Below are 57,671 nucleotides of genomic sequence, written 5' to 3' on the forward strand. Positions count from 1 at the left end.
GCCCGGTTACATTCCGAACCCGGAAGCTAAGCCTTTCAGCGCCGATGGTACTGCAGGGGGGACCCTGTGGGAGAGTAGGACGCCGCCGAACAATTTTTAGCCTCGGCCCCGAGCATTTCATGCTCGGGGCCGGGGCATTTTTGCGTTCGGCGCCAGGTTCCCAGTCGAACTGATGTATCACTGGATCGAGTGAAACGGGGCTGTGGCGCTGGCGTGGCGTGTGCCAGACCGCTCAGAATCGCCAGCAGGAGGGGTGAGGAGAGCGGGGGCTCAGGGTGCAAGCAATGCAGGCGATGCAGGTCGGGAAAGCGGTGGAGGTGGCGTCAGGGCCCGCTGTGGGGCCGGTTCCGACGCCATCACCCGCCACCGTCACCACAACCATCTCAACCATCACGACATCAGTCGCCGGAGCCGGCGGCACGGGCGAGTTCGAGGTCGAGTGCCTCGCGGCGGATGCGCTGGTCCATGTAGAGGAGAGCGGTCACACCGGCGCTGATCGGAAAGGTGATGGCCGAGCTGATCACTCCGCCGATGCCGACGACGATCAGAAAGGCCCAGCCGACGGAGACGGACTCGCCCGACAGGTAGTCGATGGCGCTGTCCCCGCCGAACGCCATCGCGACGGCGCTGGTCGGGACCTCGACGATGGCGGCCACGATGAAGACCAGCACGATGGAGAGCAGCTGGATACCGAAGACGCGCCACCACGCTCCGCGTACGAGCTTGGCCGAGCGGCGCAGGGCGGACATGATCCCCTGCTTCTCCAGCATCAGCGCGGGGGCGGCGAGGCTGAAGCGGACCCAGAGCCAGATGGCGACGCCGGTTCCCGCGAGAGCTCCGAGCGAGGCGAGCGCAGCGCCCTCGCTGGGCACACCGACCGCTGCGAGGAGCAGCCCCGGTGCCATGCCCACACCGATGACGGCCGCGGCGATGGCCGGGATGAGCAGGAGCAGGCCGCACAGCTGAAGCAGGCGCGGCCGGGCATCGCCCCAGGCCTCGCCGGTGGACACGGGCCGTCCCAGGACCGCCCGGGCGGTGACCATGGTCAGCAGGGCGGTCGTGACGATGGTGCCCAGCACGCCGACGAGCAACGTCACCGAGCTGCTGCCCATCGCGCTGCGGATGGCCTCCAGCGTCTCTCCGAGCGTGGGGTCCGGCTTGTCGACGGAGCCGGTTCCCGAAGTAGTGCGGAACCACAGACCGGTGACGACGGTGATCAGTCCCTGGGCCACCACCGAGACGGCGAGCGAGACGCCGAGGACTGTGCGCCAGTGAGTGCGCATCGTGGCGATCGCGCCGTCGAGGATCTCACTCACGCCGAGCGGGCGCAGCGGGATGACGCCGGGGCGGGGCGCGGGCGGGGCCTGTCGCCAACCAGTGCCCCAGCCACCGCCGTTCGCCGGCCCCGGCCCGGCCGGATGCGTAGGCGGCGTGGAGATGCCGCCGTCGGGGGCCGTCCAGCGTCCCGCCGGGGGTTGCTGCCTGGCCCAGGTGGCGCCCCGCGCGGGCCGCTGCTGCGCGGGGTGGCCGACGGGCTCGTTCGGCTGCTGACTGCCGTGGTCGGGCTCGTCGGAAGGGGACGATCCGGGCGGAGCCCAGCCCGGAGAGTCGTTCATCGTCGCTCCGTAGGTTGTTCGTTGGCCGGTCGCGGATGCTGTGACGGCCGGTTCGTAGCCATCGTGCCACGGTGTGTTGTGGTTCGTACCGGGCGCCGGGGTGGGCTGACTACTTCATTAGTCGGCATCGCAGGGGGCAGACTGGGCGGATGGCTGATCAGCACCGGGGATCCCCGGAAGGCGCCGCAGCGCCCACTGCTTTCGCACTGCGCTGGGAGGAACCACCGGAGGGGCCCGTGGTGGTGCTCCTCGACCAGACCCGGCTTCCCGCCGAGGAGGTCGAGCTGGTGTGCACGGATGTGCCGATGCTGGTGGAGGCGATCCGCTCGCTCGCCGTACGAGGAGCCCCGTTGCTCGGCATCGCCGGGGCCTATGGGGTCGCCCTCGCCGCGGTGCGCGGATTCGACGTGGACGAGGCCGCCGAATCGCTCGCCCATGCCCGTCCCACCGCCGTCAATCTCGGCTACGGCGTGCGCCGGGCCGCCGCCGCGTACCACGCGGCGATCGGGGACGGGGCGGACCCTGACCGGGCCGCCGCTGCCGCGCTCGCCGAGGCCCGCACCCTCCACGGTGAGGACGCCGAGGCCAGCGAGCGGATGGCTGAGCACGGCCAGGCGCTCCTCGATGAGCTGCTGCCCGCCGGGGGCTACCGCATCCTCACCCACTGCAACACCGGAGCGCTGGTCTCCGGCGGTGAGGGCACCGCCCTGGCCGTGGTCAAGGCGGTGCACCATGCCGGGCAGCTGCGGCGGCTGTGGGTGGACGAGACCCGTCCGCTGTTTCAGGGCTCTCGCCTGACGGCGTACGAGGCGGCCCGGGACGGGATGGCGTACACGCTGCTCACCGACAACGCGGCGGGGTCGCTGTTCGCGGCCGGAGAGGTCGACGCGGTGCTGATAGGCGCGGACCGCATAGCCGCGGACGGCTCGGTGGCCAACAAGGTCGGCAGCTATCCGCTCGCGGTTCTGGCCCGCTATCACCATGTGCCGTTCATCGTGGTGGCCCCGACCACCACGGTGGACCCGGACACCCCCGACGGGGCGGCGATCGAGGTCGAGCAGCGGCCCGGACATGAGGTGACGGACGTCATAGTGCCGCATGCTCCGGCCGTCCCCGGGGCCGAGGCGGCGATGGGCGTGCCGGTCGCCCCGCTGGGGACCCAGGCGTACAACCCGGCCTTCGACGTCACTCCGCCGGAGCTGATCACCGCGATCGTCACCGAGCGTGGTGTCGTCGCGCCGGTCACCGAAGGGGGTATCGCAGAGCTGTGCTCCAGGTCACGATCAGGTAATGGGATGATGGCCTCATGAAGGGACGCGTCCTTGTCGTCGACGACGACACCGCACTGGCAGAGATGCTCGGCATCGTGCTGCGCGGCGAAGGCTTTGAACCGTCGTTCGTCTCGGACGGCGACAAGGCCCTTGCCGCCTTCCGCGAGGCCAAGCCGGATCTGGTGCTGCTCGACCTCATGCTGCCCGGACGGGACGGGATCGAGGTGTGCCGGCTGATCCGGGCCGAGTCCGGGGTGCCGATCGTCATGCTCACCGCCAAGAGCGACACGGTCGACGTGGTGGTCGGGCTGGAGTCCGGTGCCGATGACTACATCGTCAAGCCGTTCAAGCCGAAGGAGCTGGTGGCCCGGATCCGGGCGCGGCTGCGGCGGTCCGAGGACCCGACGCCGGAGCAGCTGCAGATCGGCGATCTGGTGATCGATGTGGCCGGGCACTCCGTGAAGCGGGACGGGCAGTCGATAGCGCTGACCCCGCTGGAGTTCGATCTTTTGGTGGCGCTGGCCCGTAAGCCGTGGCAGGTGTTCACCCGCGAGGTGCTGCTGGAGCAGGTCTGGGGTTATCGGCACGCGGCCGACACCCGGCTGGTCAATGTCCATGTGCAGCGGCTGCGCTCCAAGGTCGAGAAGGACCCGGAGCGGCCGGAGATCGTGGTGACCGTGCGCGGCGTCGGCTACAAGGCCGGGCCCAGCTGAGATGACGGGTGGCGGCACGGCTCCGCGGCCCCAGGGTTCGGGAGGCGGGGCGCCGGAGAGCGGCCGGGCGGGGCGACCTGATCCGGCGGGTGACATTCCGCTGCTCCGGAGGCTGTGGAGCGGCGGGCATCTGCTGCCCGACGGCGCCTCCGGCGGACCGGCCCATCCCTTGATCCGGCTGTTCGGGCGGTGGGTGCGCCGTCCGCTGCTGCCCGCTGCCCGGCTGTGGCGGCGGAACATCCAGCTGCGGGTGGTCGCCACCACGCTGCTGATGTCGCTCGGCGTGGTGATCCTGCTCGGCCTGGTCGTCATCGGCCAGGTGCGCAACGGACTGCTGGACGCCAAGCGGCATGCTGCGCAGGGCCAGGCCGTCGGCGGGTTCGAGGTGGCCGAGCAGATGGCCGACCGTAAGAGCGATTCCGGTGGTCAGGACGGTGCGGGCCCCGGCAGCCGCGGCGCCCAGGACGCGGGGGCGTGGCTGAACGCCCTGGTGGAGCAGTTGGCCAGTGGTGGCAAGGGCGCGTACTCGGTGGTCGCGCTCAGCTCCGACTCCGGGGAGACGCCTTATGTGGCCAGCCGTGGCCCCCGGGCCTCCGGTGACGTCAAGGCGGACAGTGTGCCCGCCGATCTGCGGCAGCGGGTGGACGAGGGCCGGACCATGCCGTACGAGCAGTACGGGCGGATCGAGCACCTCGGCTCCGGCGACAGCGAGGCCGCGCTGATCATCGGCAAGCGGCTGGACGACAACCACGGCGACGCCTATCAGCTGTACTACCTCTTCCCCTTCACCCAGGAGGAGAAGTCGCTGAGCCTGGTGAAGGGCACGCTGGCCACGGCCGGGGTGTTCGTGGTGGTGCTGCTCGGCGCCATCGCCTGGGTGGTGGTGCGGCAGGTCGTCACGCCGGTGCGGATGGCGGCCGGGATCTCCGAGCGGCTGGCGGCCGGTCTGCTGCAGGAGCGGATGAAGGTCACCGGGGAGGACGACATCGCCCGCCTCGGCGAGGCGTTCAACAAGATGGCCCAGAACCTCCAGCTCAAGATCCAGCAGCTGGAGGAGCTGTCCCGGATGCAGCGGCGGTTCGTCTCGGACGTCTCCCATGAGCTGCGCACACCGCTGACGACCGTGCGGATGGCGGCGGACGTCATCTATGAGGGGCGCGAGGACTTCGATCCGATCACGGCGCGTTCGGCCGAGCTGCTGTGGGGCCAGGTCGACCGCTTCGAGTCGCTGCTCTCCGATCTGCTGGAGATCAGCCGGTTCGACGCGGGCGCGGCGGCCCTGGAGGCCGATCAGATCGATCTGCGTGATGTGGTGAACCGGGTGGTCGACGGGGCCGAGCCGCTGGCCGACGCCAAGGGCACCCGGATCGTGGTGCGGGGCGCCGAGGCGCCGGTGGTCGCCGAGGCGGACGCCCGCCGGGTGGAGCGGGTGCTGCGCAATCTGGTGGTCAACGCCGTGGAGCACGGCGAGGGCCGGGACGTGGTGGTGCGGCTCGCGGCGGCGGGCGGCGCGGTCGCGGTGGCCGTGCGGGACTACGGGGTGGGGCTGAAGCCCGGCGAGGCGACGCGGGTGTTCAACCGCTTCTGGCGGGCCGATCCGGCGCGCGCCCGGACGACCGGTGGCACCGGTCTCGGTCTGTCGATCGCGGTGGAGGACGCGCGGCTGCACGGCGGCTGGCTCCAGGCGTGGGGCGAGCCCGGTGGCGGTTCGCAGTTCCGGCTGACGCTGCCGCGCGCCGCGGGCGATGTGCTGCGTGGTTCGCCCATCCCGCTGGAGCCCGAGGACTCCCGGCGCAACCGGTTGCCCGACGGCGGGGACGGCGGGCAGGCGCAGCCCGCGGCGGAGCGGCTGGCCGCCGTGCCCGCGCAGCCCCGCTCCGCGCTGCCGCCCGCCGACGCCCCGGCGCCCTCGGCCGATCCGACGGCGCTGCCGGGGAACGGGGCACGGGTGGTGCGTGGCGCCGCGGAGCCGTCGTACCGGGAGCGCCCGGAGCACCGGGAGCGAACGACACCGAACGAAGGGGAGGGCCGCCCCCGTGGGCGCTGACCGTGCCGACCGCCACCGTTCCCGCTCCGGCGCGCGCCGCCGCGCGCGGGGCACGGGCACGCTGCTGGCGTGTGGTGTGCTGCTGCTGTCCGGCTGTGCCTCGATGCCCGACAGCGGGGATGTGCGCCGGGTGGACTCCTCGCCGCGCTCGGACGTGGATTCGCAGGTCCGGGTGTACGGGGTGAGCCCGGGCAAGGGCGAGCAGCCCGCGGAGCTGGTCTCCGGCTTCCTGGAGGCCACGACGAGCGACGAGGAGAACTTCGCCACCGCGAAGGAGTATCTGACCCGGGGCGCCTCCAAGGACTGGGATCCGTTCGCGCGGACCACGGTGCTGGAGCAGGCGCCGGACGTGCGGGTCGAGACCGACCCCGCCGACCGGGACGGCAACAGCAAGACGGTGGTGCTGTCGGGCAAGCGGATCGCCACGGTGGACGCGACGCACGCCTACCGGCCCGATGAGGAGAGGTACGAGCAGCGCATCCATCTGACCCTGCGCGGGTCGGAGTGGCGGATCGACGGGCCGCCGCCGGGGCTGGTGCTCGGCGAGTCCGATTTCCAGCGCATCTACCACTCGGTGAACAAGTACTACTTCGCGAAGCTGGGGCCGGACGGTGAGGACTCACGGGTGGGGGACGAGGTCCTGGTCGCCGATCCGGTCTATTTGCGGCGGCGCATCAATCCGGTCACGGCGACCGTCAAGGCGCTGCTGGACGGCCCGACGGACTGGCTGGAGCCGGTGGTCAGCACGGCGTTCCCGGCCGGTACGGCGCTCGGCCGCCACACCGACCGGCTGTCGCTGGACGATTCGAACGCGCTCAAGGTCCGGCTGAGCGATCAGGCGGCGGGGATCAGCCCGGGCCGGTGTGCCCGGATGGCGGCGCAGACGCTGTTCACGGTGCAGGACCTCTGGGAGGGATCGGACGAGGTCAGCGGGGTGCGGCTGGAGCGGCAGAGCGGCTCCGAGCTGTGCGCGCTGTCGAGCGACGCGGCGCGCGCGTACGCACCCGCCCAGGTCATCGGGCGGCCCCAGCACCAGTACTTCGTGGACGCGCAGAACCGGATGGTCCGGCTGTCCGACGACGAGGACAAGCCGCGGCCGGTGCCGGGGCCGTTCGGCGCCGACGGCGCGGGGCTGGGCACGGTGGCGGTCTCGCGCGACGAGCGGGACGCCGCGGCGGTCAGCGAGGACGGCCGGTCGCTGTATGTGACGGAGCTGTCGTCCGGTGCCGAGCGGGGCCGGGTGCGGGTGCACAGCCAGGGCGGCAGCCCCGAGCAGGGGCTGACGGCGCCCAGCTGGGACGGGCTGGGCGGGCTGTGGGTGGCCGACCGGGATCCGCAGCGGCCGCGCCTGGTGCGGCTGCGGGGCGGCACGGGCCCGGCGGACGATGTCGGGCTGCCGGCGCTCGACGGTGGCCGGATCACGGCGCTGCGGGTGTCGGCGGACGGCACGAGGATCGCGATGCTGGTCAAGCGGGACGGGCATACGACGCTGCGGCTGGGCCGGATCGAGCGGCGGGGCACGGCGGCCCATCCGAAGCTGTCGGTGCGGGCGCTGCACGCGATCGCGCCGAAGCTGCAGGACGTCGACACCGCTTCCTGGGCGGGGGACAGCCGGCTGGTGGTCGCGGGCCGTGAGTCGGACGGCGTGCAGCAGCTGCAGTACGTGGAGACGGACGGCTCTCCGGCGGATCTGCCGGAGGTGCCGGGGCCGAACGGGGTGGAGACGGTCGCCGCCTCGGAGGACCAGACCCGGCCGCTGATCGCCGAGACCAGGGAGAACGGGATCGTCCGGCTGTTGCCGAACACGGACTGGAAGACCGTGGACGAGGACGGTTCCGGGCCGGTGTACCCCGGATAGCCGTAGGGGCGTGCGTGGCGGCTCCGTAACCGTCTGTCCCGCCGTGGGGGCGGCCGGTTGTCCACATGCGCGTGGTTTTCCACAGGGGGTGGCGGCCCGGCCGGTGTGACGGGACAGTGGGGGCCATGCGGGGCTGGTGGCAGGAGATCGCCGATCTGGTGCTGCCGGCCGACTGCGCGGGGTGCGGTCGGCCGGGTGTCCCGCTGTGCGACCGGTGTCATGGGGCGCTGCGCGGGTCCGGGGCGCGCCGGGTGCTGCCGAGCCCGGTGCCGCCGGGGCTGCCGGTGGTCCACGCGGCGGTGGATTACGTGGACGAGGCCCGCGCGGTGCTGCTCGCGCACAAGGAGCGGGGAGCGCTGCGGCTGGCGGGGCCGCTGGGCGGGGCGCTGGCCGGTGCGGTGCGGGCGGCCGCCCGCGGGGCCCTGCCCGGGGCGTGGGAAAGCCCGCTCCTGCTGGTGCCGGTGCCCTCGGCGCGCCGTGCGGTGGGGGCGCGGGGTCATGATCCGGCCCGGCGTATCGCGTTCGCGGCGGCGGGCGTGCTGCGCCGCGCGGGGTGTCCCGCGCGGGTGCCGGCGGTGTTGCGGCAGCGGCGCCGGGTGACCGACCAGTCGGGGCTGGGCGCCCGTCAGCGCCGGGAGAACGTGACGGGGGCGCTGGAGGCCGTGCCGGGCGGCGGGCGGCTTCTGGTGGCGGGCCCGGTGGTGCTGGTGGACGATCTGATGACGACGGGCGCCTCGCTCGCGGAGGCGGCACGGGCGGTGGCGGAGGCGGGCGGACGCGTCGTGGGCGGGGCGGTGGTGGCCGCGCCGCCGGACTCCGCGCTTTCGGGGCCTCCCGCGCCGTCGAAGCCTTTCGGCCGTCTCAGACCCTTCGCGAGCGATAAGCGGAACTGAATACGAAGCCGCGTCGTTGCAGGCTGTAAGGATGCCAAAGCACCTGATCGGAGGTACGGCCCGGTAGGGGGTGCCGACATACCTCCGGGCGAGCTATGTTCGGTTGTGAGGAGTGGCAGGTGCTATGACTCGCAAATCCGCTTGGCGTGCTTTGGGTGCTTTCTTGTGAGCCGTTGGACGAAACGGGGTGGACTTCTTCCCCGTGGGAAGGAGAGGTGAAAGCCGCCAAGCCGGTGGCTCCGGAAGACGCCGGAGCCTAGTGCACAAGGGATTGAGCTCCGGTGGATGATCCGGAGCGACCCGGGAACGGAGTTCTGCGTGGACATCGTCGTCAAGGGCCGTAAAACAGAGGTGCCCGAGCGGTTCCGGAAGCACGTGGCCGAGAAGCTGAAGCTGGATAAGATCCAGAAGCTCGACGGCAAGGTGATCAGCCTCGACGTCGAGGTGTCCAAGGAGCACAATCCGCGGCAGGCCGATCGGTCCGACCGTGTGGAGATCACCCTTCGCTCCCGCGGCCCGGTCATTCGGGCGGAGGCCGCGGCGGCCGATCCGTACGCGGCGCTGGACCTGGCGGCCGGCAAGCTGGAAGCGCGGATGCGCAAGCAGCACGACAAGCGCCACACCCGGCGTGGCAACGGTCGCATTCCGGCCAGCGACGTGGCCATCACGGTGCCCAATGCGGCACGTATCAACGGGCACGGCGAGATCGCCGCCCAGCGCACCCCGTCGGACACCGTGCCGACCACCCGGATGGGGCCCCTGGAAGTCCAGGGCGAAGGCCCCCTCGTGGTCCGTGAGAAGACCCACGCCGCGGTCCCGATGACGCTCGACCAGGCTCTCTACGAGATGGAGCTGGTCGGGCACGATTTCTATCTGTTCGTCGACTCCGACACCAGCCAGCCCAGCGTCGTCTACCGGCGGCACGGCTATGACTACGGGGTCATTCATCTTCAGCCGGAGGCGTTCGCCGGGGAGGAGCCCGGGGGCGCCGGCGGTGCGCTCGGCGCCTGAGGCGACCTGAGCCTCGACCGCCTCTGGGCGGGCGCACAGAGAGTGAGCGGGATCGCGCGGCATATGCGCCGCGCGGTCCCGTGGCCGGTCCGGGCATGAAATCATGGCTCGACGGCCAACCGGCATGGGGAAACGACTGGTTGAGGCCGCACCGCACCGTGCACCACAGAGTGCAGACCGCAAGGGCCATGGCCTTCAGGGGGAGGAACGATGGCGGACAGCTTCGGGCCCATGTCCGACGAAGGCGATGACCAACGCCTGGGGCCGGACAGGGCCGAGTCGCGCAAGGAGCCGATTCGGGTCCTCGTAGTGGACGACCACGCGCTCTTCCGGCGTGGGTTGGAGATCGTCCTGGCCCAGGAGGAGGACATTCAGGTCGTCGGTGAGGCCGGGGACGGCGCCGAGGCCGTGGACAAGGCGGCGGATCTGCTGCCGGACATCGTCCTGATGGATGTGCGCATGCCCAAGCGCGGGGGGATCGAGGCATGCACATCGATCAAGGAAGTGGCCCCCAGCGCCAAGATCATCATGCTGACGATCAGTGACGAGGAGGCCGACCTCTACGACGCGATCAAGGCGGGCGCCACCGGCTATCTGCTCAAGGAGATCTCGACCGACGAGGTGTCGACCGCGATCCGGGCGGTGGCCGACGGCCAGTCGCAGATCAGCCCGTCGATGGCGGCCAAGCTCCTCACCGAGTTCAAGTCGATGATCCAGCGCACCGACGAGCGGCGGCTGGTGCCGGCGCCCCGGCTCACCGACCGTGAGCTGGAGGTGCTGAAGCTCGTGGCCACGGGCATGAACAACCGCGACATCGCCAAGGAGCTGTTCATCAGCGAGAACACCGTGAAGAACCACGTCCGGAACATCCTGGAGAAGCTGCAGCTGCACTCCCGGATGGAGGCCGTGGTCTACGCGATGCGGGAGAAGATCCTCGAAATCAGGTGAGCGGGCGGGGCCGGGGCCGCGGTCAGCGAACCGCGGCCGCCAGCGGTGCGGCCAGCTCCGGCCGGTTGACGCGCTCGATCCGCACCGCGTCGCAGCCCACCCAGCCGGCCGCCTCGCGCAGCGCCTCCGCCAGCGGCGCCACCGCCTTCGGGGAGTCCAGCGACACCTGCCGGGCCACCAGCGTGGTCCCCTCACGGGCCGGATCGACCCGGCCGAGCAGCCGCCCGCCCGACAGCAGCGGCATGGCGAAGTAGCCGTACACCCGCTTGGGCCGGGGCACGTACGCCTCCAGCCGATGGCTGAAGCCGAAGATCCGTTCGGTGCGCGCCCGGTCCCATATCAGCGAGTCGAAAGGCGACAGCAGGGTCGTGCGGTGCCGTCCGCGCGGGGTGGTGGCCAGCGCCTCGGGGTCCGCCCAGGCCGCCTTGTCCCAGCCCGCGACCTTCACCGGCACCAGCCCCGAGTCCGCGATCACCGCCTCCACCTGCTCCGCCTTGAGCCGGTGGTAGTCCGCGAGGTCCGCCCGGGTGCCCACGCCGAGGGACTGCCCCGCGAGCCGCACCAGCCGCCGCAGGCACTCCGCGTCGTCCAGGTCGTCGTGCAGCAGCCCGTCCGGCACGGCGCGCTCCGCCAGGTCGTACACCCGCTTCCAGCCGCGCCGCTCCACGCACACCACCTCGCCGTACATGAGCGCGCGCTCCACCGCGACCTTCACCGCCGACCAGTCCCACCACAGGCCGCCGTTCTTGGCGCCGCCCAGCTCGGTCGCGGTCAGCGGGCCCTCGGCCCGCAGCTGCGCCACCACCTTCTCGTACGTCCCGTCCGGCAGCTCGTGGTGCCAGTGCGGGCGGGCCCGGTAGGCGCGGCGCCGGAAGGCGAAGTGCGGCCACTCCTCGATCGGCAGCACGCAGGCCGCGTGCGACCAGTACTCGAAGGCGTGGGTGCCGGTCCAGTACGCCGACTCGACCGCCTCGCGGCCGACCGCGCCCAGCCGCGCGTACGGAATCAGCTCGTGCGAGCGCGCCAGCACCGAGATCGTGTCCAGCTGCACCGCGCCCAGATGGCGCAGCAGGCCGCGCACCCCGCCGCGCCGGTCGGGCGCCCCCAGGAGCCCCTGGGCGCGCAGCGCGATCCGGCGCGCCTCGTCGGCGGACAAGGTGATCTCGGGCTTGGCGGGTCCGGACCCGGCGGCGGGATGCGTCATGCGCGCCACCGTAGTGGCGACCACCGACAACCCTCCACCACCTGCGGATATGCCTCAGGCCGGGTGCGCGGCGGGGGCCGGGAGGTACGGCGTGGCCGACGGCAGCCCCCAGTCGGAGGGCAGCAGTGCGCCCCGCCAGGCGTCCCGCCGCGTGCCCTCGCGGACGATCCGCGCCCGGTCCGTCCCCTCCATCCGGAAGCCCACGGCGAGGGCGACCGCCCGCGACGCCTCGTTCCCGGCCTCCGTGCACCACTCCAGCCGCTCCACGCCCAGCCCGGTGAACGCCCACTCGGCCACCGCCCGCGCCGCCTCACCCGTGTAGCCGCGCCGCCGGTGCTCCCGTGCCGTCCAGTACCCCAGTTCGGCCTGGTGCTCGGGGCCGCGCAGCCGACCCAGCCGTACCAGGCCCATCGCCCCGATGAGTTCGCCCACATCCCGGGTGACCACCGCGAAGTTGTAGCTGCTGTCGTTCCGCCAGCCCTCCGGGCAGGTCCGCCGGACGAAGTCCTCGGCATGCGCGCGTTCGTACGGAGCGGGCACGGTGGTCCAGCGCAGGATGTCGGGGTCCTGACAGGCGGCGTGGACCGCCGGGGCGTCGGACGGCCGGAAGGGCCGCAGCACGAGCCGCTCGGTGGTGAGGGTGACGGGCTCCATGGCCCGAGTCTGGGCCGCCCCCGCGCGGCGCCGCGACTGGTTTTGGCGAATTCGGGGGCACCCCGGCGCCCCCTCACGCGTTGACACGGTGTGGTCACACCGGGCCCGCGTGGTGACGGACCTCCCGGCCAGGCGGGGTCTGTCTTACGATGGCCGTTGCGGCGGGGCTTGTGCCCCTTGACAATGCCGCGCCAGCGCACCCCACAACCGTGCCAGGCCCGACCGGCAAGGAGCCAGCCTACGTGTCCGTCTTCAACAAGCTCATGCGTGCAGGCGAAGGAAAGATCCTGCGCAAGCTGCACCGCATCGCGGACCAGGTCAATTCCATCGAAGAGGACTTCCTGTCCCTCTCCGACGCCGAGCTGCGTGCCCTCACCGACGAGTACAAGGAGCGGTACGCCGACGGCGAAAGCCTCGACGACCTGATGCCGGAGGCGTTCGCGACGGTGCGCGAGGCCGCCAAGCGGGTGCTCGGCCAGCGGCACTACGACGTCCAGCTGATGGGCGGTGCCGCGCTGCACCTCGGGTACGTCGCCGAGATGAAGACCGGTGAGGGCAAGACCCTGGTGGGCACCCTGCCCGCCTACCTGAACGCGCTGTCCGGCAAGGGCGTCCACCTCATCACGGTCAACGACTACCTGGCCGAGCGTGACTCCGAGTGGATGGGCCGGGTGCACAAGTTCCTCGGCCTCGAGGTCGGCTGCATCCTCGCCAACATGACCCCGGCACAGCGCCGCGAGCAGTACGCGTGCGACATCACCTACGGCACCAACAACGAGTTCGGCTTCGACTATCTGCGCGACAACATGGCGTGGTCGCAGGACGAGCTGGTGCAGCGCGGTCACAACTTCGCGATCGTCGACGAGGTCGACTCGATCCTGGTGGACGAGGCCCGTACGCCACTGATCATCTCGGGCCCGGCCGACCAGGCCACCAAGTGGTACGGGGACTTCGCCAAGCTGGTCACCCGGCTGACCCGGGGCGAGGCGGCGAATCTGCAGAAGGGTCAGGAAGAGACCGGGGACTACGAGGTCGACGAGAAGAAGCGCACCGTCGCCATCCACGAGTCCGGCGTGACCAAGGTCGAGGACTGGCTGGGCATCGACAACCTGTACGAGTCCGTCAACACTCCCCTGGTCGGCTACCTGAACAACGCGATCAAGGCCAAGGAGCTGTTCAAGAAGGACAAGGACTACGTCGTCATCGACGGCGAAGTCATGATCGTCGATGAGCACACCGGCCGTATCCTCGCCGGCCGCCGCTACAACGAGGGCATGCACCAGGCGATCGAGGCCAAGGAAGCGGTGGAGATCAAGGACGAGAACCAGACCCTCGCCACGATCACCCTGCAGAACTTCTTCCGCCTGTACACCAAGCTCTCCGGCATGACCGGTACGGCCATGACCGAGGCCGCCGAGTTCCACCAGATCTACAAGCTGGGCGTCGTCCCGATCCCGACCCACCGCCCGCTCGCCCGCGTCGACCAGTCCGACCTGATCTACCGCACCGAGGTGGCCAAGTTCGACGCGGTCGTCGAGGACATCGTCGAGAAGCACGAGAAGGGCCAGCCGGTCCTGGTCGGCACCACCTCCGTGGAGAAGTCGGAGTATCTGTCGCAGCAGCTCGCCAAGCGCGGGGTGCCACACGAGGTGCTGAACGCGAAGCAGCACGACCGGGAGGCGACGATCGTCGCCCAGGCCGGCCGCAAGGGCGCCGTCACGGTCGCGACGAACATGGCCGGCCGTGGTACGGACATCAAGCTCGGCGGCAACCCGGACGACCTCGCCGAGGCCGAGCTGCGCCAGCGCGGTCTGGACCCGGTGGAGCACGCCGAGGAGTGGGCGGCCGCGCTGCCCGCCGCCCTGGAGAAGGCCGAGGCCGCGGTCAAGGCCGAGTTCGAGGAGGTCAAGGAGCTCGGCGGGCTGTACGTGCTGGGCACCGAGCGCCATGAGTCGCGCCGTATCGACAACCAGCTGCGCGGTCGTTCCGGCCGTCAGGGCGACCCCGGCGAGTCCCGCTTCTACCTCTCGCTCGGCGACGACCTGATGCGGCTGTTCAAGGCGCAGATGGTCGAGCGGGTGATGGCGATGGCCAACGTCCCCGACGATGTGCCGATCGAGAACAAGATGGTCACCCGCGCCATCGCCTCCGCCCAGTCGCAGGTCGAGCAGCAGAACTTCGAGACCCGTAAGAACGTCCTGAAGTACGACGAGGTCCTCAACCGGCAGCGCGAGGTCATCTACGGCGAGCGCCGCCGCGTCCTGGAGGGCGAGGACCTGCAGGAGCAGGTCGGCCACTTCATGGACGACACGATCGACGCGTACATCCAGGCGGAGACCGTCGAGGGCTTCGCGGAGGAGTGGGACCTGGACCGGCTGTGGGGCGCGTTCAAGCAGCTCTACCCGGTGAAGGTGACCGTCGATGAGCTGGAGGACGAGACCGGCGACCGCGCCGGGATCACCGCCGAGTTCATCGCCGAGGCCATCAAGGACGACATCCACCAGCAGTACGAGGCCCGTGAGGAGCAGCTCGGCTCCGAGATCATGCGCGAGCTGGAGCGGCGCGTCGTGCTGTCCGTGCTGGACCGCAAGTGGCGCGAGCACCTCTACGAGATGGACTACCTCCAGGAGGGCATCGGGCTGCGCGCGATGGCCCAGAAGGACCCGCTGGTCGAGTACCAGCGCGAGGGCTTCGACATGTTCCAGGCCATGATGGAGGGGATCAAGGAGGAGTCGGTCGGCTACCTGTTCAACCTGGAGGTCCAGGTCGAGCAGCAGGTCGAGGAGGTTCCGGTCGAGGAAGCGGAGGCGAAGGCCACGCTCGACAAGGACGTGCAGGACGTGGTCCCGGCGGGCGCGGGGGCATCCTCGACGGGGCGTCCCGAGATCCACGCCAAGGGCCTGGAGGCCCCGCAGCGGCCGGACCGGCTGCACTTCTCGGCCCCGACGGTCGACGGCGAGGGCGGCATCGTGGAGGGCGACTTCACCAACGGTGACACCCCGCCCGCGCCGCGCTCCGAGTCCGACGGGCTGACCCGCGCGGAGCGGCGCAAGGCCAACAAGGGCGGCCGCCGCCGTAAGAAGTAGCGCGTCTGCAGTTCGCGTGAGAAGGCCGGGGCACCGTGCGAGGGCACGGTGCCCCGGCCTTCTCATGTGACCAGTGGGCCGAGGTCGACGGCGGCGCAGCGCCAGCGGGCGTCGGCGCCCAGCTCCAGACGGAACGCGAGCGCGCTGAGCCGGTCGCCGGAGGCGATCCGGGCGAACGCCTCGATCACCCCATGCCGCGGCCGGTACTCCCCGCAGCGCCGTACGACGGGCGCGGCGCGTCCGGCGGCGGGCCGCAGCGGGGCGCGGGGCGCGAGGGCGATCAGCTGGTCGTAGGCGTCGGGGAGGGCGTGCCCGAGCAGGGTGTGGACGGGGCGCTGGCCGCTGAGGGCGAGCAGCAGCCGGTGCGCGAACCAGTAGTGGGGCAGCCGGTCCCGCTCCCGCCGTACGGCGGCGAGGGCGGCCGTACGGGAGACGGCCGCCGTACGCCGCGTCGCGGTGCGGGTGCCGGGATGTGACGCGGTCGCGCTGCCGGGTGCGCCGTCCGGCCGCCGTACGGTGGCGCCGCCCGGCCGCCGGTCGCGGCGCCCCGGCGGCCCGCCGCTCCGGCGCCGGGCGGCGGTGCCCGTCGCGCCCCGGTCGGTCCGCGTCGTCGTCCGCGTGATCTCGTGCATGCGCCTCGCCGTCTCTGCCGGGCCCGGCGGAATACCGGGCAGTAGCTTCCGTCGGGGAGACTTCTACCGACGCGTTTCCGCCACCCGCAACGCCCGGCCCCCGGCGCCCGGACCCGGCCGGGGGCTTCACCTATCCGGGGGAATCGATCCAGTGGAAGGGCTGGTGGCGGCGGACGAGGCGGCGGGAGAGCCCGGGGCCGCGGGGCCCCGGAAATACCCCGAACGGGGACCGGCGGACCCGGGCCGGAGGCGAACCGAGCCCTTCCGAAATGGGGGCGGCACGTATCCTGGCGGGACCTGATGTCTCGTGAAAGTGGCGGCCCATGCGCGTCTACGTCCCCCTGACCCTCTCCGGTCTCGCCGAGGCGCACAAGGCGGGAGAACTGGGGCCGGGGCCGCTGACCGCCTATGCCGTGACGCCCGCGCTGCGCGAGTGGTACGTGTCGGACGACATCGAGGAGCTGGAGTACGCCGCGCTCAGCCGGGCCGCGCAGGCGTCCCTGCGGCTGCTCGCCGTGGACCGGCAGGTGCCGCGGCGGCGCGTGGTGGTGGCCCTGGACGTGCCCGACGGGCAGGCGGTCGCCGATCCGGACCTGGGGCTGGACCCGTCCGCGCTGGGGGAGGTGCGGATCGCCGCCGCCGTACGGCTGGCCGAGGCAGCGGCGGTGCACCTGGACGCCGAGGACGCCGAGCGGGACGTCGCCGCGGCGGCCGACGCGCTGGGCGCGGCGGACCTCGGGGACGACGACGCGCAGTTCACGGTGGACGGCGCGGAGGACCACGAGCTGATGTGGTACGCCACCCAGGAGATCCCCAACCTCATCGAGTAGGCCTTACCGTCGAGGGATGGGGACGAACCATGTGACGCACATCGTGTGGGACTGGAACGGCACGCTCTTCCACGACATCGACGCCGTGATCCAGGCGACGAACGCCTCGTTCGGGGAGATCGGCCTGCCGCCGATCACGCTGGAGCGCTACCGGGAGCTGTACTGCGTCCCAGTCCCCCTCTTCTACGAGCGGCTGATGGGGCGGCTGCCCACCGACGCGGAGTGGGAGGTCATGGACGAGGCCTTCCACCGGCACTACTGGGCGCTGGCCGAGGGCGCGGGGCTGGCGCTCGGCGCCAGGGAGCTGCTCACGGAGTGGCAGTCGGCGGGGCTCACCCAGTCGCTGTGTTCGCTGGCACCGCACGAGAATCTGATGCCCCTGGTGCGCACGCACGGCATCGAGCGCCACTTCGTCCGCGTGGACGGCCGCACCGGGCAGAGCACCACCGGCAAGGCCGAGCAGATGGTGCGCCATCTCGCCGCGCTGGAGAGGGTGCCGCCGCAGCGGACCGTGGTGATCGGGGACGCGGTGGACGACGCGGTGGCGGCCCGGCATGTGGGGGCGCGGGCGGTGCTCTACACGGGCGGCTCGCACAGCCGGGCCAGTCTGCTGGCCGCCGGGGTGCCGGTGGTCGACACCCTGGAGGAGGCCGTACGGGAGGTCGAGACGCTGGCTGACAGCTGACAGCTGACAGCTGACAGCGAACAGCTGGCACATGACAAGTGACAGCGAACAGCTGACGCATGACAGCTGACAGATAGCGAAATCTGTCAGCTGATCGGCGCCTTCGTCCGCAGCACCGCCAGAAACTCCCGCATCCACACCGGATGGTCCGGCCAGGCCCGCGACGACACCAGCGTGCCGTCCACCACGACCTCCGTGTCCTGGAAGGTCGCCCCCGCCGCCTGCATGTCCAGCTCCAGCGCCGGATACGCGGTCACCCGCCGCCCGGTCAGCCCGCCGACCGCCGCCGTCAGCAGCGGGCCGTGGCAGATCTGCGCCACCGGCTTGTCGGCGTCGAAGAACGCCTTGCAGATCTTCCGCAGCTCCGGGTCGTTGCGCAGGTATTCCGGGGCCCGGCCGCCCGGGATCACCAGGGCGGCGTACTGGCCCGGGTCGACGTCGGAGAAGGCGAGGTCGGCGGGGAAGCTGTAGCCGGGCTTCTCGGTGTAGGTGTCGTAGCCCTCCTCGAAGTCGTGCACCACGAAGCGCAGCGTCTTGCGGGAGGGGGCGGCGATGTGTACGTCGTAGCCTTCCTCGCGCAGCCGCTGGTACGGGTAGAGCACCTCCAGGGACTCGGCCGCGTCCCCGGTCACCAGCAGGATCTTCGCAGTCGCAGCCGTGCTGCTCATGCCGCCCACCTCCACGTTTCCACGCTTACCACCGTCGGTGTCACCCTGCATCCGCACCAAGGGTTTGCCAAGAGCGCATGGTGCGGCGCGCGCCCTCCCCCCCACTGTCCATTTCGTCAAACATCCGGGCCGGGTTTTGTACACGAACGGCTCATGACGAGCCCCTGGGGAGGAGCGATAGCCTTACTGCGTGATCAGCGCGATAGTCCACGGGGGCAAGGAGGCCCTCGCTCCCAGCCCGGGGCGCCTCCGGGCCGGAGCCGCTGTCGCTGGTCGACGCCGCGTGGGGTCTTGGTCACTTACGGACCAGTACGCCGCGGCCTTCTCCCCATCCGGCATACCGTCGTACGTGACCGGATACCCCGAGTCGCGGCGTCATGCCACCGCCATCGATGTCACGCAAAGGCGCGCGACAGGAGCCAGAGGACATGCAGACCAAGCTGGACGAAGCCAAGGCCGAGCTGCTCACACGGGCCGCCCGGGTCGCTGAGAACAGCCCTGCCGGGGGGCAACCACCGGTGCAGGGCCCGGGCCCGGAGACCCTGACCGCATACCTCCAGCACTACTACCTGCACACGCCACCCGAGGACCTCGCGGACCGCGACCCGGTCGACGTCTTCGGCGCTGCGCTTTCGCACTACCGGCTCGCCGAGGCGCGCCCCCAGGGCACGGCGAACGTACGGGTCCACACCCCGACCGTCGAGGAGCACGGCTGGACGTGCAGCCATTCGGTCGTCGAGGTCGTCACCGACGACATGCCGTTCCTGGTCGACTCGGTGACCAACGAGCTGACCCGTCAGGGCCGCGGGATCCACGTGGTGATCCACCCGCAGGTGGTCGTGCGCCGTGACATCACCGGCAAGCTGATCGAGCTGCTGGACGCCTCGTTCGACCGCAAGGCCCGCGAGGACCTGCCGCACGACGCCGTCGTCGAGTCCTGGATCCACGTCGAGACCGACCGGGAGACCGACCGCGGCGACCTCAAGCAGATCACCGCCGACCTGCTGCGCGTCCTGTCCGATGTCCGCGAGGCCGTCGAGGACTGGGAGAAGATGCGCCAGTCGGCGCTGCGGCTGGCCGAGGTGCTGCCGGAGGAGCCCAAGGCCGCCGAGGTGCGCGACCAGGAGGTGGAGGAGGCCCGTGAGCTGCTGCGCTGGCTCGCCGACGACCACTTCACCTTCATCGGCTACCGCGAGTACGAGCTGACCCAGGCGCCCACCGAGGCCGGTGGCGAGGAGGACGTGCTGAGCGCGGTGCCCGGCACGGGCCTGGGCATCCTGCGGTCCGACCCGGCCCACCGGGACACCGACGAGAGCCCCCATGACGGGGCCGCCCCGGTGTCCCCGTCGTTCAACCGGCTGCCCGCCGACGCCCGCGCCAAGGCCCGCGAGCACAAGCTGCTGGTCCTCACCAAGGCCAACAGCCGGGCCACCGTCCACCGGCCGTCGTACCTCGACTACATCGGCGTGAAGAAGTTCGACGCCGAGGGCAATGTGATCGGCGAGCGCCGTTTCCTGGGGCTGTTCTCGTCCGCCGCGTACACCGAGTCGGTGCGCCGGGTGCCGGTCATCCGGCGCAAGGTGAACGAGGTGCTGGCGGGCGCCGGTTTCGGGCCCAACAGCCACGACGGCCGGGATCTGCTGCAGATCCTGGAGACCTACCCGCGCGACGAGCTGTTCCAGACCCCGGTCGACCAGCTCCGCTCGATCGTCACCAGCGTGCTCTACCTCCAGGAGCGGCGCCGGCTGCGGCTGTTCCTGCGGCAGGACGAGTACGGGCGCTACTACTCGGCGCTGGTCTACCTGCCCCGCGACCGCTTCACCACCGATGTGCGGCTGCGGCTGACGGACATCCTGCTGGAGGAGCTGAGCGGCCGCCCGCCGGTGGACTTCACCGCCCTCCACACCGAGTCGGTGCTGTCCCGGCTGCACTTCGTGGTCCGCGTCCAGCCCGGTACGGAGCTGCCCGACCTGACCGACGCCGATGTCGAGCGCATCGAGAACCGGCTGGTCGACGCCGCCCGCTCGTGGGCCGACGGCTTCTCCGAGGCCCTGGTGTCGGAGGTGGGCGAGGAGCGCGCCGCCGAGCTGCTGCGCCGCTACCAGAACGCCTTCCCCGAGGGCTACAAGGCCGACCACACCCCCCGCGGCGCCGTCGCCGACCTCCAGCACGTGGAGCGGCTGACCGCCGAGGACAGCAAGCAGGGCTTCGCGCTCAGCCTGTACGAGCCGGTCGGCGCGGCCCACGCCGAGCGCCGCTTCAAGATCTACCGGGCGGGCGGCCAGGTGTCGCTGTCGGCCGTGCTGCCGGTGCTCAACACGCTCGGCGTCGAGGTGGTCGACGAGCGCCCGTACGAGCTGCGCTGCTCGGACAGGAGCACGGCCTGGATCTACGACTTCGGGCTGCGGCTGCCGCTGCGCGAGGGCGAGACCCTGGCCGACGACGCCCGTGAGCGCTTCCAGAACGCGTTCGCCGCCGTGTGGACCGGTCAGGCGGAGAGCGACAACTTCAACCAGCTGGTGCTGGGCGCGGGTCTGGACTGGCGGCAGGCCATGGTGCTGCGCGCGTACGCCAAGTACCTGCGGCAGGCCGGTTCCACCTTCAGCCAGTCGTACATGGAGGACACCCTCCGTAACAATGTGCACACGACCCGGCTGCTGGTCTCCCTCTTCGAGGCCCGGATGTCGCCCGAGCGGCAGCGGGCGGGCCTGGAGCTGACCGACGCCCTGATGGAGGAGCTGGACGCGGCGCTGGACCAGGTGGCCTCGCTCGACGAGGACCGCATCCTGCGCTCCTTCCTCACCCTCATCAAGGCCACTCTGCGCACCAACCACTTCCAGAAGAACGCGCACGGCGAGCCGCACGACTATCTGTCGGTCAAGCTCGACCCGCAGGCCGTGCCCGATCTGCCCGCGCCCCGTCCGGCGTACGAGATCTGGGTGTACTCGCCGCGCGTCGAGGGTGTGCACCTGCGCTTCGGCAAGGTCGCGCGCGGTGGCCTGCGCTGGTCCGACCGGCGTGAGGACTTCCGTACCGAGATCCTGGGCCTGGTCAAGGCGCAGATGGTGAAGAACACGGTCATCGTGCCGGTCGGCGCCAAGGGCGGTTTCGTCGGCAAGCGGCTGCCCGACCCGTCGGTGGACCGGGACGCCTGGCTGGCCGAGGGCATCGGCTGCTACAAGACCTTCATCTCCGGTCTGCTCGACATCACCGACAACCTGGTCGGCGGTCAGGTCGAGCCGCCGCAGGACGTCGTCCGGCACGACGGGGACGACACCTACCTGGTCGTCGCCGCCGACAAGGGCACCGCGACCTTCTCCGACATCGCCAACGAGGTCGCCCAGTCGTACGGCTTCTGGCTCGGCGACGCGTTCGCCTCCGGCGGTTCCGCGGGTTACGACCACAAGGGCATGGGCATCACGGCGCGCGGCGCCTGGGAGTCCGTCAAGCGGCACTTCCGCGAGCTGGACCACGACACCCAGAGCCAGGACTTCACGGTCGTCGGCGTCGGTGACATGTCCGGTGACGTGTTCGGCAACGGCATGCTGCTGAGCGAGAACATCCGGCTGGTCGCCGCCTTCGACCACCGGCACATCTTCATCGACCCCAACCCGGACGCGGCCACCTCGTACGCCGAGCGCCGCAGGCTGTTCGAGCTGCCGCGCTCGTCCTGGGAGGACTACGACGCCGGGCTGATCTCGGCGGGCGGCGGCATCCACCCCCGTACCGCCAAGGCCATCCAGATCACCCCGCAGGTGCGGGCGGCGCTCGGCATCGAGACCAAGGTCGCCAAGATGACCCCGGCCGACCTGATGAAGGCCATCCTCAAGGCCCCGGTCGACCTGCTGTGGAACGGCGGCATCGGTACGTACGTCAAGGCGTCCACCGAGTCGCACGCCGACGTCGGCGACAAGGCCAACGACGCGATCCGGGTGGACGGCCAGGACCTGCGGGTCAAGGTCGTCGGCGAGGGCGGCAACCTGGGCCTGACCCAGCTCGGCCGCATCGAGTTCGCCACCAAGGGCGGCCGGATCAACACCGACGCGATCGACAACAGCGCCGGGGTGGACACCTCCGACCACGAGGTGAACATCAAGATCCTGCTCAACGCGCTGGTCACCGATGGCGACATGACGGTCAAGCAGCGGAACAAGCTGCTGGCCGAGATGACCGACGAGGTCGGCGCGCTGGTGCTGCGCAACAACTACGCGCAGAACGTGGCCCTGGCCATCTCCGGCGCCCAGGCACCCAGCCTGCTCCACGCCCACCAGCGGCTGATGCGCCGGCTGTCGCGCGAGGGACGGCTGGACCGCGCGCTGGAGTTCCTGCCGGCCGACCGGCAGATCCGCGAGCGGCTGTCCGCCGGGCGCGGTCTGACCCAGCCCGAGCTGGCCGTGCTGCTCGCCTACGTCAAGATCACCGTGGCGGACGAGCTGATCGGCACCGGGCTCCCCGACGACCCGTACCTCCAGCGGCTGCTGCACGCCTACTTCCCGCAGGCGCTGCGCCAGACCTTCCCCGAGCACATCGACGGGCACGCGCTGCGGCGCGAGATCATCACCACGGTGCTGGTCAACGACACCGTCAACACCGCCGGTACGACCTTCCTGCACCGCATGCGGGAGGAGACCGGGGCCTCCACCGAGGAGGTCGTGCGCGCCCAGACGGCGGCGCGGGCCATCTTCGAGCTGGGGGAGATCTGGGACGAGGTCGAGTCGCTGGACACGGTCGTCGCCGCGGAGTTCCAGACCCGGATGCGGCTGCACTCGCGGCGGCTCGTCGAGCGCGGCACCCGCTGGCTGCTCAACAACCGGCCGCAGCCGCTGGAGCTGGCCGGGACGATCGACTTCTTCGCCGAGCGGGTCGCCGCGGTGCGGGCGCAGCTGCCCAAGCTGCTGCGCGGCGGCGACATCGAGTGGTACCAGCGCATCCACGACGAGCTGACGGCCGCCGGTGTCCCGGACGATCTGGCGACCCGGGTGGCGGGCTTCTCGTCCGCCTTCCCGACGCTGGACATCGTCGCCATCGCGGACCGCACCGGCAAGGACCCCCTCGCGGTCGCCGAGGTCTACTACGACCTGGCCGACCGGCTGTCCATCAGCCAGTTGATGGACCGCATCATCGAACTGCCGCGGGCCGACCGCTGGCAGTCCATGGCCCGCGTCTCCATCCGCGAGGACCTGTACGCGGCCCACGCCGCCCTCACCTCCGACGTCCTGTCGGTCGGTAACGGCGGTTCGACGCCGGAGCAGCGCTTCAAGGCGTGGGAGCAGAAGAACGCCGCGCTCCTCCAGCGGGCGCGGACCACGCTGGACGAGATCCAGTCGTCGGAGACGTTCGACCTGGCGAACCTGTCGGTGGCGATGCGCACCATGCGGACGATGCTGCGTACGCACAGCTGAGTCACCGCGAAGGGGCGGTCAGCGGCGATGGCCGCTGACCGCCCCTTCGGCGTGCGGGGTGCGGTGCCCGGGGCGCGGCAACGATCCGGGCTTCCAGAGCGTCACCTCGGCGGTGAAGCTGGGGATGTTGTAGTCCTTCTCGTCTTCATCATCGCGAGATTGCCGCTGGACGTGACCATGCACAGCCGGTCGCCCTGGGCGACGAGACGGTCCTCGCAAAGGTCATCCGCGGCAGCCGGCCCGCGAAGTCCCGCAGCTCACGGCTCGCGGCCCGGCGGCACAGCTCGGTCGGTTCGGCGGGCGTGGGCCGTCGCTCCGGGTCCGCCGTCAGGCAGCGTTCCAGCGACGGCCGCAGCTCGTCCGGGTAGCCGCTCAGGTCCGGCGGCTGCTGAGCGGTGTTGGCGATCTGCGCGGCGATCGAGATCCCCGCGCCGTCCCCGTACGGGTGGCGGCCGGTGACCACGACCGCCGCGATCAGGCCGAGCGCGAAGACGTCGGTGGCGGCGGTGACAGGCTTGGCGACCGGTTGATTGCCGCGGGTGCGGGACCGGTACACCGAGCAAGCCATACCCCCGGGGGCGGACCCCGGCCTGCCGGTGCCGGCGGCTCCGGCCGGGTTTCATGCCCACCGGGGGCGTTCTTCACCCGCTCGGCCGTCCCTTCATGGGCTTATCAGGCATATCTGGACGTACGACCCTACGGTGGTGCTCAGTGAGCGCTTCGCGCCTCGATCCGCCGTCGCGTCCCGAGGAGCCGCATGCCCCGCTTCAGCATCGTCATCGCCGCCTACCGCGTGCAGGGCTATCTGCAGGCCTGCCTGGACTCCGTGCTGACCCAGTCGTTCCGCGACGTGGAGGTGGTGGCCGTCGACGACTGCTCGCCCGACCACTGCGGCGCCATCATCGACGCCTGCGCGGCCCGCGACAGCCGGGTGGTGCCCGTGCACCAGCCCGTCAACTCCGGCCCGGGCCACGCCCGTAACGCCGGTGTCGAACGGGCCACCGGCGACTATCTGCTGTTCCTCGACGGGGACGACACCCTCGCGCCCGGCACCCTGGAGGGCCTTGCCGAACGGCTCGCCCTCAACGAGGACCCGGACATCCTCTACTTCAACCATGTGCGCACCTACTGGTCCGGGCGCACCGCCCCCAGCGTCTTCGGGGAGCTGCTGAACTCCGCGGGCACCGAGGTGTTCTCCGTCCTGGAGCGCCCCGAATTCCTGCGGATCTTCGCGATGTCGTCCAACCGGGTCTACCGCCGCGCCTTCTACACCGGGCACGGTTTCTCGTTCAGTGAGGGAATCTACGAGGACGCGCTGCTGTCGTATCTGACGATGCTGACGGCGCGGCGGATCGCCTGCGTTGATCTGGTCGGCCTGGAATACCGGCAGCGCCGGGTCGGCGCCAGCACCGGAAGCCCGGGCGAGAAACACTTCGTCATATTCGACCAGTACGCCCGGGTCTTCGCCTTCCTCGACGAGCATCCGCATCTGAATCCGCTGCGCTGTCTGCTCTTCGAGCGGGCCGTGTCCCATTTCCTGTTCTGCCTCGACCGCCGTTCCCGGGTGGCGACGGCCGACCGGCCCCGCTTCTTCCGCCGGGCCGCCGCCTGGTACCGGACCCACATCCCGGACGGGTTCACGCCGCCCGCCGGGGCCGAGTGGCGCTTCGCGGCGCTGGCCCGCGGCTCGTTCGCCCGCTACCGGGAGCACGAGATGGCGACGCGGGCCGTGGCCGGGGCCCGCAAGGCCAAGCGGGTCGCCCGCGCGGCGCTGGCGGTACGGGGCAAACGCGCCCTGTACCGGGCGCACCGGAAGCGCCCGGCCGACCCCAACCTCGCCGTCTACAGCGCGTACTGGGGCCGGGGAGTGCTGTGCAATCCGGCGGCGATCTACTACAAGGCCCGCGAACTGGCGCCGCACATCCACGGGGTGTGGGTGGTCAGGAAGTCGGAGATCGACTCGCTTCCGGAGGACGTCGACTACGTCGTCACCGGAACCCGGGACTTCTACCGGACGGTCGCCCGCGCCACCTATCTCGTCAACAACGTCAATTTCCCCAATGACGTCGTCAAGCGGCCCGGCACGGTGCATCTGCAGACCTTCCACGGCACACCGCTCAAATGCATGGGCCTGGACCAGCAGCACTACCCCGCCGCGGCGGCCGGAATGAGCTTCGGGAATCTCCTCAAGCGCATCGACCGCTGGGACGTCGCCCTCTCCTCGAATCCGCATTCCAGCGAGGTGTGGGAGCGGGTCTACCCGGCCTCCTACCGGCTGCTGGAATGCGGATATCCGCGCAACGACATCCTGGTCTCGGCCTCCGCCGACGACGTGCGGCGCGCCCGCGCCGGGATCGGCGTCCCGGAGGGCCACACCACCGTCCTCTACACCCCCACGATCCGCGACTACCAGAAGGGGTTCACCCCCCGGCTGGACCTGGAGCGGGTCAGCCGCGCACTCGGCCCCCACACGACGCTCCTGGTGCGGGCGCACTACTCGTACCGGCCGTCGGCGGCGCTGCGCGAACTCCACGAGGCGGGACTGGTGCGGGACGTGTCGCGCCATCCCCGGGTGGAGGAGCTGTGCCTGGCCGCCGACGCGCTGATCACCGACTATTCGTCGATCATGTTCGACTACGCCCTGCTCGACCGGCCCATCGTGATCTACGCGGACGACTGGGACATCTACCGGGCCTCCCGGGGCGTCTACTTCGACCTGCTGTCGGGCCGCCCCGGCGACACCCCGGGCGCGGTGGCCCGCACCCTGGACGAGCTGATCGCCGTCTTCCGGGAGGGCCGGTGGTGCGACGCCGAAGCGGCCGCGCTGCGCGCCGCGTTCCGGGCCCGCTTCTGCCCGTACGACGACGGCCACGCGGCGGAGCGCGTCGTACGGACGCTGATGCTGGGCGAGGACGCCACGGCACGGCCGGTGGCCCACGGGCGGTCCGAGAGCCGTACGGTGCCGTCGCTGCCGGTGGCCATGCCCGGGCACGGCGGCACCCTGCCCCCGCACACCGTGCAGCCCACCCGCGCCTTCCCCGACCGCGACTGATCCCCGTCGGCCCCCGAGCCAGGAGTCAGGAGCCCGTCATGCCCTCAGCGTCTCCTCCCCGTGTCAGCGTGATCATCCCCGCCTACAACGCCATGCCGGAGCTGACCCGCTCCGTCACCTCCGCGATGGAGCAGACCCTCGGCCTGGACCGGATCGAGATCATCGCGGTGGACGACGGCTCGACCGACGGCACCGGGGAGGAGCTGGAACGGCTCGCCCGCGGGTGCTCCGCGCTGCACGTCGTCCACCAGGCGAACTCCGGCTGTGCGGGCAGCCCCCGCAACACCGGCCTGGACCGCGCGCGGGGCGACTTCGTGTTCTTCCTCGACTCCGACGACTACCTCGGGCCGGACGCGCTGCGCCGCATGGTCGCCATGGCCGACGAGAACGGCACCGACATCGTGCTCGGCCGGATCGCCTCGGTCGGCGGCCGCGCCGTGCCCCGGGCCGTCTTCTCGCACAACCAGCCGCGCACCGACATCTTCTCCTCCCACGCCTATCTGACCCTGGGCCCCTGGAAGCTCTTCCGGCGCTCCCTCATCGAACGGCTGCGGCTGCGCTTCCCGCCCTACCGCAACTGCGAGGACAAGCCGTTCACCGCGGCCGCCTACCTCAACGCCTCCGGCATCTCCGTGGTCGCCGACTACGACTGCTACTACGTCCGCTACCGCGAGAACCGCAGCAACCTCACCCTCACCGCGTCCGGCCTCGCCCACCGCATGGACGGCATCGGGCTGTGCTTCGAGACCGTGGCCCGCTACCTCGAACCCGGCCCCCGCCGGGACCAGATCATGCGCCGTCACGTCGAGTGGGAGCTGTGCGGTCCGCTGCGGGGGCTGCTGCCGCGCGAGAGCGAGCGGGACGCGCGGGAGCGTTTCTTCCCCGAGTTCCGGCGCTGGGCGCGGACCTGGGTGACCGACACCATCTTCCAGCGGATCGACGCCCCGGACCGGCTCCTGATCCATCTGCTGCGCACCGACCGCTTCGAGGACGTCCTGGCCGTCGCGCGCGACGCCAAGCGGGACCAGGAGCGCGGCCACCTCGTCGACAAGGGCCGCGTCTACTGGCTCCACCCCTTCTTCCGCGACCACACCGCCGACGTCCCCGACGCCTGCTTCGACATCACGGACCGGCTGCCGGTCCACCACCACCTCGACGCGGCGCGCTGGCACGGCGGAGTGCTGCGGCTGACCGGCCGGGCCGCCATCGAGGGCATCGACGCGATCGATCCGGGCACGGACGTCATCCTGCGCAAGTACGAGGCCGACCGGCCGGAGATCCGGGTGCCCGCGACACACGCCCCCGGGACGTCCGGTTTCACCGTCGGCATCGACCCGGCCACCGCCGACGGCGGCGCACCGCTGGAACGCGGCCTGTGGAACATCTACCTCGACGTCCGCGCCCAGGGTGTCAGCCGCGTCGTGCGGTTCGGCGGCGTCCGCGAGGGTCGGGCTTCCGGTGCGGCCACCCGGCCGGCCCGGCGCGCCGTGACGACCCCACGGGGCGAACCCGTGGTGGTCGTCCCGTACTACACCCCGTACGGCAATCTCTCGCTCGACGTCGGCGAGGTCGCCCACGCCCCCGACGACGCCCCGTGCCAGGTGACCCGGACCGCGTGGCACGGCGCCAGGAGAAGCGTCCTGATCGTCGGCGGGCGGCTGACCGGTGAGTACGGGGGTGGGCTGCGGCTGCGCGCCGAGAGCGGGGCGGGCGCGGTGCGCGAGGTGGCGGCCCGGTTCGAGCGGGGCGGCGGCTCCGGTGACTTCACCGCCCTCCTGCCCGTCGGGCTGCTGACGGCGGGCCGCTGGACGCTGACGCTGCTCCTGGAGGACCGCAGCGTCGTCGTGCCGTGCGTGGGCAACCTGGCCTCGACCCGCTGGTTCCGATTCGGCCGTCCGTACTACGCCAAGCCCCTCACCCCGCGGTCGGCCCCGGCGCTCGCCCTGGACGTCGCGCCGATCAGGGTCGCCGCGGGTGTGCGGCGGCGGCTGCGGCGGGCCCGGAGCCGCTGGGCCCGGTAGCTCAGGGGGTACGGCGGCCGAGGCGGTTGCGGACGGCGGCGAGCAGGCGTACGGGGGCGATGCGCAGCTCCAGGGTCGCCGCGCCGCGCCCGGTGAGCGGCTTGGCGTAGTACGGACGGCCCCGGCGCAGCCAGCGGGTGCCGGGCAGTCGCTCGGGCGGCGGTACGGGGGCGGCGCACGGCGGGCCGTCGCCGTGGCCGACGAGGGCGAGCGTCACCGTCCAGCGGCCCCGGCCGAGGTCGCGTACCGGCAGCCGGGCGGTGAACGCGCCCGCCGGGTGGCCCGCCGCGTACCGCACGGGGTGGTCCAGGACGCGGCCGTCGGTGTGCTCGGCGCGCAGCCGCAGCACCTGGTCGCGGGGCGGCGAGCCCGGGGGCAGCAGCCGCCCGGCGACGACCAGCGTGCCCTTGTCGGACGGATGCCACAGCGCCTCGGTCACCTCGCAGGGCGCGCCGCGCGGGGCCGGGCCGATGTCGAGGGAGAGATTGCCGTACGGGGTGGTGAAGTACGGCGTGACGCGGGCGCGCAGGCCGGGGCCCGCGGTCACCACCCGGCGCGCGGTACCGATGTCGAGCCCCTCGTCGTGGCGGTTGCCGAACCGTATGGTGCGGCTGACGCCCTCGGCGCGTACGTCGAGGTAGACGTCCCACACGCCGGGGCGCAGCGGGGCGCCGCCGTTGGCGGTGGCGATGTCGACGTCCGCCTCGAACTCGCCCTCCACCTCGCTGTCCGCCGCCGAGACCGGTACGCACAGTTCGTCCTGGGCCTCGCGGTGGCGGAGTATCAGTTCGGTGTGGTCCTCGGGTCCGGCGTCCAGGCCCGTGACCTCGGCCCGGCCGCGGACCCGCAGCGTGGAGCCGCCGTACCAGGCCGCGCCGGTGAGGTGGTGGCGGACCGGCAGCCGGTCGGTGACGTCGAAGCAGTCGTCGGGGACCTCGGCCGCCGGGTCGCGGAAGAACGGGTGCAGCCAGTACACCCGCCCCTTCTCGACCAGACGGCCGCGGCGCGCGTCCTCCTTGGCGGTGCGGATGACGCTCAGCAGATCGTCGAAGCGGCCGGTGCGCAGCAGATGGACCATCAGCCGCTCGGGCGCGGTGAGGGTACGGAAGAGCGTGTCCGAGCAGTGGTCGGTCGCCCAGCGGCGCAGCTCGGGGAAGAACCGCGTCCGGGCCTCGGTCTCGTCCTCGCGGGGCAGGGCGCGCAGCGCGCCGCACAGCTCCCGGCGGATGTGGCGCCGCATCACGTGGTCGCGGCGCGGGCCGGGCTGGGTGTAGCGGGCGGCGGTCTGGAACAGCAGCCGGATGGCGTCGATGCGGTCGGTGAGGCCGCGGCGGGTGGGGTTCTGCCGGGCCTCGTGGCGGGCGAGGCGGTAGCAGTCGTAGTCGGCGACGACGGAGATGCCGGAGGCGTTGAGGTAGGCGGCCGCGGTGAAGGGCTGCTCCTCGTCGGCACGGCAGTGCTCCGGGAACCGCAGCTGGAACCGTTCGATGAGGGAGCGGCGGAACAGCTTCCAGGGGGCGAGGGTGGAGTAGGCGTGCGAGCCGAGGACGTCGGTGCGCAGCTGGTTGTGGCGGAACACCGCCCGGGGGACGCCGCGTCCGGTGGGGGAGGCCATCTTGCCGAGGACGACGTCGGTGCCGTTCTGGTCGGCCATGGCGACCATGCGGCGCAGCGCGTCGGGGCCCAGATGACCGTCGGCGTCGAGGAAGAAGACGTAGTCGCCGCGGGCGAGGTCGAGGCCGGTGTTGCGGGGCCTGCCCGGGCCGCCGCCGGGCTCCTGGTGGACGACCTTGAGGGCGGGGCAGTCGGCGGCCAGCCGGTCCAGCTCCTCGGCGGTGCCGTCCGTCGACCCGGCGTCGATCGCGATGATCTCCAGCCGGGCGATGCCTATGGTCTGCTCCATGGCGGAGGTGAGGGCGCGGGTCAGGGTGGGCATGGCGTCGCGGGCGGGGACGATCACGCTGACGCGGGGGCGCGGGCCGGGGCGTGGGGTGCGCGGCAACATGCGGACTCCGGTGGGGTGAGGTGGGGCTCAGGCGGCGTCGCCGGGGGGCGCGGACGGGCGGGTGCGTGCGGGGGTGCCGCGGTGCGGGGGATCGCCGCGGCGGACGCGGTCGCGGTCCGCGGCCCATCTGCCGTCGGTGGGCGCCTGGATGAGGCCGACGGCTATGACGTGCTGCGTTCCCATGATCGCTCCTGACTCCTGGTGGGGGCTGCTCATGGTCGGGGCCGGGGGTGAGGGACGGGTGTGGGACGTACGGCCGGTGGGTGACGGACCGGCGTCCGGGGCGCCCCCGTTCGACGTACGACGCACCGGACCCGGTTCACTTCGCGGGCGGCGGCGCGGAAGGAGCGCACGAACACGGTGCGGCCGGCTGATGCTCATCGGGTGCTCCCTCGCGGATCGTCTGGAGTTCGCGCAGCCGGTTGAGCGCCTCGCCCTTCGCGGCGAGCGCGTCGACCGCCTCGTCGAAGCGCTGGATGGACGGCGGGGTCATGGGACCGAGCAGATACGCCCTCAGCTCGTGGCGGGCGGCGCGCAACGAATCCCCGGCGGGGTTGAAGAGCAGCCGCAGGAGGTCGTCCACCCCGGCGTCCTCCGGGCCCAGCAGATAGGCGGCGTGGGCCACGGTGTGCCGCCGCCGGAACTCCTGCGCGCCGAGCCCCGCCGTGTCGACGAGGGCGTATGGCTTGAGGGTGGCGATGAAGTCCGAGACCACGCCGGAGGGGTCACCGATCAGCAGATCGGCCTGGTCGAAGCAGGAGCGGAGGTCCGGGGCGTTCGCGGTGTCCGCTTCGATGATCTGGTGCGACCAGGGCGGTGAGGCCGCCCAGTGCGCTCGGTGCCACTGCTCGCTCAGCTCCCTGGCCTCCTCGGGCGGCGCCGGATCGGGTGCGGCGCTGTCGCGGGTGAGCATCGCCTCGTCGGCGTGCGCCCGGCGCAGCCGCGCCTGGTGCGCGGCGATACGTCGCGTCAGCTCGGTACGGCAGCGGGCGGCCTCGGCGCGCAGCGCCCGCGCATCCTCGGGCTCGTCCGCCTCCCGCCCGGCCCGCCGCTCGTTCGCGGCACTGATCGCCGCGGCGATGCGCCGGTGTGCGGCGGACCGGCGGCCGCCGGTGGCGGGGTGCGGCCGGTAGAGGACCCGCACCGGCGGCTCGCTCTCCAGCAGCCGCCGTACGAGGGACTCGTCCCCGGCCGTGAGCAGCACCGTGGGTATCGCCGCCGGGGCGCGGTCGTCGTCCTCCCGGACCCGTACGCCGTCCAGCTGCGGCCGCCCCACCTCCACGATGTCCGCGTCCTCGACCCCGACCGCCGCCTCCGCGTACCGCTGCCGCCCGGCCCGGCCCGCGACCCACACCTGGTCGTAGACCTTGCTGTACGGATCGACTCCGGCGGTCGTGTCGCCGTCGCCCAGGAACACGTGCTGCATGGTGGGGACGCGCAGCAGATGGATGTTCTCGCCGACGTTCGCCGGATAGAGCGCGACCCGCACGCTGCCGAGATCCAGCCGCCGCAGATGCGTCGCGTCCGGTACGCACAGCACCGGCAGCGCGGTCGGCGCCAGCCCCTCCAGCAGATGCCGCTCCCGCAGGATCACCAGCGCCGGGGCGCGCAGCGCGGCCAGCGTCTCCAGCCACATGCCGACCTGGTACGCGGACTCCCGCGGCCCGGAGAAGTACAGCACCGTCTCCGGCCGGTGCCGCCCCAGCCAGGCGTTCACCTCGGCCAGCACCCGCGCCGGGCCCGGCAGCCGGAGCGACCGCACGAGGTACGGCAGCAGCGCCAGCACCGTCACCGCACACCCCCCGGCCGCCAGGGTCAGCCCCGCCACCACCCAGCGGGCGTCCCCGGTGACCAGCGTCGCCCCCAGCCCGGCCAGCGCCGACACCTCGTACACCAGCATCCGCAGCCCCGGCCATTCGGTCAGCCGCCGCGGCGGCCGGTCGCTGATGCCCAGCCGGCGCAGATCGACATGGCGCGCCGCGACCGCGAGCCGCCGCCGACGGCGGATCAGCGTGCATATCGCGGCGTGCAGCGCCTGGCCGCCCAGCAGGCACAGCACCAGCGCCATCGCCGACGCCAGCCCGATCGGGCCGGTGACATGTATCCGCCCGAGCAGCAGGAGCAGCAGCACACACCGCAGCTCGAAGCGCAGCGTCTCCCCGATGTGCAGCCGCCCCAGACGTCCTATCAGCCCCGGCGCGCAGCGCTGCAGCGCCAGATCGCCCCCGACCCCCGCCACCGCCGCCCCCACGAACACCCCACCGGCCCCGCTGACACCGGCCCCCGCCATCGTCACCATCCCCCCGGCCACCACGGCGAACGCCGCGAGACCGCGGGGATTCCGGACACCGAGGCGATCCATGGCACGTTGCCCTTCGCGGAGGCTGCGTCGTACTGACTGCACCCTAGGCGAATGGCCGGATATGCGCCTTTTGTCGGCCTCCGAATGGCGCTCGGATGCTGGCAGTCTGTGCGGTAAGTCGGCTCCAACGGGGAGGGTGGGAATGGGCGAGGCTGGCGTGGTCCTGGACGAGACGGGCGGCTTCGGGGACCCCTGGGAGGGCGTGGACGTGGGGGCCGTGGCGCGGGCCGCTCGTGAGCAGGGGGAGCGGGCGGTGCCCGGGGTGGGGGACATGGCGGCGTACCTCGACGCCCAGGTGGCCGACGCCTCGCACCGGGAGGTCATCGGGCCGCTGCTGGACGGCGGGGGCGCGAGCGGGGTCGTCGTCCGGCGGGGTGCGGTCATCGCGTCGTGGGGGGACCCGGCGCGGGTGGAGATGGCGTACAGCGCGACGAAGAGCGTGCTGGCGCTGGTGGCGGGCATCGCCCATGACGACGGGGTGCTGATCCTCGACGAGCCGGTGTCCGCGCGGGTCGGGCTGCCGCAGTTCGAGGGCGTCCACGGGCGGGCGATCACCTGGCGTCATCTGCTGGACCAGACGAGCCAGTGGGAGGGGGAGCTGTGGGGGAAGCCGACGTCGGCCGACGCGCAGAGCACGCGGGAGGGCACCGAGTCGGCGGGCGGGCCGCCCGGTGAGGGGTGGGCGTACAACGACGTCCGGGTGAACCTGACCGCCCTGGCGCTCACCGCCCTGTTCCGCCGCGCGCTGCCGGACGTCCTGCGGGAGCGCGTCATGGCGCCGATCGGGGCGTCGTCGTCCTGGTCCTGGCACGGCTACGCCAACGCGTTCACGGACCTCGACGGCGCGCGGGTGCCGGTGGTCTCAGGCGGGGCGCACTGGGGCGGAGGGCTGTGGATCAACGCGCTCGACCTGGCCCGCCTCGGGCAGTTGTGCCTGCGCGGCGGCCGGTGGGGGCACACCCGGGTCGTCTCCGCCCGCTGGATCGAGCAGATGTGGACCCCGTGCCCGGTCAAGCCGAACTACGGGCTGTCCTGGTGGCTCAACGACCACCGCACGGTGTGGCCGGACGCCCCGGCCACCGGGCGCTGCGCCCGCGGCAACGGCGGCGGCCATCTGCTGTGGGCCGACCCGGCGCGGGATCTGGTCGTCAGTTCCCGTTGGGGCGACGGTGTCGAGGGCCTTCTCGCCGCGGTGTCGGAGGCGGTCGAGCCGGGGCCGCTCAGCGCGCCGTCGTGGTGACGGGCCGGGGGAAGGCGCGGCGGGCGAGGGTCGCGGCGGTGGTGAGGCGGGTCAGGGCGGGGCGGAGGGCGCGGGGGCGGTAGGGGGCGTTCCAGGCGTAGGGGAAGGACGCCTTGTCGGGGGTGAGGAGGTTCGTCGTCTCGTCGCAGGCCAGGATCGCGATGAGCCAGCGGCGTACGGCGCGGTGGAAGGCGGGGGCGAGGGGGCGGGGGGCCAGGAGCCAGTCGCGGGACTGGGGGCTGACCGCCTGCCGGTAGGTGGTCTCGTCGTAGCGCTGCCAGGGGGACTCCGGGGTGATCGGGTGCAGGCCGTAGTCCATGGCGGTGAGGGGGGCCAGGGCGGTGCGGAGGGTGTCGTGGTCGGCGCCGGGGAGGAGTTCGCAGATGATCCAGGGGCGGTGGCGCCGGATGGTGGCGAGGGCGCCGGTGAGGACAGCCGCCTCGTAGGTCTCGACGTCGATCTTGATGAGGTGGGGGGTGAGGCCGCGGTCCTCGGTGAAGGCGTCCACCGTCGTGACCGGGACGGTCACCGATGCGGTGTGCTTGCGGTGGGCCGGGTTGAGGGAGTTCGAGGACTCCGACTTGTGGGAGAAGTACAGCTCCGCGGTGCCGGGTTCGCGGGAGAGCGCGGTCTGCTGCACCTCGTAGTCCAGGGTGTTGCAGTGGCGGATGCGGCGGCAGAGGGCGGCGGTCTGCGGGGTGGGTTCGAAGGCGATGGTGTGCGGGCCGCCGTGCCCGTAGATCGCGTCGATGAGGGCCGAGTACAGCCCGATGTGCGCCCCGATGTCGTACACCGCGCTGCCCGCCGGGGCCTGTCCGGCCAGCGCCAGCAGGGTGGCCTGGGTGGTGGGTTCGTAGCCCGCGAGGCCGGAGCGGCGCAACTGCCGCTGGACGGCGGTCTGTTTGCGGCTGAGCACATTGAGCGCGCGGGGGTACGGACCGCTGGAGGCCAGGACGTCCGGGTTCAGCGGGAGGGTGATGGCGAGGGGCATGGCTGCCGCGGCTCCTGTCGGGTCACGGCCCGCTCCAGCGGGCTGGGGACGGGGAAGTAGGCGTCGAGGAAGGGACGGAGCAGGGCCAGCTGACCGGCCAGGTCGTGTTCGGAGGAGACCGTGTCGTTGAGGCAGAACGCCTGGCAGTGGCGCGAGCGCAGCAGTCTCGCCAGCCGGGAGTGGATGCCGGGCCGGGCCAGGTCGACGTAGTCGTAGCGCAGCTGGGCCGGGATCGCGCGGCCGGTGAGGAACGCGTAGTAGTGGTGGAGCGAGGACGGCAGGGAGACGTCCGAGGCGGAACGCACCCGGCTGGCCATGGTGGCGCGGATCGGGCCGGGGAACTCCCGCTCGATCTCGGCGAGGACGCTGGTGCGCACGGCGTGCGGGGTGTGCTTCATCTTCTGGGTGACGGTCGCGCCGAACCGGCCCTCCAGCAGCCTGCGGTTGTTCTTGCCCGCTGCCGATACGGGGACGTCCAGGTGGTCGGCGGGGGCCAGCGGGATGAGGGCGCGGGAGGGGAAGAACTTGGTGACGCCGTTGGCGAGGAAGAAGTCCTGCGGGGTGACGGGCGAGCCGAGGAAGACGTCGTCGTTGAAGTAGAGGAAGTGCTCGGCGAGGCCCTTGATGTGGTGCAGCCGGGTCTCGATGGCGTGCGAGTTGAACGTGGGCAGCACGCCGAGGTCGTCGAAGATCTCCTCGTGGTCGACGACGGTGATGCCGGGGTGGTCCAGCGCCAGCCAGGGCGGCACCTGGCGGTCCGTCACGATGTAGATGTGGCGCACCCAGGGGGCGTACAGGTGGAGTGAGCGCAGGGAGTAGCGCAGCTCGTCGCGGTTGGCGTAGCGGGCGGCGTTGGCGGCCTGCTCGTGGTAGCCACCGCCTTCGCCCGTTACGGCGGCGCGCCGCCGCTGCCACCGCGGATCCGAGCCGTCGACCCAGGTGTAGACGACGTCGATGGGAAAGCGGACCTCGTCCGGCAGCCGGGTGGTGAACTCGGGGCGGGTACGGACGAGGGGGCCCGGGGACCAGCCCTCGGCCGGGGCGAGCCGGGTGAACCGCTGGTCCGGCGCGCGTACGGCGTCGCCCGCGAGCGGTACGGAGGCGGTGGTGCGGTTGGGGCGGGGGGCGTGGAGGAGGGGCGCGCCGCCGGTGGCTGTGCGGTCGGCCGGTTCCGGGGTTCCCGGGGTTCCCGGGGCGTCCGCCGGGGCTCGGTCCCAGAACTCGATGTCGCAGCCGTGTGTGGAGCCCAGGACGAGGTCCCCGCGCGGGGTGGTGTGGAAGCGGGTGAAGCGGACGACGGGCGCGGTGGCCAGTGGCCGCCAGGCTCGCGCCGTGGCGCCGAGGCGCAGCGCCCCCGCCCCGCCCTTGCGGCGCGGGGGCGGCGAGACGTAACCCGCCTCCCTCGCGCACAGCGCGCCGAGCGCGGCGACCACCTCGGCCCGCTGGTCCGCGCGGACGCCCACGGCGGAGGCGACGTTGCTGTAGCAGCGGACGACGAAGTGGTCGAGCCGCGCCTGGTCCAGCGCCTCGCACACCAGCCGCAGGTTCTCGGCGCGCGCGAACAGCGGGGTGGGGGTGGGGACGACGGTCGCGATCCGGGTGCCGCGGTCGTCGGCGATCACCATGCGATTCGGTGCGGACAGCAGCCCCGTACGGACCAGCCGGTCCAGCCGCCGCCGGGCCCAGCGCAGCCGTAGCGCACCGGAGACGAGGGACAGCCGCCCCAGGCCGTGCAGGGCCGCGCGGCGCACGTCGGCGCCGGTCATGGCGATGACCGCGCGGCGGATCCGCAGCGGGACCGTACGCCGGTAGCCGCGGACCAGGGGTGGATCGGCGAGCCATGGGTGGCGGGGGGCGGCGGGCGGTGCGGTGAGGGGCATCGTGCGTCCTGGGGCGGGCGGCGCGGGACGGGTGGTTCCTCACACCATCATCTGAACGCCGCCCGGATGGGGCGGCGGCATGGCGGGCCGCCGCCCAAAGTGCCCCCGTTCGGCCCAGTGGCCCCGCCGACCGCCCGGAGACGGCGGTGGCCCGGCGACCGCTGGGTCGCCGGGCCACAGGTCGGGTGGGGTTACTTCACCGCGCCCGCCATCACGCCCTGCACGAACTGCCGCTGGAAGGCGAAGAAGACCGCCAGCGGGATGATCATCGAGACGAACGCACCCGGGCCCAGGATGTCGATGTTGTTCCCGAACTGCCGGACCTGCTGCTGCAGCGCCACCGTGATCGGCGGGTTGCCGCTGTCGGCGAAGATCAGGGCGACCAGCATGTCGTTCCAGACCCACAGGAACTGGAAGATCCCCAGCGAGGCGATCGCCGGGGCGCCCAGCGGCATGACGACCCGGAAGAACAGCCGCAGCTCGCCCGCGCCGTCCAGGCGGGCCGCCTCCAGCAGCTCCCTGGGGATCTCGGCGAAGAAGTTCCGCAGCAGGAAGATCGCGAAGGGCAGCCCGAAGGCGGTGTGGAAGAGCACGACTCCGGTCGTGGTCTGGAAGATGCCGATCTCCCCGAACAGCTTGGCGACCGGGATCAGGGCGACCTGGATCGGGACGACCAGCAGGCTGACGACGATCAGGAACCACCAGTCGCGGCCGGGGAAGTCCATCCAGGCGAAGGCGTAGCCGGCCAGCGCGCCGAAGATGACCACCAGGAGGGTCGCCGGGATGGTGATGGCGAGCGTGGTCCACAGCGAATCGGTGATCTGCTGGTTGCTGAGCAGCTTGTCGTACGCGTCGAAGGTCAGCTGCGACGGGTCGCTGAAGACCTTCCACCACCCCGAGATGTCCACCTGCGAGGGGTCGCGCAGGGAGGACAGCAGCAGCCCGGCCGTCGGCATCAGCCAGAAGAGCCCGATGAGGACGAGGGCGACCTGCACCACCCCGCCCCCGGCCCGTTCCGCGATCCGCGCGATCGGGGACCGCTTCGTCTGTACGACCGTGTCCGCGCTGGTCATCGGCGGCTCTCCCTTCGGATCCGACGGATGTTGACGAACATGACGGGCAGCACCAGCAACAGCAGCAGCACGGCGATCGCGCTGCCGAGGCCCTGGTTGACGTCGGTCCCGAAGGACGACTGGAAGAGCTGGAGCGCGAGGACGTTGGCGTCGTCCTGCGAGGGTCCCGGCGCGATGATGTAGACCAGGTCGAAGATCTTCATCACGTTGATCATCAGCGTGACGACGACGACCGAGAGCACCGGTGCCAGCAGCGGCACGGTGACCCGCCGGAAGACCTGCCACTCGTTGGCGCCGTCCATCCGCGCGGCCTCCATCAGCTCACGCGGTACGCCCGCCAGCCCCGCCGCGATGAGCACCATGGCGAAGCCCGCCCAGATCCAGACGTACGAACCGATGATGGCGGGGGTGACGAGGGACGGGCCGAGCCAGTCGATGCCGTTGTACGGCGCGGAGAAGTTCCAGGCGGGCAGCCGCAGTTGGGCGCCCTCGGCCTTGGCGGGGAGGGTGTACGTACCGTCCGCGGCCGACGTCGTCTTGGCGACGACCTTGCCGTCCTTGACCGCCTCGATCTTGAGGTCGGCCATCGCCTTCTCGCCCTTGTCGATGGCGCCTTCCTTGCCCAGACCGCCCTTGGTGAAGTCGAACCAGACGGTGCCGGTGACCTTCCCGGCCTCGGGCCGGGCGGCCTTGGCGTCCTGCGCGCCGCTGATGTCGTCGCGCTTGGCGGCGACCAGCGGAATCGAGGCGGGGGACCCGGCGCGGACGGTGTCCTGGGTGGTGAAGGAGCCGCCTGCGGACTCCGTCAGCCCGGCGGCCGGGCGTGGATGGGCGCCGGGGAAGGGCGGCGAGGCGCTGAACGAGTCATGCACGCCCACCCACATGGCGTTGGCCACGCCCTTGTCCGGATCCTGCTCGTACACCAGCCGGAAGATGATGCCCGCGGCCAGCATGGAGATCGCCATCGGCATGAAGACGATCAGCTTGAACGCGGTGGCCCAGCGCACCCGCTCGGTGAGCACGGCGAAGATCAGGCCGAGCGCGGTGGAGATGGTGGGGGCCAGGATCAGCCAGATGATGTTGTTCTTGATCGCCGTCTTGGTCGCGTCGTCGGAGAACATCTCCGTGTAGTTGTCCAGGCCGACGAAGCCGTTGCCGCTCGCGTCGAAGAAGCTGCGGTAGACGGAGTAGCCGATCGGATAGACGACGAGCGCTCCGAGCAGCACCAGCGCGGGCAGCAGGAACACCGCCGCCAGCCAGGGCCGGGTGCCCAGAACGCTCTTCCTCTTCTTGGCGACGTGCGGAGTGGCCGGTGGGGCGGACGATGCCCGGCCAGGTGTGGCCGCGCCGCCCGCTGTCGCGGTCGACATATGTGGATCTCCCGGTCGAGTCGTCAGTTCTTGTACGCCTTGGCGGCATCGGCTTCCAACTGGCGCTGGATTCCTTCGACGTTCCTCGGGTTCTTGAGGAAGTCCTGGAGCGCTTTCCACTCGCCCTGGGCGGGCTTTCCGCCGAAGGAGGCCGGGGCCTGGTCGGACATGTCGAACCGGAAGTCATTGCCCGCCGCGATGAGCGCCTTGGCGATGTCACGCATCGGGTCATTGGGATAGGCGCTGAATTTGACGTGTCTGTTCGCCGAGATGAACCCGCCGGACTGGGCCCAGATGGTCGCGGCGTCGGGCGAGGCCAGGAACGTCAGCAGTGCCTGCGCGGCCTTGCTGTTCTTCAGAGCCACGCCCACGTCGCCGCCGGTCACCACCGGTGGCTTGGCGCCCACCGCCGGGAACGGGAACACCTTGGCGTCCCCGCCGAGTTCCGCGCCCGCGTCCTGGACGTTGGCGGCGACGAAGTCGGCCTCGAAGACCATGCCCGCCTCGGGCTCGGCGGCGTTGCCGAACGCCTTGGTGACCGAATCCGGGAACGCGGTCTGCAGTGCGCCGCCGCGGCCGCCCGCGACCAGGCCCTTGGCGCCCCACAGCTGGGCGAGCGTTTCCAGGGCCTTCTTGACCGATGGATCGGTCCATTTGATTTTGTGCTGGGCGAGCTGGTCGTACTTCTCCGGCCCCGCCTGGGAGAGATAGACGTTCTCGAACCAGTCGGTCAGCGTCCAGCCGTCCTGGCCGCCGACCGCGACCGCGTCGGTGCCGGAATCCGAGATCAGCTGGGCCTGGGCCAGGAATTCGTTCCAGGTCTTCGGCACCTTCGCGCCCGCGTAGTCGAAGGCCGAGGTGTTGTACCAGAGCAGGGACTTGTTGCTGGCCTTGAAATACACCCCGTACTGCTTGCCGTCGTACGAGCCGAGTTCCTGCCAGCCCTTGGCGAAGTTCTTGTTCACCTCCGCCTTGGCGGCGGCGTCGAGCGGTTTCGCCCAGCCCTTCTGCGCGAATTCGCGCATGACCCCGACCTGGCCGACCATCGCCACGTCCGGCGGCGAGCCGCCCGCGACCTTCGAGCCGACGAAGCCCGCCATGTCGTCACCACTGGGCACGAAGGAGACCTTGGCGCCGGTGCGCTTCTCGAACTCCTTCAGCACCTTGGTGAAGTTCTCTTGCTCCGTCCCCGTCCAGACCGCGGTGACCTGGAGCTTCTGGCCCTTCAGCTGAGGCAGCTTCACGGTGACCGGCGGCGGGCCACCGCTGACCGTGTCCCCGTCGTCGCCGCCGCAGCCCGCGGCGGTGAGCATGAGCGCTCCCGCCGACGCCGCGGCCAGCGCGGCTCGTGCCGCTCGCTTCTTCCGCTTCCTGCGAAGCGATTTCTGCATCCCCGTTTCCCTCCGATGCCCGACCGCCGCGCGCGCGGTCGTGTCCCGTGCGACAGTCCTACGCCCGGTCACCCAACGTGGCAATACTGTTTTCGGCGTTCACTCACGGTCGTGACCGGGCCGTGATGAACGCCGAATCACAAAGGGGGAGCGGAACGGGCAGATCGGTGATCGCGGTGATCGGCGATCGGTTAAAACGTCAATTAATCGGAGGGGTTGAGGCGCAGAGGAGCTGAGCGGCGGGCGGGCCGTGATGCGGACCGCCCGCCCCGGTGGAGCCCGACGGTCAGATCAGCGCGGGCGCGGTCGGCGCGTCCGCCGACTGCGCGGCGCGCTGGAGCGCGCTGGCGAGCAGCGCCAGATCGGTCGGCCCGTTGCCCAGTTCGCGCAGCGGGCGGCGGGCCGGGGGATCGCCCATCCGCTCCCACTCCAGCGGTACGACCGTCGGCCGCTGGGTCGCGGTGCGCGGTATCCGCCCGGTGACCCGGCCCGCCTGGAACGGGGTCGTCGCGGCGTCCTCGGGGCGCAGCAGACGGCCGCGGCCGGGGGCGTGCTCCCCGCCGGGCTCACCGGACGCGTCGGACGCGTGGGTCTCCGCCTCCGGCCGCTCGGACGAGGCGGGGCCGAGCGGGCGGGGCTCCAGGACGATCCGCAGCCCGGCCCGCTCGACCGCCGCCGTATCCGCCGTACGGTCCGGGCGGCCGGACGCCGCCACCAGATGGACGCCGAGGTGGGCGCCGTCGCGGGCGATCGCCTCCAGCGCGCGGACGACCGAACCGGCCGCCGGGCGGCCCGGGCTGCCGAGGGCCGGGGCCACCAGCGCGTCGAAGTCGTCGACGAGGACGACGAGGCGGGGGAAGGGGCGCGGAGCTTCCGCGGTGCGCGCTCCGGGGTCGTGCTGCTCGCTCGGGTCGGGACGGTCGGGCTGGTCGTGGCGGCCGCGCTGGGGGCGCAGCCTCAGCGTCGTACTGGGCGGCGCGTCGACGTCACCGGGGGAGCGGGGCGCGATCACCCGCGGGGAAGCGCCGCCCGCCGCACTCGCGCCCGTACCCTCCCGGAGCCGGGTGTGCCAGGTGACGAAGTCCAGTCGGCCCAGCAGCTCGGCGCGGCGCTTCAGCTCCGAGCTGAGCGCCTGCGCGAACTCCCGCATCCGCACCGGGTCGGAGGCCGCCAGATACGTCGACACATGCGGCAGGTCGGTGCACATCCGCAGCCCCTCGCCGCGCTCCGCGCCGCCGCTTGCCCCCGCGCCGTCGAGGAGCACCAGCTCCAGCCGGTCGGGCCGTTCGGCGGCCGCGAGCGAGGCGGCCAGCGACCGCAGCAGCTCCGTCTTGCCGGTGCCCGCCCCGCCGTCGATCAGCAGATGCGGGCCGTCGGCGGCCAGATCGACGGTCACCGGCCCGCGCGGCCCGGCGCCCAGCACCGCGAGCGCCCGGCCGCCCGCCGGGACCTCGTCCGCGGCGGCCGCCCAACGGGCCATCAAGGAGGCGGGGGTGGCCCGGGCCAGCCCCAACTCGTCCAGCAGCCGGGCCGAGTCGGGCAGCGGAGCCGACACCTGCCGCCCCGGACCGCCCTCGTCACCGTGGCCGGAAGCGGCCGGGCGCAGGGGTGCGAGCGCCCGCGCGAACCGCTCGGCCCACGCCCCCGACACCGCGTCCACGGTGGCCGCCGTGGTGGCCCCGGCCACCCACATGGGGACGCCCGCTCCGCCGGTGGCGGCATCCCGGCGCACGATCTGCAGCCCGGTGGCCACATCACCGCTCAGCAGCGCCGCCACCTCGCACGACGCGAACGCCGGGGAGGCGGCGCACGCCGTCTCGTAACTCACCGACAGCGGTGAGGCGGGCGACGCGGCCGGGGCCTCGGCCAGACACAGCAGATGGATCCCGGCCCCCGGACCGCCGACCGCCAGCCGCCCGAGCGTCTCGCGCAGCGCGGGCGGGCCCGGATCGCCGTCCACGATCACCACCGTGTACGGCCCGGCCGGGCCCCCCGCGGCGTCGTCCAGCCGCCGCGTCAGCTCCGCCGTACGGGCCGTCACCTGCTCCGCGTCGTACGCCAGCAGCAACCGGCAGTCCTGCCCGCGCAACGGCTGGACCTGCGGCAGCCAGCCCAGCCAGGACCACTCGGCGGGCCGGTCCTCGGTGCTGAGCAGCACGATCTCCAGCGTGCCCGGCGGGTGCAGCGCCGCGAGCTGCGCCACGACGGACCGGGCGAGCCCGGCCAGCCGCCCGCGCGGCCCCGCCAGCCCCAGCGAACCCGCCTGCCGCAGATCGACGGTCACGGGCGCTGCGGGCAGCAGCCCGCCCGCGCCCGAGAGCCGGTCGGCGGAGCCGAGCCGCACGGTGAGCGCGTCCGGGTGGCCCGGCCCGCGCTCCCACAGCCGCGGCCCCGGCCCCAGCGCCGTCATCAGCACGGCGGCAGGGTCCGGCCACCGCCGGTGCAGCGCGGCGGCCTCCTCGGCGGCCCGCGCCGCCACGTCCTCGGCGCTCGCCGCCTCGTCCGCGCCGCGCTCTTCGGCGCCCCGGCCCCCGGTCAGCTGCCGCACCCAGGCCCCTATCCCACGCCGCCGGACCTGCGCCCCGGGCGCGTCGTACGCGTACGCCCCCGCCTCGCCGAGCCCCTGCGGCACGGTGGTCCCCCGCAACGGCGTCCCCCGCCCCCTGCCCCCGGGACGCCGGTCGCCTGCGCCGTGCGGCGCGCTGCCTTCTGCGGGGCCTGGGGCCCAGGGCTCCTGGTCGCCGCGCCCGGAGCCGCCGGCCGCGCCCAGGCGATCCGCGCCGCCCGGCCAGGGTTCCTGCGGTCCGCGCGGTGCACCGGAGCTTCGGCTGCTGCCGTACGGCGCGTTGCCGCCTGCGGCGGCGCTCCGCTGTCCGGGAAGCCCGCGTGCGTCGGCCGGGGGCCCGTCGGTTGCGGCGCGCGGCCCGGTGGCGGCCGGGTCGTCGTACGGCGCGCCGCCCGCCGGGCCTCCGGCCCGGGGGCCGGGGCTTGCGGGATGCCTGCCCTGGCCGGTTCGGCTGTCGCCCGCCCAGGGTTCCTGCGCGCCGTGCGGTCCGCCGGGGGCCCGGCTGGTGCCGGTCGGAGTGTCGTAGGCCGCGCCTCCGCCCGCGCCCGGTCGCTGGTCGGTTGCGGGGCTGTGCGGTCCGGGGTGGGTCTGGTCGTCGTACGGCGCGCCGCCGCCCGGGCCTCCGGCCCCAGGCCCCGGCCGTCCGGCGACGCCGGGGGGCCGGCTGCTGCCGGTGGGGGTCCCGTGGGGCGCGCCGCTGCCCCCGCCGGGCCGTCCGGCCGGGTCGCGGTCGTCGGACGGGCGTCGGTCGGCTGTGCCGTACGGCCCGGGGGCGGTCGGGTCGCCGTACGGCGCGCTGCCGCCTGCCGCGCCCCCGGTCCAGGGGGCGGGGCTCGCTGGGGGCCTGCCCCCGCTCGTGCGGGCGTCCCCGGGCCGGGGTTCCTGCGCGTCGTGCGCGGGGGCTGCGGACCGGCCGCCGTGGGTCCGGCCGCCGTAGGGGGCGTTGCCCGCCGCGCCCGGCTGTCCGGGGAGCCCGCTGCCCGTCGGGTCGCCATGCGCCGCGTTGCCGCCCGCGCCCGGCCGCCCGGCGGCGCCGCGTGCGTCGGCCGGGGGCCCGTTGGTCGCGCCGCGCGGTCCGGTGGCGGCCGGGTCGTCATACGGCGCGCCGCCGCCCGGTCCTCCGGGCCGGGGCCCCGGCTGTCCGGCGGCGCCGGGGACCCGGCTGCCGTACGGCGGATTGCCCGCCGCGCCCGGCTGTCCGGGGATCCCGCCCGGCTGTCCGGGGAACCCGCTGCCGGCCGGGTCGCCGTACGGCGCGCTGCCGCCCGCCGGGCCTTCGGCCCAGGGGGCCTGGGCGGCGGGGTGGCCCGGGGCTGCCGGACGCTCGGCATGCGGTCCCGTGTCCGCGGCCGGGGCGCCCGGCGACGTGCCCGTGCCGTGGGTGGTGGGGGCTCCGGGGTGGGGGGTGATGCCCTGGGGGCCCGCGGGGGTCGTGGCGTCCCACTGGCCGGCCGGGGCCCAGCCCCGGCCGGGGTGGCGGGGGGCCGGGGCGCCGGTCCAGGGGCCCTGGGCGTGGGCGACGCCGTCCGTGCGGGGGGCGACCCGCAGATGGCCCTCGCCGTCCGGGTGGACCGGGAGGCGGACCGGGGACGACGGCGCGGCGGCGGGGGCGCGCAGCCGCAGCGCGGACTCGCCGATCCGGAGCAGCGCGCCCGGCGGAAGCGGTACCGGGTCGCGGCCGACGGGGGCGCCGTCGGCGGCGGTGCCGTTCGTCGAGCCGAGGTCGGCGATGGTCACCCGGCCGTCCTCGGTGACCGTCACGGCGCAGTGCAGCCGGGAGACATCGGGGTCGTCCAGGGGGACGTCGGCGTCGGCGGAGCGGCCGATGCGGACCTGGCCGCCGTGCAGCAGGTGGACGCCGCCCGCGTCGGGTCCGGCGATCACGTCCAGGTGGACCGTGGCGTCGGACACGGCCGCCTCGGGCAGGCCGGGGTAGCCCGGGTAGCCGGGGTAGTGGTCGGGGTCGGCCGGGGCGTGGAGGGAGAGCACCGCGCCGTCCACCAGCGGCGGCTCGCCGAGCGCGCAGCGCTGTGGGTCGAGCCGCTCCGAGCCCGCGTAGACCACGACCGCGCCGGTGCCGCCCCCGGCGTCGTGCCCGGCCGCGGCGACGGCGGCGGCGAGGCCGCTCGTCACGGAGGCGAGGGCGGTGCCGACGGGAGCGGTCACGAGCACGTCCACCGCGCCCGCGAGGGCGTGCGGCGGCGGCGTGGGCGCAGGATGGCCGGAACGGCCCGGATGGGCGCTGCGCGGCCCGAGGACGGTCAGCCGAATCTGCATCGCCGTCAACGGTCCCTTCTGTCCGGGGGGCCGGGCGGGGGTGCCAACCCCGCCGTCTCGCCCCCAGGCGCTTCGGCACGTACAGGTCCGTACGGGGTCGTACGGGTCACGGAGCGTGAGCCCCCCGCCGCTCGGCGCTTCCGTGCTGCGTGCATCCTCGCACCTGCCGCTGACAGTTCGCCCGCCGCCTGGCGCCACATGATCTTGATTGGTCGGCTAGTCGGCCGAAACTGGCTGATTGCGACCGGATCCGCTGCGTGAGTGCCGCGTGAGCGCCGCGTGAGTGAGGACGGTTCCGCCGTGTTGGGGAGCGAGGAGTGGGCAACCGTCCCTCCGGATCACGCGTCTTTCCCCGGGGCCCGGTCGCGAGCCCGGTCGGGTCCCGCGGTCCGCTCGAGCCCGCTCGGACGGCGTTCAGCGGTGATCAGCGCTGATCGGTACGGCTCCTCGTCCGTCCCCATTACAGTGGGCGGACGAGCACGGCAGTCAGTACAAGCGATGCAGCAAGCGATGCAAGCGATATGACCACGACCAGGGAGCGCATGACGTGCGGCCGGTAGGCAGCAAGTACCTGCTCGAGGAGCCGCTCGGACGCGGAGCCACGGGCACCGTCTGGCGGGCCAGCCAGCGGGAGACGGCGGGCGCCGAGGCGGCCGTGGCCGGGCAGCCCGGCGAGACGGTCGCCATCAAGGTCCTCAAGGAGGAGCTGGCGAACGACGCGGACATCGTCATGCGCTTTCTCCGCGAGCGTTCCGTACTGCTCCGTCTCACCCACCCCAACATCGTCCGCACCCGCGATCTCGTCGTCGAGGGCGATCTGCTCGCCCTCGTCATGGACCTGATCGACGGTCCGGACCTCCACAACTATCTGCGCGCCAACGGCCCGTTCACCCCCGTCGCCGCGTCCCTCCTCACCGCGCAGATCGCCGACGCGCTCGCCGCCAGCCACGCCGACGGCATCGTGCACCGCGACCTCAAGCCCGCCAACGTGCTCCTCGCGGGCACCGGCGAGGGCGAGGAGATGCACCCGATGCTGACCGACTTCGGCATCGCGCGGCTCGCCGACTCGCCCGGGCTGACCCGGACCCAGGAGTTCGTCGGGACGCCCGCCTACGTGGCGCCGGAGTCCGCCGAGGGCCGTCCGCAGACGTCCGCGGTGGACATCTACGGCGCGGGCATCATGCTGTACGAGCTGGTCACCGGCCGTCCGCCGTTCGCGGGGAACACCGCGCTCGAGGTGCTGCACCGGCACCTGAGCGAGGAGCCGCGCCGCCCCACGACCGTGCCCGAGCCGCTGTGGACGGTCATAGAGCGCTGTCTGCGCAAGAACCCGGACGAGCGCCCCAGCGCCGAGAGCCTGGCCCGGGGCCTGCGCGTGGTCGCCGCCGGTATCGGCGTGCACGCCTCGGCAGCGCAGGCGGAGGCCGCCCTCGGCGTCGCCGCGCTGCTCGCGCCGGACCCGGCACCGGCTCCGGTCCCGGACGCCGCCCCCGCGGACGCGGGCGACGCGACCCAGGTGCTGCCGACGAACGCGCCGGGCAACCAGCCCGGCTACGACCCGGCCGCGGCCACCAACGTGCTCCCCACCACGGGCCCCAACGCCGACCCCACCCAGGCGATGCCCACGAACGGCCCCGGCGCCCCCGGGGCGGACCCCACCCGGGCCATGCCCCCCGTGCCGCCCGGCGGCGCCCCCGGCCAGGACGATCCGCACCCCTGGCAGAACCAGATGGCCGCGGCCCGCGACCGCAACGAGCAGACGCAGGTCCAGTACCTCGACCCGGGCGAGGACCCGCTGCGCCGCCGCCCCCAGCGCCGCCCCGGACCGCAGCAGCCGCCGCAGGGGTACCAGCAGCAGGGCTATCAGCAACAGCAGTACCAGCAGCAGCAACAACAGCCGTACCAGCAGCCGCAGCAGCCCCCGCAGCCGCAGCCGTCGCGCCGTCAGCAGCGCCGTCAGCAACAGCAGCAGCCGCAGCAGTACGCCCCGGCCCCGCACCACCCCCAGCAGCCGCAGCCGCAGCGTTACGCGCCGCCGCAGCAGCCGGAGCCGGAGCGCCGCGAGCCCCGGCAGCGCGGGTCCAACCCCAACCGGATGAAGATCCCCGGGCTCGGCTGCCTCAAGGGCTGCCTGTTCGTGATCCTGATCCTGGTCGTGGGTTCCTGGCTGATCTGGGAGCTGACCCCGCTCAAGGACTGGATCGCCGAGGGCAAGGGCTACTGGGACGCGGTCTCGTCCTGGGTCACCGACGTCAAGGACTGGATCTCCAGCCTCGGCGGCCCGAACTGACCCACGGCTGAATCCCCCGCGTACCAAAAGCACACCGGAACGCCCCCAACACCCCGACCGATGCGCCGAGTCAGGTGATTTGTCGACATCCAAGGGGTGTTTTCCGCTCAGAAGTGACAGTTGGCGCTGTCTGATGCCCCCAACGCGCCAGTAGCCGCGTAGCTTTGTCGCCAACGTGCCCCCCGGCGGAGGATTCGGAGCAGTCTTGTCACGGAAGATCGGCAGCCGGTACACCGCGCACCAGGTCCTGGGCCGCGGCAGCGCCGGCACGGTGTGGCTGGGCGAGGGTCCCGAGGGGCCGGTCGCCATCAAGCTCCTGCGCGAGGATCTCGCCTCCGACCAGGAGCTCGTGGGCCGTTTCGTACAGGAGCGCACCGCGCTGCTCAGCCTCGACCACCCACGGGTGGTCGGCGTGCGTGACCTCGTGGTGGACGGCAACGACCTGGCCCTCGTCATGGACCTGATCCGCGGTACGGATCTGCGCACCCGGCTCGACCGCGAGCGGCGGCTGTCCCCGGAGGCCGCGGTCGCGATCTCCGCGGACGTCGCCGACGGGCTGGCCGCGGCGCACGCCGCCGGGATCGTGCACCGGGACGTCAAACCGGAGAACGTCCTGCTGGACATGCAGGGGCCGCTCGGCCCCGGCCGCTCCCACCCCGCCCTGCTGACCGACTTCGGCATCGCGCGCCTGGTCGACGAACCGGGCCGGGCCCGCGGCGGCCGCCCGCCCCGCGGCCAGCAGTCGTCGCAGGGCCGCTCGCCCAACCCGCGCAGCGTCATCGGCACCCCCGACTACCTCGCGCCGGAGATCATCGAGGGGCTGCCGCCGCGCGCCAGCGTGGATGTGTACGCCCTGGCCACGGTGTTGTACGAGCTGCTGGCGGGCTTCACCCCGTTCGGCGGCGGCCACCCCGGCGCGATCCTGCGCCGCCATGTGACGGAGACCGTCGCCCCGCTGCCCGGTATCCCCGACGAGCTGTGGCAGCTGCTGCTCCAGTGCCTCGCCAAGGCGCCCGCCTCCCGGCTGCGCGCCTCCGAGCTGGCCGCGCGGCTGCGCGAGATCCTGCCCGGCCTGGCCGGATACCCGCCGCTGGACATCGACGAGCCGGACGAGTCCGACGAGCAATGGGAGGGCGAGGGTGCCCACCCGGAGGGCGGGCACCGGCCCGCCCCCGCCGGACCGGGCCAGGGCCAGGGCTACGACCAGGAGGCCGGGCAGGGATACGGCCAGGGGGCCGGACCGGGATACCGCCAGGGCGGGCCGCAGCAGCGGCGGCGCGGCGCGGTCCCGCTGGTCCCGGGCGCGGTGCCGGACAGCAGCCGCGATACGCACACCAGCATGCGCGTGCCCAGCGCGGACGAGCTGGCGGGCGGCGCGCACGGCACCGCGCGCGCCCCCCGCGTTCACGGTCAGCGCCGGGCGGGCTCCGCGCGCCATCCGGCGGTCTCGGGGGCGCTGCGCCGCCGTCGGCTCAAGGTCGCCGCGGCCACGGTGGCGGCGCTGGTCGTCCTGGGCATCGGCGGTTGGCTGGTCGCGGGCGGCGGGGACGGCGGCGATGCGCCCAAGGGCGGCGAGCACTCGTCCTCGCAGGACTCCGGGCAGGGTGCCGGACAGGGCGCCGGACAGGGTTCGGGGCAGGGTGCCGGACAGGGTTCGGGGCAGGAGCCCGGGCAGGATTCCGGTGCCCGCTGAGGGCCGCCGGTCCTCCCATGAGGGTCCGCTGTCCCGGCGAGGGACCGACGGGCCGGAGATCCTTCTATAGCGGTTAGGCTGGTGCACGTGGCAGTCGTCGATGTATCCGAAGAGCTGAAGTCCCTCTCCTCGACCATGGGGTCGATCGAGGCCGTCCTGGACCTCGACAAGATGCGGGCCGACATCGCCGTGCTCGAGGAGCAGGCGGCGGCCCCGTCCCTGTGGGACGACCCGGAGAGCGCGCAGAAGATCACCAGCAAGCTCTCCTACCTCCAGGGTCATCTGCGCCGGGCCGAGGAGCTGCGCGGCCGGATCGACGACCTCGAGGTGCTGTTCGAGCTGGCCTCCGACGAGGGCGACGAGGACGCGCGCGCCGAGGCCGAGGCCGAGCTGGAGGCCGTGCGCAAGGCCGTCGACGAGATGGAGGTGCGTACCCTCCTGTCCGGCGAGTACGACGCCCGTGAGGCGGTCGTCAACATCCGCGCCGAGGCGGGCGGCGTCGACGCCGCCGACTTCGCCGAGCAGCTGCAGCGGATGTATCTGCGCTGGGCCGAGCGGCACGGCTACAAGACGGAGATCTACGAGACCTCGTACGCGGAGGAGGCCGGCATCAAGTCGACCACCTTCGCCGTGCAGACGCCGTACGCCTACGGCACGCTCTCCGTCGAGCAGGGCACCCACCGCCTGGTGCGCATCTCGCCGTTCGACAACCAGGGCCGCCGTCAGACGTCCTTCGCGGGCGTCGAGGTGCTGCCGGTGGTCGAGCAGACCGACCACATCGAGATCGACGAGTCCGAGCTGCGGGTCGACGTCTACCGTTCGTCGGGCCCCGGCGGGCAGGGCGTCAACACCACCGACTCCGCGGTCCGGTTGACCCACATCCCGACTGGCATCGTGGTCTCCTGTCAGAACGAGCGCTCGCAGATCCAGAACCGGGCGACCGCGATGAACGTCCTCCAGGCGAAGCTGCTCGAGCGCCGCCGCCAGGAGGAGCAGGCCAAGATGGACGCGCTCAAGGGCGACGGCGGCAATTCCTGGGGCAACCAGATGCGTTCGTACGTCCTGCACCCGTACCAGATGGTCAAGGACCTGCGCACCGAGTTCGAGGTCGGCAACCCGCAGGCGGTGCTCGACGGCGAGCTGGACGGCTTCCTCGAGGCCGGAATCCGCTGGCGCAAGCAGCGCGAGCAGGAGAGCTGAGGACCCGCTCAGCGGCCCCCCGCGACGGTCTCCCCGATCCCCAAGTGGTCGCGCAAGGATCTTTTTTGGTCACAGTCCTGTACCCATGCGTCACGCAAGCACCTTCATAGCGGACATCTCGCTCCCAAAGACGCTTGACGGTGTCATGAAAACTGGGAAGGCTGACGCGCGGCATGCGTATGACTGGGGCGCGTGTGAACGGGGACCGGTGGATCGCCTGAGCAGGCAGAGCCCGGAACTTCTCCCCCTGACGGCCGTGGCCCCGTGCATAGCTGCTCTCCATTACGAGTACAGCTACTGGGGGTAGCAGGCAGATGACGAAGAAGACGCGGCTGCGTGTCGCGCGCATAGCGGCCGCCGCGGTGATCGCCGCCGGTGCGTCGCTGACCGCCGCCGGCGCCGCATCGGCCGTGGGGATCGACGTCGGGATCGGTGGCGTCGACGCCTCGGTCAAGGCGGACGAGAAGGGCCTCGACGTCGGTGTCGGCGTCCGCAACCCCGACGACCCGACCGACGAGCCGACCGAGATTCCCACCGGTGATCCGACGGACGACCCGACGGACATCCCGACGGACGAGCCGACCGACGAGCCGACGGATCAGCCCACCGACGAGCCGACCGACGAGCCGACGGATCAGCCGACGGACGAGCCGACCGACCAGCCCACCGACGAGCCGACGGACGGACCGACGGCCCAGCCGACCGGTGAGCCGACCGACGGGCCGTCCGGCCAGCCCAGCACCTCGCCCAGCCAGGGCGGCGGCGCCGGGGGCGACGACTCCACCTGCACCGTGGACCTCGACTCCACCAACTGCGACGACAACACGGACACCGACAGCGTCGGCTCCAAGCCGGTCGAGCAGGGCAAGGCCAAGGAGGAGCTGGCCGAGACCGGTGCCTCCTCCGAGACCACCTTCCTGCTGATCGGTGCCGCGACGATGATCGCGGGTGGCATCGGCTTCCGCGTCATGCCGCGTCTCGCGAACCGCAACAACAACGTGGCCTGATTCATACGCCACACGCACGACGAGGGGCCCGGAGCGCTGCAGAGCTCCGGGCCCCTCGGGCGTCGGGTGACCGGTACCTGCCGGTTACGCTGCGTTACGCCGCCGCCGCCATCTCATGAGCGAGCACGGCCACCGCGATCAGTGCCACCAGGAGCGCTATCAGCGCGGCCGGGGTCAGCCCGGCGAACGGGCCCTCCTGCTGCTGCAGGCGCTCCCTGCTGGCCCGGCAGACCGGGCAGCGGCCCTCGCTGACCGGGCTCGCGCAGTTGGCGCAGACGAGCCTGTCGTACGTCATGCGCTTTCTCCTCCCGCGCGGCGGTGCCGCAGTAGATATGGGGCCAACGCTCGGGGAAATGGGTTGGTTCCCCTTCCACTGTGCCAGCTTCCGCCCGGTTCGGCGCGCCCCGCACGATTCCGTACCGCATCCGTACCGGTTCTGTGGCCGTTTCGGACGGTCCGACGGCCAGTTTGTCAACCGTTTGCCCCCAATAGTGCCGTGAATAAACGCACCAAGCCGGATGGGCGCTGCGCGCCCGCGCGCGGTTCGCGTATGGTCACGCTCACCGACGGGAGCCGCTCCGGCTGCAGCCCGTACCGCTACCCAGGTCGACCGTGGTGCATCAGTGATCCGATTCGACAACGTATCCAAGACTTACCCCAAGCAGACCCGTCCCGCACTCCGGGATGTCTCGCTCGAGATCGAAAAGGGCGAGTTCGTCTTCCTGGTGGGCTCCTCCGGGTCGGGAAAGTCCACCTTTCTCCGGCTGCTGCTCCGCGAGGAGCGGGCGAGCCACGGCGCGGTCCATGTGCTGGGCAAGGATCTCGCGCGGCTGTCCAACTGGAAGGTGCCGCAGATGCGCCGCCAGCTGGGCACGGTGTTCCAGGACTTCCGGCTGCTCCCCAACAAGACGGTCGGGGAGAACGTCGCCTTCGCGCTGGAGGTGATCGGCAAGCCCCGCGGCGCGATCCGCAAGACCGTGCCCGAGGTGCTCGACCTGGTGGGCCTGGGCGGCAAGGACGACCGGATGCCCGGGGAGCTGTCCGGCGGTGAGCAGCAGCGCGTGGCCATCGCGCGCGCGTTCGTGAACCGTCCGATGCTGCTGATCGCGGACGAGCCGACGGGCAACCTGGACCCGCAGACCTCCGTCGGGATCATGAAGCTGCTGGACCGGATCAACCGGACCGGCACCACGGTCGTCATGGCCACGCACGACCAGCAGATCGTGGACCAGATGCGCAAGCGCGTGATCGAGCTTGAGAAGGGCCGTCTTGTCCGCGACCAGTCCCGCGGCGTCTACGGCTACCAGCACTGATCACGGCTACCAGCACCTGAAAGGACGCCATGCGCGCCCAGTTCGTCCTGTCGGAGATCGGCGTCGGTCTCCGCCGCAATCTCACGATGACCTTCGCGGTGATCGTCTCCGTGGCCCTCTCGCTCGCCCTGTTCGGCGGGTCCCTGCTGATGAGCGAGCAGGTGAGCACGATGAAGGGTTATTGGTACGACAAGGTCAACGTCTCGATCTTCCTCTGCAACAAGAACGACAAGGAGTCCTCGGCCAACTGCGCGAAAGGCGCGGCCACCGACGTCCAGAAAAAGGAGATCCGCTCCGAACTGAACCAGATGAACATCGTCGAGTCGGTTCAGTTCGAGACCAGTGAGCAGGCGTACAAGCACTACAAGGAGCAGTTCGGCGATTCACCGCTGGCCGATTCGCTGACTCCGGATCAGATGCAGGAGTCCTTCCGCATCAAGCTGAAGGACCCGACGCGGTACGACGTCATCTCCACCGCCTTCGCCGCCCGGCCCGGGGTGCAGGAGGTCCAGGACCAAAAGGCCCTGGTCGACGATCTGTTCAATTTGCTCAACGGCATGAAATACGCGGCGCTCGGCGTGATGACGCTGATGCTGGTGGTCGCGTTGATGCTGATCGTGAACACGGTGCGGGTGTCGGCGTTCAGCCGGCGCCGGGAGACCGGGATCATGCGGCTCGTCGGGGCGTCCAGCTTCTATATCCAGATGCCGTTCATCATGGAGGCCGCCATCGCGGGGCTGTTGGGGGCGGGCTTCTCCTGCGTGCTCCTCGTCAGCGGCCAGTACTTCCTGGTCGACAACTGGCTCGCGGGCAAGATCGACGTGATCAACTTCATCGGCTGGGACGCGGTGCTGGCCAAGTTGCCGCTGGTGCTGGCGATCGGGCTGCTCATGCCCGCCCTCGCGGCCTTCTTCGCGCTCCGCAAGTACCTCAAGGTGTGACATTCGCCCAGGGCGCCGTACCTCACAACCCGCCGTACGGCGCCCGGGCTTGCCCTACACTCACCGGCATGTCGGGCCCGTGTTTGTTCGTCCATCCCCGCCGCATTCGCCACGGGGCCGCCCTGACATTGGTCTTCGTGAGCGTGCTCGCCACCGGCGCCGCCACCGGCTCCTGGGGCGCGGAAGGTCCCGCCCGAGCCGCCGACCGGGGCTCGTCGGCCGCGCGGATACCGATCCGCCCGGTCGCCGCCGGCTCCGTCGAGAGCGACCAGGTCGAGGCGGCGGCTGCCGAGGCCGCGGAGGACGGGAAGTCAGGTTCACAGGCCGCCCGTGACGTGGTGAGCCGCAGCGGCGACCGTTGGGGCGCGGTCTACAGCGCCCGTGAGTACGAAGGATTCCGCCAGCACCTCGACGGCGCCTACGTCGGCGTCGGGGTCTCCGCGCGAGTGGGGACCGGCGGCCGGATCGAGGTCGATCACGTCCAGTCCGGCAGCCCCGCCGACCGGGCCGGGATCCGGTCCGGCGACCGGCTGCTGACCGTTGACGGCATGAAGGCCACCGGCCACCCCGTCACCGAGGTCGTCGCCCGGCTGCGCGGACACACCGGCCGCTCGGCGGGCACCCCCGTGGTGCTCGGCCTGGAGCGCGACGGCCACCGGTGGCGGCAGACCCTGCACCGGGCGCGGCTGGCCACCGAGCCGGTCACCGTCGACCGCGTCGGCGACAGCGGCCGGGGCGCCGTCCGCATCAAGGTCGAGTCCTTCACCAAGGGCTCCGGCGAGGAGGTGCGGCGCGCCGTGCGGGACGTACCTCCAGGCCATGGCATCCTCCTGGACCTGCGCGGCAACTCCGGCGGCCTGGTCACCGAGGCCGTCACCACCGCCTCCTCCTTCCTCGACGGCGGCCTGGTCGCCACGTACGACGTACGGGGCGAGCAGCGCGTCCTGGACGCCCGGCCCGGCGGCGACACCCACAGCCCGCTGGTCGTCCTCGTCGACGGCGGCACCATGAGCGCCGCCGAACTGCTCACCGGCGCCCTCCAGGACCGCGGCCGCGCCATCGTCGTCGGCTCCCGCACCTTCGGCAAGGGCTCGGTGCAGATGCCCAGCAAGCTCGCCGACGGCTCCGTCGCCGAGCTGACCGTCGGCCACTACCGCACCCCCGCCGGCCGCAACGTCGACGGCGAGGGCATCACCCCCGATCTCACCGTCCACGGCGACGACGGCCCGAGCGCCGAGGCACGCGCCCGTACGGTATTGAGTGGCCTCGGGGGCGGGTCCTAGTGCGAGAATGACCTCGCTATGGCTAAAGAGACGGGTCGCAAACTGATCGCGCAGAACAAGAAGGCGCGGCACGACTACCACATCCTCGACACGTACGAGTGCGGTCTGGTGCTGACCGGGACCGAGGTGAAGTCGCTCCGCCAGGGGCGCGCCTCGCTCGCCGACGGCTTCGCGCAGCTCGACAACGGCGAGGCGTGGCTGCACAACGTCCACATCCCCGAGTACAGCCAGGGGACGTGGACCAATCACTCGGCACGGCGCCGCCGCAAGCTGCTGCTGCACCGGGCCGAGATCGACAAGCTCCTCGCCAAGACCCAGGAGTCCGGCAACACCATCGTGCCGCTGTCCCTGTACTTCAAGGACGGCCGCGCCAAGGTCGAGGTCGCGCTCGCCAAGGGCAAGAAGGAATACGACAAGCGCCAGACCCTCCGCGAGAAGCAGGACCGCCGCGAGACCGACCGGGCGATCTCGGCGGTCCGCCGCCGCGAACGCGGCCGAGTCTGACCTCGGACGTCGCCCCGACGGGAATGATGTGGCCCCGTAGCGCGTTGTTCACCTATGATGGCGGTGCGCCCCCACACGAGGGCGTGGCACCACCTTTGAAAACACCACATGGGGATGATCGGTTTCGACAGCGGCTGTCGAAGCAGGGGAAGCGAGCCGAGGAAGCGGCAATGATCTCGTAAACCATATGTCGCAACCAATAATCGCCAACACCAAGCGCGATTCCTTCGCCCTCGCTGCCTAAGTAGCGACTTTGCGAAGTGTCAGCCCGGGGCTGTTCCCGACCCGGATCCTGGCATCGACTAGGGAACTAAACCACTAGACCCGGTCACGGGGTGTAGTGGGAAATCAAACAGTGACTGAGCCCGTCGGAGACTTGTCCGCGTGATCTCCGGGGCCGAGAAAATCACAGCGGACTGCGCTCGGAGAAGCCCTGATTCCGCACCGTTGGACGCGGGTTCGATTCCCGCCATCTCCACTCATCCCATGTACGACGAGGGCCCCGCCATCCGGCGGGGCCCTCGTCGTGTCCGGGGCAGGGCCCGGGCCGGGCCGTCACGGGCAGGGGTCCCGGTAGTCGAGATCGGGGAAGAGCCGGTGCCAGCGGTCCCCGGAGGTCGCCGCGCGGCGGACCGAGCAGAGCGTGTCGACCAGCCGCCGGAAGTCGACGTCCACCAGGACCGTGCCCGCTCCCAGCGCGGCCGGCGAGGAGAATTGGCTGTCCGGGGACACGACCATGGCGTCCCCCTGCTCCGTGAAGTCCTTGACGGCCACCGCTTCGGGGTCGGACGTGAGGGCCAGGAGCTCCGCGCCGCCGGGCGGTGAATCCTCCTCCGCCAGCCGCCACAGCGCCAGCCCTCCGTACTTCTTCCACGAGACCAGCAGGGTGCCGTCGGAGGTGAGGTCCCCCATGGCGCCGAGCGGTCCCGGCAGGGGAACCGTGGTCCCCGGCCGGTCCAGGGACCACAGGGCCGGCCGTCCGGATGAGGAGATGCCCGCCAGCAGACGGCCGGAGATGAGGCGGAGCGTCAGGCCGTCCGCGTCGACCGTGCCGATCCGGCGGGCCCTGCCCTGCGCGGTCACGGACCACACATGGGCTCGCTTCGTCCCGCCCCCGCCGGGGTCGGTGACCAGTACCCGCCGCCCGTCGCTCGAGCTGACCGCCATGGGCACGTCCTTGCCGTCGGCACCGACGAGGGACATGCGCCGCGGATGCCGGGGATCGGCGAGATTCCATAGCTGGCCCGAATTGGACAGCACGGCGAAGACCCGGGCGCCACCGGAGAAGGCCAGGCTGAACCCGTCCTCGGGCACGGGCAGGCTGCTCAGCCGCTTCGGCCGCGCCGCACCGCGGATGTCCCAGAGGGTCGCGGTGCGCGTGGTCGGGTCGGCCACCGCCAGCAGACCACCCTCGGAGGCGACGGCGAAGGTCATGGAGCGATCCGTGGGCGCCGCGGGGCGAAACTCGTACCCGGGGCGCAGACGGCCGCCCCGGAAATCCCAGAGCCGCAGGCGCTTCCAGTCCGCGGTCTGCGCGATCAGCGTGCGTCCCCCCGGCAGGAAGCGCGCCTTGTTCCAGGGCCGGGGGAACGCGGCGGCCTCGACCGGAGGCGTGCCCGGTTCGCCGAGCCGCCAGATGCGCGTACGTTCGCCGGTCGAGGTGGCGATGAACCGCCCCTGCCGATCCGAGGCGG

At 72.2% G+C, this 57,671-nt stretch carries 39 protein-coding genes, 1 rRNA gene and 1 other RNA gene (1 of these 41 running past the window's edge); 24 read left to right on the forward strand and 17 right to left on the reverse strand.

Annotation, left to right across the window (positions count from 1 at the left end; genetic code table 11):
- Positions 1 to 91 (forward strand): 5S ribosomal RNA (gene rrf, locus ACFZCY_RS31445); the annotation flags it as partial.
- A gap of 307 nt (positions 92 to 398) precedes the next feature.
- Here rrf and ACFZCY_RS31450 read toward each other — a convergent pair.
- Positions 399 to 1,616, reverse strand: a complete 1,218-nt coding sequence (locus tag ACFZCY_RS31450) for a hypothetical protein (RefSeq protein ID WP_391180810.1) — start codon at positions 1,614 to 1,616, stop codon at positions 399 to 401.
- Between the two features lie 149 nt (positions 1,617 to 1,765).
- Here ACFZCY_RS31450 and mtnA point away from each other — a divergent pair, with 149 nt between their 5' ends.
- From mtnA to ACFZCY_RS31485, 7 genes are all read left to right on the forward strand, one after another.
- Positions 1,766 to 2,926 carry an S-methyl-5-thioribose-1-phosphate isomerase gene (gene mtnA / locus ACFZCY_RS31455; protein ID WP_391180813.1) on the forward strand — a complete coding sequence of 387 codons (1,161 nt, stop codon included), beginning with the start codon at positions 1,766 to 1,768 and terminating at the stop codon, positions 2,924 to 2,926.
- Positions 2,923 to 3,600 (forward strand): two-component system response regulator MtrA, encoded by a 678-nt coding sequence (mtrA, locus tag ACFZCY_RS31460; RefSeq protein ID WP_055555491.1) that lies wholly within the window; start codon positions 2,923 to 2,925, stop codon positions 3,598 to 3,600. Before mtnA ends, mtrA begins: the two co-directional genes overlap by 4 nt.
- A 1-nt stretch (position 3,601) precedes the next feature.
- Entirely contained in the window at positions 3,602 to 5,647 is a 2,046-nt protein-coding gene (mtrB, locus tag ACFZCY_RS31465) for an MtrAB system histidine kinase MtrB (protein ID WP_391180817.1), read from the forward strand.
- Positions 5,637 to 7,505 carry an LpqB family beta-propeller domain-containing protein gene (locus ACFZCY_RS31470; protein ID WP_391180822.1) on the forward strand — a complete coding sequence of 623 codons (1,869 nt, stop codon included), beginning with the start codon at positions 5,637 to 5,639 and terminating at the stop codon, positions 7,503 to 7,505. The genes mtrB and ACFZCY_RS31470 overlap by 11 nt, the downstream gene beginning before the upstream one ends.
- 125 nt (positions 7,506 to 7,630) lie before the next feature.
- Complete coding sequence (locus ACFZCY_RS31475; RefSeq protein ID WP_391180825.1) at positions 7,631 to 8,398, forward strand: phosphoribosyltransferase family protein; 768 nt, start codon at positions 7,631 to 7,633, stop codon at positions 8,396 to 8,398.
- 318 nt (positions 8,399 to 8,716) lie between these two features.
- The gene (hpf, locus tag ACFZCY_RS31480) at positions 8,717 to 9,409 is read left to right on the forward strand and encodes a ribosome hibernation-promoting factor, HPF/YfiA family (RefSeq protein ID WP_039941767.1); all 693 of its coding nucleotides are present in this window, start codon (positions 8,717 to 8,719) and stop codon (positions 9,407 to 9,409) included.
- 210 nt (positions 9,410 to 9,619) lie between these two features.
- Positions 9,620 to 10,357, forward strand: coding sequence for a response regulator transcription factor (locus ACFZCY_RS31485; protein ID WP_055555488.1), 738 nt, complete (start codon positions 9,620 to 9,622; stop codon positions 10,355 to 10,357).
- A gap of 22 nt (positions 10,358 to 10,379) precedes the next feature.
- Here ACFZCY_RS31485 and ACFZCY_RS31490 read toward each other — a convergent pair whose 3' ends face one another.
- Both ACFZCY_RS31490 and ACFZCY_RS31495 read right to left on the reverse strand, forming a co-directional pair.
- Positions 10,380 to 11,561, reverse strand: coding sequence for a DNA glycosylase AlkZ-like family protein (locus ACFZCY_RS31490; protein ID WP_391180829.1), 1,182 nt, complete (start codon positions 11,559 to 11,561; stop codon positions 10,380 to 10,382).
- A 54-nt stretch (positions 11,562 to 11,615) separates the two neighbouring features.
- Entirely contained in the window at positions 11,616 to 12,215 is a 600-nt protein-coding gene (locus ACFZCY_RS31495; protein ID WP_391180832.1) for a GNAT family N-acetyltransferase, read from the reverse strand.
- A 242-nt stretch (positions 12,216 to 12,457) separates the two neighbouring features.
- Here ACFZCY_RS31495 and secA point away from each other — a divergent pair, with 242 nt between their 5' ends.
- Complete coding sequence (secA, locus tag ACFZCY_RS31500; protein WP_391180834.1) at positions 12,458 to 15,301, forward strand: preprotein translocase subunit SecA; 2,844 nt, start codon at positions 12,458 to 12,460, stop codon at positions 15,299 to 15,301.
- A 62-nt stretch (positions 15,302 to 15,363) separates the two neighbouring features.
- Here secA and ACFZCY_RS31505 read toward each other — a convergent pair whose 3' ends face one another.
- Positions 15,364 to 15,933 carry an Rv3235 family protein gene (locus tag ACFZCY_RS31505; protein ID WP_391180838.1) on the reverse strand — a complete coding sequence of 190 codons (570 nt, stop codon included), beginning with the start codon at positions 15,931 to 15,933 and terminating at the stop codon, positions 15,364 to 15,366.
- A 323-nt stretch (positions 15,934 to 16,256) separates the two neighbouring features.
- On the opposite strand from ACFZCY_RS31505, the gene ACFZCY_RS31510 reads away from it, so the two are divergent.
- The gene (locus ACFZCY_RS31510) at positions 16,257 to 16,763 is read left to right on the forward strand and encodes a DUF6912 family protein (protein WP_361488635.1); all 507 of its coding nucleotides are present in this window, start codon (positions 16,257 to 16,259) and stop codon (positions 16,761 to 16,763) included.
- A gap of 16 nt (positions 16,764 to 16,779) precedes the next feature.
- A complete protein-coding gene (locus ACFZCY_RS31515) occupies positions 16,780 to 17,448 on the forward strand; it encodes an HAD family hydrolase (RefSeq protein ID WP_391180841.1) in 669 nt (222 codons plus the stop codon).
- A gap of 86 nt (positions 17,449 to 17,534) precedes the next feature.
- On the opposite strand, the gene ACFZCY_RS31520 is transcribed toward ACFZCY_RS31515, so the two are convergent.
- Positions 17,535 to 18,116 (reverse strand): DJ-1/PfpI/YhbO family deglycase/protease, encoded by a 582-nt coding sequence (locus ACFZCY_RS31520; RefSeq protein WP_391180843.1) that lies wholly within the window; start codon positions 18,114 to 18,116, stop codon positions 17,535 to 17,537.
- A 428-nt stretch (positions 18,117 to 18,544) separates the two neighbouring features.
- Here ACFZCY_RS31520 and ACFZCY_RS31525 point away from each other — a divergent pair, with 428 nt between their 5' ends.
- Positions 18,545 to 23,518, forward strand: a complete 4,974-nt coding sequence (locus ACFZCY_RS31525; RefSeq protein WP_391180846.1) for an NAD-glutamate dehydrogenase domain-containing protein — start codon at positions 18,545 to 18,547, stop codon at positions 23,516 to 23,518.
- Positions 23,519 to 23,666: 148 nt separating this feature from the next.
- Here the strand turns inward: ACFZCY_RS31525 and ACFZCY_RS31530 are convergent, their stop codons facing one another.
- Positions 23,667 to 24,074: a protein kinase gene (locus ACFZCY_RS31530; RefSeq protein ID WP_391180849.1), complete on the reverse strand. Its 408-nt coding sequence runs from the start codon at positions 24,072 to 24,074 to the stop codon at positions 23,667 to 23,669.
- Between the two features lie 201 nt (positions 24,075 to 24,275).
- On the opposite strand from ACFZCY_RS31530, the gene ACFZCY_RS31535 reads away from it, so the two are divergent.
- Entirely contained in the window at positions 24,276 to 26,570 is a 2,295-nt protein-coding gene (locus tag ACFZCY_RS31535; protein ID WP_391180852.1) for a CDP-glycerol glycerophosphotransferase family protein, read from the forward strand.
- Between the two features lie 38 nt (positions 26,571 to 26,608).
- A complete protein-coding gene (locus tag ACFZCY_RS31540) occupies positions 26,609 to 28,591 on the forward strand; it encodes a glycosyltransferase (RefSeq protein ID WP_391180855.1) in 1,983 nt (660 codons plus the stop codon).
- Between the two features lies 1 nt (position 28,592).
- On the opposite strand, the gene ACFZCY_RS31545 is transcribed toward ACFZCY_RS31540, so the two are convergent.
- The 3 genes from ACFZCY_RS31545 to ACFZCY_RS31555 form a co-directional block, all read right to left on the reverse strand.
- A complete protein-coding gene (locus ACFZCY_RS31545; RefSeq protein ID WP_391180858.1) occupies positions 28,593 to 30,596 on the reverse strand; it encodes a glycosyltransferase in 2,004 nt (667 codons plus the stop codon).
- 27 nt (positions 30,597 to 30,623) lie between these two features.
- On the reverse strand, positions 30,624 to 30,779 hold the full coding sequence (locus ACFZCY_RS31550; RefSeq protein WP_391180861.1) for a hypothetical protein: 156 nt from the start codon (positions 30,777 to 30,779) through the stop codon (positions 30,624 to 30,626).
- A gap of 136 nt (positions 30,780 to 30,915) precedes the next feature.
- Positions 30,916 to 32,958: a hypothetical protein gene (locus tag ACFZCY_RS31555; protein ID WP_391180863.1), complete on the reverse strand. Its 2,043-nt coding sequence runs from the start codon at positions 32,956 to 32,958 to the stop codon at positions 30,916 to 30,918.
- Positions 32,959 to 33,100: 142 nt separating this feature from the next.
- Here ACFZCY_RS31555 and ACFZCY_RS31560 point away from each other — a divergent pair, with 142 nt between their 5' ends.
- Complete coding sequence (locus tag ACFZCY_RS31560) at positions 33,101 to 34,198, forward strand: serine hydrolase (RefSeq protein WP_391180866.1); 1,098 nt, start codon at positions 33,101 to 33,103, stop codon at positions 34,196 to 34,198.
- Here ACFZCY_RS31560 and ACFZCY_RS31565 read toward each other — a convergent pair.
- From ACFZCY_RS31565 to ACFZCY_RS31590, 6 genes are all read right to left on the reverse strand, one after another.
- A complete protein-coding gene (locus ACFZCY_RS31565; RefSeq protein WP_391180870.1) occupies positions 34,179 to 35,189 on the reverse strand; it encodes an FkbM family methyltransferase in 1,011 nt (336 codons plus the stop codon). The two genes, ACFZCY_RS31560 and ACFZCY_RS31565, sit on opposite strands and share 20 nt — an antisense overlap.
- On the reverse strand, positions 35,162 to 37,069 hold the full coding sequence (locus ACFZCY_RS31570; protein ID WP_391180873.1) for a stealth conserved region 3 domain-containing protein: 1,908 nt from the start codon (positions 37,067 to 37,069) through the stop codon (positions 35,162 to 35,164). The genes ACFZCY_RS31565 and ACFZCY_RS31570 overlap by 28 nt, the downstream gene beginning before the upstream one ends.
- Before the next feature lie 191 nt (positions 37,070 to 37,260).
- The gene (locus tag ACFZCY_RS31575; protein ID WP_391180876.1) at positions 37,261 to 38,142 is read right to left on the reverse strand and encodes an ABC transporter permease subunit; all 882 of its coding nucleotides are present in this window, start codon (positions 38,140 to 38,142) and stop codon (positions 37,261 to 37,263) included.
- Positions 38,139 to 39,512 (reverse strand): ABC transporter permease subunit, encoded by a 1,374-nt coding sequence (locus ACFZCY_RS31580; protein ID WP_391180878.1) that lies wholly within the window; start codon positions 39,510 to 39,512, stop codon positions 38,139 to 38,141. Before ACFZCY_RS31580 ends, ACFZCY_RS31575 begins: the two co-directional genes overlap by 4 nt.
- A 23-nt stretch (positions 39,513 to 39,535) precedes the next feature.
- Positions 39,536 to 40,903, reverse strand: coding sequence for an extracellular solute-binding protein (locus ACFZCY_RS31585; protein WP_391180880.1), 1,368 nt, complete (start codon positions 40,901 to 40,903; stop codon positions 39,536 to 39,538).
- A gap of 286 nt (positions 40,904 to 41,189) precedes the next feature.
- Positions 41,190 to 45,746 carry an FHA domain-containing protein gene (locus ACFZCY_RS31590; RefSeq protein ID WP_391180883.1) on the reverse strand — a complete coding sequence of 1,519 codons (4,557 nt, stop codon included), beginning with the start codon at positions 45,744 to 45,746 and terminating at the stop codon, positions 41,190 to 41,192.
- Positions 45,747 to 46,293: 547 nt separating this feature from the next.
- Between ACFZCY_RS31590 and ACFZCY_RS31595 the strand changes: the two genes are divergently transcribed.
- The 4 genes from ACFZCY_RS31595 to ACFZCY_RS31610 all read left to right on the forward strand — a co-directional run bounded on the left by ACFZCY_RS31595 (position 46,294) and on the right by ACFZCY_RS31610 (position 51,936).
- Positions 46,294 to 48,036: a protein kinase gene (locus tag ACFZCY_RS31595; RefSeq protein WP_391180885.1), complete on the forward strand. Its 1,743-nt coding sequence runs from the start codon at positions 46,294 to 46,296 to the stop codon at positions 48,034 to 48,036.
- Positions 48,037 to 48,241: 205 nt separating this feature from the next.
- Entirely contained in the window at positions 48,242 to 49,729 is a 1,488-nt protein-coding gene (locus ACFZCY_RS31600) for a protein kinase (RefSeq protein WP_391180888.1), read from the forward strand.
- A gap of 87 nt (positions 49,730 to 49,816) precedes the next feature.
- Positions 49,817 to 50,929 carry a peptide chain release factor 2 gene (gene prfB, locus ACFZCY_RS31605; protein ID WP_391180891.1) on the forward strand — a complete coding sequence of 371 codons (1,113 nt, stop codon included), beginning with the start codon at positions 49,817 to 49,819 and terminating at the stop codon, positions 50,927 to 50,929.
- A 314-nt stretch (positions 50,930 to 51,243) separates the two neighbouring features.
- Positions 51,244 to 51,936: a PT domain-containing protein gene (locus ACFZCY_RS31610; protein WP_391180894.1), complete on the forward strand. Its 693-nt coding sequence runs from the start codon at positions 51,244 to 51,246 to the stop codon at positions 51,934 to 51,936.
- 94 nt (positions 51,937 to 52,030) lie between these two features.
- On the opposite strand, the gene ACFZCY_RS31615 is transcribed toward ACFZCY_RS31610, so the two are convergent.
- Positions 52,031 to 52,231 (reverse strand): hypothetical protein, encoded by a 201-nt coding sequence (locus ACFZCY_RS31615; RefSeq protein ID WP_055555454.1) that lies wholly within the window; start codon positions 52,229 to 52,231, stop codon positions 52,031 to 52,033.
- Positions 52,232 to 52,559: 328 nt separating this feature from the next.
- On the opposite strand from ACFZCY_RS31615, the gene ftsE reads away from it, so the two are divergent.
- From ftsE to ssrA, 5 genes are all read left to right on the forward strand, one after another.
- A complete protein-coding gene (gene ftsE, locus ACFZCY_RS31620) occupies positions 52,560 to 53,249 on the forward strand; it encodes a cell division ATP-binding protein FtsE (RefSeq protein ID WP_009717451.1) in 690 nt (229 codons plus the stop codon).
- 29 nt (positions 53,250 to 53,278) lie between these two features.
- A complete protein-coding gene (ftsX, locus tag ACFZCY_RS31625; RefSeq protein ID WP_361489056.1) occupies positions 53,279 to 54,190 on the forward strand; it encodes a permease-like cell division protein FtsX in 912 nt (303 codons plus the stop codon).
- A 68-nt stretch (positions 54,191 to 54,258) separates the two neighbouring features.
- A complete protein-coding gene (locus ACFZCY_RS31630) occupies positions 54,259 to 55,473 on the forward strand; it encodes a S41 family peptidase (RefSeq protein WP_391180899.1) in 1,215 nt (404 codons plus the stop codon).
- Positions 55,474 to 55,491: 18 nt separating this feature from the next.
- Complete coding sequence (smpB, locus tag ACFZCY_RS31635) at positions 55,492 to 55,977, forward strand: SsrA-binding protein SmpB (protein WP_391180903.1); 486 nt, start codon at positions 55,492 to 55,494, stop codon at positions 55,975 to 55,977.
- Between the two features lie 110 nt (positions 55,978 to 56,087).
- Positions 56,088 to 56,458, forward strand: a transfer-messenger RNA (tmRNA) gene (gene ssrA / locus ACFZCY_RS31640).
- Between the two features lie 74 nt (positions 56,459 to 56,532).
- On the opposite strand, the gene ACFZCY_RS31645 is transcribed toward ssrA, so the two are convergent.
- Positions 56,533 to 57,671, reverse strand: the 3' end of a protein-coding gene (locus tag ACFZCY_RS31645; protein WP_391180906.1) for a hypothetical protein. The gene runs 3,391 nt beyond the window's last position; the window shows 1,139 of its 4,530 coding nt (coding positions 3,392-4,530); its start codon lies beyond the right edge, outside the window — the gene reads right to left on this strand; it ends in the stop codon at positions 56,533 to 56,535.

Origin of the sequence: Streptomyces sp. NPDC007983, assembly GCF_042958345.1 — a bacterium.
In the GTDB taxonomy this organism is placed as follows: Bacteria; Actinomycetota; Actinomycetes; order Streptomycetales; family Streptomycetaceae; genus Streptomyces.

What these genes read in the sequence shown, in the direction of transcription:
- ACFZCY_RS31555 (WP_391180863.1), bottom strand. Translation starts at nt 32,958, where the DNA reads ATGGATCGCCTCGGTGTCCGGAATCCCCGCGGTCTCGCGGCGTTCGCC.
- ACFZCY_RS31590 (WP_391180883.1), bottom strand. Translation starts at nt 45,746, where the DNA reads ATGCAGATTCGGCTGACCGTCCTCGGGCCGCGCAGCGCCCATCCGGGC.
- ACFZCY_RS31510 (WP_361488635.1), top strand. Translation starts at nt 16,257, where the DNA reads ATGCGCGTCTACGTCCCCCTGACCCTCTCCGGTCTCGCCGAGGCGCAC.
- ACFZCY_RS31560 (WP_391180866.1), top strand. Translation starts at nt 33,101, where the DNA reads ATGGGCGAGGCTGGCGTGGTCCTGGACGAGACGGGCGGCTTCGGGGAC.
- ACFZCY_RS31580 (WP_391180878.1), bottom strand. Translation starts at nt 39,512, where the DNA reads ATGTCGACCGCGACAGCGGGCGGCGCGGCCACACCTGGCCGGGCATCG.
- mtrB (WP_391180817.1), top strand. Translation starts at nt 3,602, where the DNA reads ATGACGGGTGGCGGCACGGCTCCGCGGCCCCAGGGTTCGGGAGGCGGG.
- ACFZCY_RS31450 (WP_391180810.1), bottom strand. Translation starts at nt 1,616, where the DNA reads ATGAACGACTCTCCGGGCTGGGCTCCGCCCGGATCGTCCCCTTCCGAC.
- ACFZCY_RS31585 (WP_391180880.1), bottom strand. Translation starts at nt 40,903, where the DNA reads ATGCAGAAATCGCTTCGCAGGAAGCGGAAGAAGCGAGCGGCACGAGCC.
- ACFZCY_RS31630 (WP_391180899.1), top strand. Translation starts at nt 54,259, where the DNA reads ATGTCGGGCCCGTGTTTGTTCGTCCATCCCCGCCGCATTCGCCACGGG.
- smpB (WP_391180903.1), top strand. Translation starts at nt 55,492, where the DNA reads ATGGCTAAAGAGACGGGTCGCAAACTGATCGCGCAGAACAAGAAGGCG.
- ACFZCY_RS31575 (WP_391180876.1), bottom strand. Translation starts at nt 38,142, where the DNA reads ATGACCAGCGCGGACACGGTCGTACAGACGAAGCGGTCCCCGATCGCG.
- ACFZCY_RS31520 (WP_391180843.1), bottom strand. Translation starts at nt 18,116, where the DNA reads ATGAGCAGCACGGCTGCGACTGCGAAGATCCTGCTGGTGACCGGGGAC.
- mtnA (WP_391180813.1), top strand. Translation starts at nt 1,766, where the DNA reads ATGGCTGATCAGCACCGGGGATCCCCGGAAGGCGCCGCAGCGCCCACT.
- ACFZCY_RS31525 (WP_391180846.1), top strand. Translation starts at nt 18,545, where the DNA reads ATGCAGACCAAGCTGGACGAAGCCAAGGCCGAGCTGCTCACACGGGCC.
- ACFZCY_RS31505 (WP_391180838.1), bottom strand. Translation starts at nt 15,933, where the DNA reads ATGCACGAGATCACGCGGACGACGACGCGGACCGACCGGGGCGCGACG.
- ftsX (WP_361489056.1), top strand. Translation starts at nt 53,279, where the DNA reads ATGCGCGCCCAGTTCGTCCTGTCGGAGATCGGCGTCGGTCTCCGCCGC.
- ACFZCY_RS31535 (WP_391180852.1), top strand. Translation starts at nt 24,276, where the DNA reads ATGCCCCGCTTCAGCATCGTCATCGCCGCCTACCGCGTGCAGGGCTAT.
- ACFZCY_RS31495 (WP_391180832.1), bottom strand. Translation starts at nt 12,215, where the DNA reads ATGGAGCCCGTCACCCTCACCACCGAGCGGCTCGTGCTGCGGCCCTTC.
- ACFZCY_RS31545 (WP_391180858.1), bottom strand. Translation starts at nt 30,596, where the DNA reads ATGTTGCCGCGCACCCCACGCCCCGGCCCGCGCCCCCGCGTCAGCGTG.
- ACFZCY_RS31490 (WP_391180829.1), bottom strand. Translation starts at nt 11,561, where the DNA reads ATGACGCATCCCGCCGCCGGGTCCGGACCCGCCAAGCCCGAGATCACC.
- ACFZCY_RS31540 (WP_391180855.1), top strand. Translation starts at nt 26,609, where the DNA reads ATGCCCTCAGCGTCTCCTCCCCGTGTCAGCGTGATCATCCCCGCCTAC.
- mtrA (WP_055555491.1), top strand. Translation starts at nt 2,923, where the DNA reads ATGAAGGGACGCGTCCTTGTCGTCGACGACGACACCGCACTGGCAGAG.
- ACFZCY_RS31615 (WP_055555454.1), bottom strand. Translation starts at nt 52,231, where the DNA reads ATGACGTACGACAGGCTCGTCTGCGCCAACTGCGCGAGCCCGGTCAGC.
- ACFZCY_RS31485 (WP_055555488.1), top strand. Translation starts at nt 9,620, where the DNA reads ATGGCGGACAGCTTCGGGCCCATGTCCGACGAAGGCGATGACCAACGC.
- ACFZCY_RS31570 (WP_391180873.1), bottom strand. Translation starts at nt 37,069, where the DNA reads ATGCCCCTCACCGCACCGCCCGCCGCCCCCCGCCACCCATGGCTCGCC.
- ACFZCY_RS31610 (WP_391180894.1), top strand. Translation starts at nt 51,244, where the DNA reads ATGACGAAGAAGACGCGGCTGCGTGTCGCGCGCATAGCGGCCGCCGCG.
- ACFZCY_RS31565 (WP_391180870.1), bottom strand. Translation starts at nt 35,189, where the DNA reads ATGCCCCTCGCCATCACCCTCCCGCTGAACCCGGACGTCCTGGCCTCC.
- ACFZCY_RS31515 (WP_391180841.1), top strand. Translation starts at nt 16,780, where the DNA reads ATGGGGACGAACCATGTGACGCACATCGTGTGGGACTGGAACGGCACG.
- ACFZCY_RS31550 (WP_391180861.1), bottom strand. Translation starts at nt 30,779, where the DNA reads ATGGGAACGCAGCACGTCATAGCCGTCGGCCTCATCCAGGCGCCCACC.
- ACFZCY_RS31475 (WP_391180825.1), top strand. Translation starts at nt 7,631, where the DNA reads ATGCGGGGCTGGTGGCAGGAGATCGCCGATCTGGTGCTGCCGGCCGAC.